The sequence below is a fragment of the Agarivorans sp. 2_MG-2023 genome, assembly GCF_030548085.1.
Classification (GTDB): Bacteria; Pseudomonadota; Gammaproteobacteria; order Enterobacterales; family Celerinatantimonadaceae; genus Agarivorans.
This window is the reverse complement of record NZ_JAUORQ010000007.1, coordinates 230,466-270,854: the sequence shown is the minus strand read 5'-3', so window position 1 is coordinate 270,854 and position 40,389 is coordinate 230,466. Positions and strand designations below refer to the sequence as shown.

The 40,389-nt window shown below is 45.7% G+C and carries 39 protein-coding genes (1 of these 39 cut by a window edge); 17 read left to right on the top strand and 22 right to left on the bottom strand.

All coding sequences use genetic code 11. The annotated features are described in order from the left end of the window. The first annotated feature begins 366 nt into the window (after positions 1-366). Positions 367-1,716 carry a CDP-diacylglycerol--serine O-phosphatidyltransferase gene (gene pssA, locus Q4549_RS12975; RefSeq protein ID WP_303552401.1) on the top strand — a complete coding sequence of 450 codons (1,350 nt, stop codon included), beginning with the start codon at positions 367-369 and terminating at the stop codon, positions 1,714-1,716. A 94-nt stretch (positions 1,717-1,810) separates the two neighbouring features. Here the strand turns inward: pssA and Q4549_RS12970 are convergent, their stop codons facing one another. Beyond that, the gene (locus tag Q4549_RS12970; RefSeq protein WP_303552398.1) at positions 1,811-3,301 is read right to left on the bottom strand and encodes a CoA-acylating methylmalonate-semialdehyde dehydrogenase; all 1,491 of its coding nucleotides are present in this window, start codon (positions 3,299-3,301) and stop codon (positions 1,811-1,813) included. A gap of 24 nt (positions 3,302-3,325) precedes the next feature. Further along, a complete protein-coding gene (locus Q4549_RS12965; RefSeq protein ID WP_303552395.1) occupies positions 3,326-4,669 on the bottom strand; it encodes an aspartate aminotransferase family protein in 1,344 nt (447 codons plus the stop codon). A 103-nt stretch (positions 4,670-4,772) separates the two neighbouring features. Here Q4549_RS12965 and Q4549_RS12960 point away from each other — a divergent pair, with 103 nt between their 5' ends. Then, positions 4,773-5,690: a LysR family transcriptional regulator gene (locus tag Q4549_RS12960; RefSeq protein WP_303552391.1), complete on the top strand. Its 918-nt coding sequence runs from the start codon at positions 4,773-4,775 to the stop codon at positions 5,688-5,690. A gap of 9 nt (positions 5,691-5,699) precedes the next feature. On the opposite strand, the gene Q4549_RS12955 is transcribed toward Q4549_RS12960, so the two are convergent. Then, positions 5,700-6,353 (bottom strand): alpha/beta hydrolase, encoded by a 654-nt coding sequence (locus tag Q4549_RS12955; protein WP_303552388.1) that lies wholly within the window; start codon positions 6,351-6,353, stop codon positions 5,700-5,702. A 92-nt stretch (positions 6,354-6,445) separates the two neighbouring features. Between Q4549_RS12955 and Q4549_RS12950 the strand changes: the two genes are divergently transcribed. Together Q4549_RS12950 and Q4549_RS12945 are read left to right on the top strand one after the other, a co-directional pair. Beyond that, positions 6,446-6,847 (top strand): SMI1/KNR4 family protein, encoded by a 402-nt coding sequence (locus Q4549_RS12950; RefSeq protein WP_303516910.1) that lies wholly within the window; start codon positions 6,446-6,448, stop codon positions 6,845-6,847. Between the two features lie 7 nt (positions 6,848-6,854). Further along, positions 6,855-7,172 (top strand): MGMT family protein, encoded by a 318-nt coding sequence (locus tag Q4549_RS12945; RefSeq protein ID WP_303552385.1) that lies wholly within the window; start codon positions 6,855-6,857, stop codon positions 7,170-7,172. 23 nt (positions 7,173-7,195) lie between these two features. Here the strand turns inward: Q4549_RS12945 and Q4549_RS12940 are convergent, their stop codons facing one another. Beyond that, positions 7,196-7,483: a hypothetical protein gene (locus Q4549_RS12940; RefSeq protein ID WP_303552383.1), complete on the bottom strand. Its 288-nt coding sequence runs from the start codon at positions 7,481-7,483 to the stop codon at positions 7,196-7,198. Positions 7,484-7,894: 411 nt separating this feature from the next. Between Q4549_RS12940 and Q4549_RS12935 the strand changes: the two genes are divergently transcribed. Next, positions 7,895-8,206: a GIY-YIG nuclease family protein gene (locus Q4549_RS12935; RefSeq protein WP_303552381.1), complete on the top strand. Its 312-nt coding sequence runs from the start codon at positions 7,895-7,897 to the stop codon at positions 8,204-8,206. A gap of 7 nt (positions 8,207-8,213) precedes the next feature. Here Q4549_RS12935 and Q4549_RS12930 read toward each other — a convergent pair whose 3' ends face one another. After that, entirely contained in the window at positions 8,214-9,020 is an 807-nt protein-coding gene (locus tag Q4549_RS12930; protein WP_303552378.1) for an ABC transporter substrate-binding protein, read from the bottom strand. Positions 9,021-9,200: 180 nt separating this feature from the next. After that, the gene (locus Q4549_RS12925; RefSeq protein ID WP_303552375.1) at positions 9,201-10,082 is read right to left on the bottom strand and encodes a DMT family transporter; all 882 of its coding nucleotides are present in this window, start codon (positions 10,080-10,082) and stop codon (positions 9,201-9,203) included. Between the two features lie 113 nt (positions 10,083-10,195). On the opposite strand from Q4549_RS12925, the gene Q4549_RS12920 reads away from it, so the two are divergent. Next, the gene (locus tag Q4549_RS12920; protein WP_303552372.1) at positions 10,196-11,104 is read left to right on the top strand and encodes a LysR substrate-binding domain-containing protein; all 909 of its coding nucleotides are present in this window, start codon (positions 10,196-10,198) and stop codon (positions 11,102-11,104) included. A gap of 104 nt (positions 11,105-11,208) precedes the next feature. Here Q4549_RS12920 and Q4549_RS12915 read toward each other — a convergent pair whose 3' ends face one another. Continuing rightward, on the bottom strand, positions 11,209-11,832 hold the full coding sequence (locus tag Q4549_RS12915; protein ID WP_161985107.1) for a TetR/AcrR family transcriptional regulator: 624 nt from the start codon (positions 11,830-11,832) through the stop codon (positions 11,209-11,211). Between the two features lie 292 nt (positions 11,833-12,124). Between Q4549_RS12915 and Q4549_RS12910 the strand changes: the two genes are divergently transcribed. The 5 genes from Q4549_RS12910 to Q4549_RS12890 all read left to right on the top strand — a co-directional run bounded on the left by Q4549_RS12910 (position 12,125) and on the right by Q4549_RS12890 (position 15,642). Then, positions 12,125-12,655 carry a twin-arginine translocation signal domain-containing protein gene (locus Q4549_RS12910; protein WP_303552370.1) on the top strand — a complete coding sequence of 177 codons (531 nt, stop codon included), beginning with the start codon at positions 12,125-12,127 and terminating at the stop codon, positions 12,653-12,655. Beyond that, positions 12,648-14,231: a GMC family oxidoreductase gene (locus tag Q4549_RS12905; protein ID WP_303552367.1), complete on the top strand. Its 1,584-nt coding sequence runs from the start codon at positions 12,648-12,650 to the stop codon at positions 14,229-14,231. The genes Q4549_RS12910 and Q4549_RS12905 overlap by 8 nt, the downstream gene beginning before the upstream one ends. 78 nt (positions 14,232-14,309) lie before the next feature. Next, a complete protein-coding gene (locus Q4549_RS12900; RefSeq protein WP_303516892.1) occupies positions 14,310-14,729 on the top strand; it encodes a secondary thiamine-phosphate synthase enzyme YjbQ in 420 nt (139 codons plus the stop codon). Between the two features lie 79 nt (positions 14,730-14,808). Continuing rightward, positions 14,809-15,120 carry a DUF3301 domain-containing protein gene (locus Q4549_RS12895; protein WP_137672590.1) on the top strand — a complete coding sequence of 104 codons (312 nt, stop codon included), beginning with the start codon at positions 14,809-14,811 and terminating at the stop codon, positions 15,118-15,120. A gap of 48 nt (positions 15,121-15,168) precedes the next feature. Beyond that, positions 15,169-15,642, top strand: coding sequence for a murein L,D-transpeptidase family protein (locus Q4549_RS12890; RefSeq protein WP_303552364.1), 474 nt, complete (start codon positions 15,169-15,171; stop codon positions 15,640-15,642). Between the two features lie 46 nt (positions 15,643-15,688). On the opposite strand, the gene Q4549_RS12885 is transcribed toward Q4549_RS12890, so the two are convergent. The 10 genes from Q4549_RS12885 to Q4549_RS12840 all read right to left on the bottom strand — a co-directional run bounded on the left by Q4549_RS12885 (position 15,689) and on the right by Q4549_RS12840 (position 26,336). Then, on the bottom strand, positions 15,689-17,047 hold the full coding sequence (locus Q4549_RS12885) for an MATE family efflux transporter (RefSeq protein ID WP_303552360.1): 1,359 nt from the start codon (positions 17,045-17,047) through the stop codon (positions 15,689-15,691). A gap of 154 nt (positions 17,048-17,201) precedes the next feature. Beyond that, positions 17,202-17,915, bottom strand: coding sequence for a sulfite exporter TauE/SafE family protein (locus Q4549_RS12880; protein WP_303552357.1), 714 nt, complete (start codon positions 17,913-17,915; stop codon positions 17,202-17,204). A 66-nt stretch (positions 17,916-17,981) separates the two neighbouring features. Beyond that, positions 17,982-19,001, bottom strand: coding sequence for a Gfo/Idh/MocA family oxidoreductase (locus Q4549_RS12875; protein WP_303552355.1), 1,020 nt, complete (start codon positions 18,999-19,001; stop codon positions 17,982-17,984). A 17-nt stretch (positions 19,002-19,018) separates the two neighbouring features. Beyond that, positions 19,019-19,849, bottom strand: coding sequence for a hypothetical protein (locus Q4549_RS12870; RefSeq protein ID WP_303552352.1), 831 nt, complete (start codon positions 19,847-19,849; stop codon positions 19,019-19,021). Between the two features lie 46 nt (positions 19,850-19,895). After that, positions 19,896-20,504: a TetR/AcrR family transcriptional regulator gene (locus tag Q4549_RS12865; protein ID WP_303552349.1), complete on the bottom strand. Its 609-nt coding sequence runs from the start codon at positions 20,502-20,504 to the stop codon at positions 19,896-19,898. A 285-nt stretch (positions 20,505-20,789) separates the two neighbouring features. Then, positions 20,790-22,904: a substrate-binding domain-containing protein gene (locus Q4549_RS12860; protein ID WP_303552346.1), complete on the bottom strand. Its 2,115-nt coding sequence runs from the start codon at positions 22,902-22,904 to the stop codon at positions 20,790-20,792. Positions 22,905-23,049: 145 nt separating this feature from the next. Next, positions 23,050-24,075, bottom strand: a complete 1,026-nt coding sequence (locus Q4549_RS12855; protein ID WP_137672574.1) for a GGDEF domain-containing protein — start codon at positions 24,073-24,075, stop codon at positions 23,050-23,052. Between the two features lie 109 nt (positions 24,076-24,184). Next, positions 24,185-24,481, bottom strand: coding sequence for a lipoprotein (locus Q4549_RS12850; protein WP_303552343.1), 297 nt, complete (start codon positions 24,479-24,481; stop codon positions 24,185-24,187). A gap of 231 nt (positions 24,482-24,712) precedes the next feature. Beyond that, positions 24,713-25,822 (bottom strand): aspartate-semialdehyde dehydrogenase, encoded by a 1,110-nt coding sequence (asd, locus tag Q4549_RS12845; RefSeq protein ID WP_303552341.1) that lies wholly within the window; start codon positions 25,820-25,822, stop codon positions 24,713-24,715. A 169-nt stretch (positions 25,823-25,991) separates the two neighbouring features. After that, entirely contained in the window at positions 25,992-26,336 is a 345-nt protein-coding gene (locus Q4549_RS12840) for a hypothetical protein (RefSeq protein ID WP_303516568.1), read from the bottom strand. A gap of 347 nt (positions 26,337-26,683) precedes the next feature. Between Q4549_RS12840 and Q4549_RS12835 the strand changes: the two genes are divergently transcribed. The 3 genes from Q4549_RS12835 to Q4549_RS12825 are packed head-to-tail and all read left to right on the top strand — an operon-like array spanning position 26,684 to position 29,973. After that, positions 26,684-28,120 carry a HAMP domain-containing sensor histidine kinase gene (locus tag Q4549_RS12835; protein ID WP_303552339.1) on the top strand — a complete coding sequence of 479 codons (1,437 nt, stop codon included), beginning with the start codon at positions 26,684-26,686 and terminating at the stop codon, positions 28,118-28,120. After that, positions 28,110-28,625 carry a hypothetical protein gene (locus Q4549_RS12830; protein ID WP_303516564.1) on the top strand — a complete coding sequence of 172 codons (516 nt, stop codon included), beginning with the start codon at positions 28,110-28,112 and terminating at the stop codon, positions 28,623-28,625. Before Q4549_RS12835 ends, Q4549_RS12830 begins: the two co-directional genes overlap by 11 nt. Continuing rightward, positions 28,612-29,973, top strand: coding sequence for a sigma 54-interacting transcriptional regulator (locus tag Q4549_RS12825; protein WP_274595105.1), 1,362 nt, complete (start codon positions 28,612-28,614; stop codon positions 29,971-29,973). The genes Q4549_RS12830 and Q4549_RS12825 overlap by 14 nt, the downstream gene beginning before the upstream one ends. Here the strand turns inward: Q4549_RS12825 and Q4549_RS12820 are convergent. Next, positions 29,970-31,193, bottom strand: coding sequence for a dicarboxylate/amino acid:cation symporter (locus Q4549_RS12820; RefSeq protein WP_137672568.1), 1,224 nt, complete (start codon positions 31,191-31,193; stop codon positions 29,970-29,972). The genes Q4549_RS12825 and Q4549_RS12820 overlap by 4 nt on opposite strands. A 214-nt stretch (positions 31,194-31,407) precedes the next feature. On the opposite strand from Q4549_RS12820, the gene Q4549_RS12815 reads away from it, so the two are divergent. Beyond that, on the top strand, positions 31,408-32,691 hold the full coding sequence (locus Q4549_RS12815; protein ID WP_336622624.1) for a leucine-rich repeat-containing protein kinase family protein: 1,284 nt from the start codon (positions 31,408-31,410) through the stop codon (positions 32,689-32,691). Positions 32,692-32,717: 26 nt separating this feature from the next. Here the strand turns inward: Q4549_RS12815 and Q4549_RS12810 are convergent, their stop codons facing one another. After that, complete coding sequence (locus Q4549_RS12810) at positions 32,718-33,236, bottom strand: hypothetical protein (RefSeq protein ID WP_137672567.1); 519 nt, start codon at positions 33,234-33,236, stop codon at positions 32,718-32,720. A gap of 261 nt (positions 33,237-33,497) precedes the next feature. Here Q4549_RS12810 and yeiP point away from each other — a divergent pair, with 261 nt between their 5' ends. Both yeiP and Q4549_RS12800 read left to right on the top strand, forming a co-directional pair. After that, entirely contained in the window at positions 33,498-34,070 is a 573-nt protein-coding gene (gene yeiP / locus Q4549_RS12805) for an elongation factor P-like protein YeiP (RefSeq protein WP_303552336.1), read from the top strand. 64 nt (positions 34,071-34,134) lie between these two features. Next, a complete protein-coding gene (locus tag Q4549_RS12800) occupies positions 34,135-34,989 on the top strand; it encodes a hypothetical protein (protein WP_303552334.1) in 855 nt (284 codons plus the stop codon). 214 nt (positions 34,990-35,203) lie between these two features. Here Q4549_RS12800 and Q4549_RS12795 read toward each other — a convergent pair whose 3' ends face one another. The 3 genes from Q4549_RS12795 to acnD all read right to left on the bottom strand — a co-directional run. Continuing rightward, on the bottom strand, positions 35,204-37,090 hold the full coding sequence (locus tag Q4549_RS12795) for a propionyl-CoA synthetase (protein WP_303552331.1): 1,887 nt from the start codon (positions 37,088-37,090) through the stop codon (positions 35,204-35,206). 80 nt (positions 37,091-37,170) lie between these two features. Beyond that, positions 37,171-38,349, bottom strand: coding sequence for a 2-methylaconitate cis-trans isomerase PrpF (gene prpF / locus Q4549_RS12790; protein WP_303552329.1), 1,179 nt, complete (start codon positions 38,347-38,349; stop codon positions 37,171-37,173). A gap of 9 nt (positions 38,350-38,358) precedes the next feature. Beyond that, a protein-coding gene (gene acnD, locus Q4549_RS12785) for a Fe/S-dependent 2-methylisocitrate dehydratase AcnD (RefSeq protein WP_303552326.1) crosses the window boundary here: on the bottom strand, positions 38,359-40,389 show its 3' portion. The gene runs 579 nt beyond the window's last position; only the last 2,031 of its 2,610 coding nucleotides appear in the window; its start codon lies beyond the right edge, outside the window — the gene reads right to left on this strand; its stop codon occupies positions 38,359-38,361.

Here is a 40,389-nt window from a genome sequence, read left to right as displayed (position 1 = left end):
CCATGCCGAACTCAGAAGTGAAACGCAACTGCGCCGATGATAGTGTGGGGTTTCCCCATGTGAAAGTAGGTCACCGCTAGGCTCTCAATTAACTAAACCCCAAAGTCGTCAGACTTTGGGGTTTTTTATTGCCTGAATGAAAGTGAAATGATTTAAAGCAGGGTGTAATTGCTAAATTGACAACCTGTCCTAACCACTACTAACCATCAAATAAACTGCTGCGTTATGCGAAAGTTGGGATGCTAAGCGCCTAGGAGTGCGTTACTGACGACACTTTTACGCTTTGTTGATGGCTTTCTTAGTGACCTTGCAAATCCTTTGTTACAATGAACTTAGCATAGAGCGACCAACCAAGAATTTATAATAATGACCCCACGCTTTTCTCGTAATGCCTCTTTACTGTCTCTGCCTAAAATAGCTCAAGATCCTGAGCGGTATGAGGTGTTATTGAGCGCTAAAGCATATCGATTAAAACTACTAGAGTTAATTGCTCAAGCTGATTCACGAATCTATATTGTGGCGCTTTATCTAGAAGACGATGAAGCCGGCCGTTCTGTTATGGATGCTCTCTATGCAGCCAAACGCCAACGCCCTGACTTGGAAATAGTGGTATTAGTTGATTGGCATAGAGCACAGCGCGGTTTAATTGGGCAACAAGATGCTCAAGGCAATGCAGCGATGTATCGCGAGTATGAAGCAAAGTATCCAGGCTCTGTGAGACTGCTTGGCGTACCTGTTAGCCATAGAGAGTTATTTGGGGTTCTTCATCTAAAAGGCAGTATTGTTGACGACACCGTGATTTATAGTGGCGCCAGCATCAACGATATTTATCTTGAGCAACAGCAGCGCTATCGTTCCGATCGTTACCAGTTGTTAGGTAACCAACGTTTAGCTAACGCAATGGTAAATTATGTCGATCAATTTCTCATTGATTGTGACGCAGTTTCTAGTCTGTCTACAGCGACACCGTTAAGCACCCGAATGCTTAAACCTGCAATACGGCGCTTGCGAGTCACTTTGCAACGCGAACAATACAACTATTATCCGCAGGACCTCAGCGAGAGCCAAGTAGGAGTGACTCCTTTACTTGGTTTGGGGCGTCGCCAAAACCTGTTAAACAAAACCATTCGCCAGTTGGTGGTGAGTGCACAACACCAACTCACAATATGTACCCCTTATTTTAATCCCCCTAGCTCTTTGTCTAGAGAAATAACTAAAGCGCTTAAGCGTGGGGTAAAGGTTAAGCTCATTGTTGGAGATAAAACGGCCAGTGATTTTTATAGCGATCCTGAGCAAAGCTTTAAAGTCATTCATGCTTTGCCTTACTTGTATGAATGTAATTTAAACAAGTTTGTAAAACGCCAGCAGCGTTATATCAATAACGGCTTGCTAAGCATTAATGTTTGGTCACATGAGAAAAATAGCTTTCATGTGAAGGGGATTTGGGTTGATGAGCGGTTTACCTTACTGACCGGGAATAATTTGAACCCAAGAGCTTGGAACCTCGATTTAGAAAACGGCTTGTTGCTAGATGACCCCAACGGTTTGCTGCACGCTAAGAGAGATGAAGAACTTAATAATATTCTGCGCCATACCAGCTTGGTGCATAAGCCGTCAGATCTCGAACAACTTAATCAATACCCACTGCCAGTGAAGCGTTTGTTAAAGCGTATCTCTCGAGTGCGCGCTGACCGTTTACTAAAACAAATTTTGTAGCATCAAGTTTAAAAAAAAGCCCAGCTGAAGCTGGGCTTTTTAATGCGTATAGTTAGCTAAAGCTTAAACCACAGGCGCAGTGTTTTAGTTTCTGTTAGCTAGGGAAAGAAAAATTAACGCCTTCCCTCACCGAAGATGAAGGCCAGCGCTGGGTAATGGTTTTACGTTTTGTATAAAAACGCACGGCATCTGGTCCATAGGCATGTAAATCACCAAACAACGAACGCTTCCAGCCGCCAAAGCTGTGAGAAGACACTGGTACAGGTAAAGGAACGTTAATACCTACCATGCCTACTTGAATGTTGTCTGAGAAGTAACGTGCGGCTTCGCCATCACGAGTATATAAACAGGTGCCATTGCCAAATTGATGCTGATTAATGAGCTGCATCCCTTGTTCCATGCTGTCTACGCGGACCACACATAATACCGGCCCAAAAATCTCCTCTTGGTAGGCTTTCATGTTACTGGTTACGTGGTCGATTAAGGTACCGCCAACAAAAAAGCCATCGGGATAGCCTGCCACCTGAGGGTTCCGGCCATCAACCACCACTTTCGCGCCGTCTGCCTCTGCGCTGCTAATGTACATAGCAACTTTGTCGCGTTGCTCCGCGGTAATCAGTGGTCCAAAATCATTTTCTTTATTCGAATAAGCGCCCACTTTTAGGCTTTGCATGGCATCACTTAGACCCGCAATCAGTTTGTCGGCTGTATCATCGCCTACTGCAACGGCTACCGATAATGCCATGCAGCGTTCGCCAGACGAACCAAAAGCAGCACCAAGCAGTGAGTTAACGGCGTTGTCCAAATCGGCATCTGGCATAATTATCGCGTGGTTTTTTGCGCCACCTAATGCTTGGCAGCGCTTACCGTTGGCGGTCGCTGTGGCATAAATGTATTCGGCAATTGGGGTTGAGCCAACAAAACTAACCGCAGCGACTCGTGAATCACTAAGTAGGGTGTCTACGGCTTCTTTATCGCCATTTACTACGTTGAATACGCCATTGGGCAAACCCGCCTCATGTAATAGTTCAGCAATCAACAAGGTGGCTGACGGATCTCGTTCCGATGGTTTTAGTACAAAGGTATTTCCACACATAATCGCCATTGGAAACATCCACATCGGCACCATTACTGGGAAGTTAAAAGGAGTAATACCTGCGACAACACCCAGAGACTGAAATTCACTCCATGAATCAATGCCCGATCCCACGTTTTTACTGTGTTCGCCTTTCAGTAACTCAGGGGCATAACAAGCATATTCAACATTTTCGATACCGCGAGTCAGCTCACCCATAGCATCGTGTACTATTTTGCCGTGCTGCTGGCCTACTAATTCACAGATTTGCTCGGCATTTTCTTCCAGCAAGCTTTTGTAGCGAAACATGATTTGAGCACGTTTAGCGACAGGTGTATTTCGCCAGGCAGGAAAAGCGGCCTGAGCTGCCGATATAGCTTGTTCTACGGTAGCTTTAGGCGCTAATGCCACTTGGTTAGCAACTTTACCGGTTGAGGGATTGAATACATCTTGTAAACGGCTGTGTTCTGTTTGTGTCTCGCCGTTAATTAAGTGACCAATGATAGACATGTTATGTTCCTTTTCCTTAAAAGCTTAGGCGTGGCCTGATAAGTGCTGAATCGTGTCGCCTAATGCATTAAATAGGCTGTCAATTTCGTTTGCGGTAACCGTAAACGGAGGCGCAATTTGTATAGTGTCTGCACCATAGCGTACGTAGAAACCTTGCTGCCACATCGCTTGTGCGACTAAATAAGGGTTTAGCGCTGGCTCCCCTGGTGCGTGTACAAGATTTAACCCTACTGCCAAACCCATATTACGAATATCACTGACTAACTCTAAGCCAGCTAACTGATGGGCGGCTCGCTCTAGTAATGGAGACATTTCTCGTGCCCGCTCAATCGTATGCTCTTTCTCTAATAAATCTAGAGTGGCCAAGGCTGCTGCACACGCAATGGGGTGAGCTGAATAAGTATATCCATGTGGCAATTCCAACATATAGTCCGGGCCACCTTCTGCCATAAAGGTATCGTAAATTTCCTGCTTACAGGCTACGGCACCCATGGGAATAACACCATTTGTCAGCTGTTTAGCCATGTTGATGATGTCGGGGGTTACACCACACGCTTCGGCACCGGTTTTATAGCCTAAGCGACCAAAGGCGCATATCACTTCATCAAAAATAAGCAGTATTTGGTGTTGGTCGCAGATCTCACGCAAACGCGTTAAATAGCCGAGCGGTGGAGGAATAACTCCGGCGCTGCCAGCCATGGGTTCTACAATGACGGCGGCAATGTTAGAGGCATCGTGAACTGCAATTAAATCCAATAGGTCATTAGCCAGTTCGGCGCCTTTCTCTGGCTGACCTTTGGTAAAGGCATTTTCTGGCAATACGGTATGGCGCATATGTGCGGCATCGACCCCCGCGCCAAAAATAGCGCGATTGGGCCCTATACCACCTACTGAAATACCGCCAAAATTCACCCCGTGGTAACCCTTACCACGGCCGATTAATTTGGTTTTACTGGCTAAACCCTTCTTTCGCCAGTAAGCGCGAGCAATTTTGAGTGAGGTATCTGCTGATTCTGAACCCGAACCAGTAAAAAACACTCTATTTAGTCCTGCCGGCATAAACTCAGTGATTTTTTCCGCCAGTTGGAATGACGCTGGATGACCAAACTGGAACGCTGGCGAATAATCTAGTTGGTTGGCTTGCTTAGTAATTGCCTCGGTAATCTCTTGGCGGCCGTGCCCCAAGCCACAGGTCCATAAACCAGACAGGCCATCAAAAATTTTTCGGCTATCGGCATCATAGTAATAATTGCCTTTGGCTTGTTTGATGATGCGTGGGTCTTGTTTGAACTGGCGATTACCCGAATAGGCCATCCAATGACTATCGAGCTGATTTTGCGTAATGCCCATTTGTTCTAGTGTTGCCATTTGCATCCCCAAGCAAGCTTCATTTGTTGGTTTAGCTTAAAACTCGCTTTACGTTTCATCAATGTGTATCTTTCAAACTAAAGTTTCATAAAGGTGAAACAAAATGCAGAAGATACTCGGCCAGTTAAGCGATATTGATTTACGTTTGCTCAAAGTATTTAGAGTGGTGGCCGATTGCGGCGGCATTTCAGCGGCTGAAGTTGAACTGAACATTGGTCGCTCTACCATTAGTCGGCATGTGAAAGACCTAGAGATTCGACTCGGGGTAACCCTATGCCAGCGTGGGCGAGCAGGTTTTGTGCTTAGTCCTGAGGGGCAGCATGTTTATCAATCTAGCTTACGCCTAATGGGCGCGTTAGATGAGTTTCGTGCCGATGTACAAAGTTTGCATAAAGACATGACGGGCAAGCTGGCCATTGCCCTGTTCGATAAAACCGTTACCAACCAGCAGGCTAAGATCTCAGAAGCACTACAGTTGTTTGACCAACGTGCGCCCAAGGTTAGCTTAGATTTATACGTAGAAGCTCTTTCAGTGATTGAAAGTGGAGTGATCGAGGGGCGCTATCAGCTGGGAATTGTGCCGGGTCAGCGACAATCTAGTAGCCTTAACTACCAATATTTGTTTGATGAGAAAATGGCGCTGTATTGTGGCTATCACCATCCTCTATTTAAACGCAGTGATATAACCATTAGTGCGCAAGAAATAGTTGCTCAAAAATATGCAGGTCTTGGCCACCACTCCCCTAATATGGAGACTTCGCAGCGCAAAGGTTTTAGCCGCCAAGCGACTGCCTACGATCAAGAAGCGATTGCTACTTTGCTATTGTCAGGCGCTTATTTGGCTTATTTGCCCGAGCATTACGCTAGGAGCTTTGTGGAACAAGGCATGATAAGAGCATTAGGGGGTGAAGACTTTGCTTATCACTGCCCATTTTTAGCTGTAACGCGTCATTCGCCAAAGCCTTCTCGAATTCTAGCCTGTTTTATCGATTGCTTGAATCAAGCTCACGGTGTTCAGTAAGGGCAAATGCTAACGCATTAGATGACTTAACCAGGCGCTAATCGCTTTCACTTGGCTGGGCGATACACTATGAGCCATATCAAACTGCTGAAATTCCACTTGATAGTGTTGAGCTTGCAACTGGTTAAAGGCTTGTTGGCCGAGGTTTAATGCCACTACGTCATCTTGGCGACCATGTTGAATTAACACTGGAGTGTTAGTTTGCAACGCTGTTGTGGGCAGGCTTTCTGCTAATAAGTAAGTAGACATGCATAACAAGCCACCCAAGCTATTTGGGTAATTTAAGGCACACTGATAGGCAACGGCACCGCCTTGGGAGAAGCCAGCAATAAAGATCTTCTCGCTAGCAATACCCAACGTAACTTGTTGCTGAATGACTTGCTCAATCTGTTCGCTTACCTCATCTAGGTGGGAATGGTTAATCTGTCTTTCGGGCGAAAAGGCTAAAATATCGTACCAGGCAGGCATGAAATAACCGGCATTTACCGTTACCGATCGAGTCGGTGCTGCCGGAAAGATAAAACGTACTGCGGCATCGGCAGGCAGTTTGAGTTGTTTTGCCAAAGGAACAAAGTCTTCAGGCCCCGCGCCTAATCCGTGCAACCAAATTACACAGTGGCGCGCCGGTTGTTGTGGTTCTACAGTAATAGCATTATCAAGCATCGAGTTTCCTTTGCTGAATGAGAATCTTCTCTGTAAGCTGTGCAAAATTTTAAGCAACGGGCATTGTATGCCAATACCTCGGAGAGACAAGCATGCAAGAACTAATAGATGAAATAAGGGATGCAGACCAATCGGGTGCTTACCCAAGCGATCTTCCTACAGAAGCTCAATTAGTTGAAGTAGAAGAGCTCATTCTCATCCCGATGCCTGGTGACTTACGTGCTTTTCAACTTACCGTAAGTAATGTTGCTATTGGAAGTTTAGAGCCGGTGACGATTAGTGACCCGTATTTACATACTTACTTACCGGAAGTTGCCGCTACCGCTTGGAATTTGGGTTTGCCACGTGAGTTTATTCCTATTTGCCAGAACGGCGATAATTTTTACTTTATTAGTCAAGAAGGTGAAATAGGTTACTGGCAGGGTCAAGAGGATTTAGTTCCTGAATGGGATACCATTTGGGATTGGGCAACTGAAGTATGGATGCAAAGCTAAGTCGCTAATGGATGAGAAGCAGCAGTACCTTGCCAAGTTTTGGCTGGTGATCGGTCATATTCCTGAGGGGCGAGTCGCCACTTATGGTGGTGTAGCCGAAATGGCCGGTTACCCAAGAATGGCTAGAGCGGTAGGGCGCTGCCTTAAAAGCTTACCAGAAGGTTCCAGTTTGCCTTGGCATCGAGTAATAAATGCCAAGGGCATGATTTCATTTCCTGAGGGTTCTCCTCAGTACCAAACGCAGCGGCAACGTTTAGAAGACGAAGGCATTGTTTTTCGCAATAATAAAGTGCCTCTCGCTCAACACCGTTGGTTGGGCGACTAGCCCAAAACTATCGCGCTTAGCTGTTACTGCTTTTGTTCGCCTAGGTGTAAGCTTAACTTGTGCTCTAAGTAATCACTAGACAGGCCTGTGAGTTGCTTTAGCTGCTGCAGTTCTTCTTGTTGTTGCTTATTTAAACTAAAGATTTCTTTCACTGCGAGTTTGTTGTTTTTTATCGACGATAGGGGAAAGGGTACAACGTTACTCACTTGGCGAGTCGCGTAAGTTTTATTGGCTTGGTAACTATCTACATTGCAAAACTGCTTAGCATTAACAGTAAGCAAGCGTCTCTTTTTAAGATCGTGTAATACCATGATCTACCACTCTCTATTTATCGTTTAAAACTACTGAGCAATAGAGTCACTATTTGTTGGCTTGACCATCACTGGATATTCGTTGACAGCCGGTTGGTAAGTGCTTATTGCTACTTTATTCTAGCTTGAGCTAGTTGTTGTTTTTATCATTGACGCACTCAGCTTAGGCCAACCAATACTCAAATCAATGGTTAATTTTGCGCTTAGACGGTGGACCACTGTTATGTTGCTGATTTAACTTTAATAAGGCCTAAAATTCCAAGGAGAACCTAGCTGTAAAAGAAGTTTTACAATAAGACTAAAGTTGTAGCTAAAGCCTATACTTGTTGCTTGGTACCGTTTTAACTTGAACCTAATGTTCTGCTAGTTACACTGCATATTACTGAATAACTTTGATCAAGTAGCCACGATTTGCCTGAGCTTCCGTTAACCTTATCAACTCCCGCGGTAAAACCATGGTTTTTGTATATCATTCGTACCAAAAACCAGCATCTTTACACTGGAGTTACCACAGATGTAGAGCGCCGCTTTAGCGAGCACCAGCAAGGTGGGTTAAAAGGAGCTAAAGCGCTGCGTGGTAAAGGCCCATTGGTTTTGGCATTTCAACAGCTCATGGCGTCTAAGCAGCAAGCAATGCGCTTAGAATATGCTATTAAACAACTCTCAAAGTCGAAAAAAGAGTTGCTGGTCGCGGGCAAGTTAGATTGGCAAAACCTTTTGTAAACGGGCCTTATTCAGGGCTATTTTGCCAATCTTCTAAGCCGTAACGTGCCAATATTTTTTCCAGTTCTCCAGTTTCGCGCATCGCAACAATTGCCTCACTGAGCTGAGAGGACAAGGCTCTACTTTGTGGATTACTGGGTGAAAAAGCGATGTATACCAAACTTGATTCAAACTCTTTAGCAAAGCGAATCTTTTGGTTATCTCCTTGCTGATGGCTGTAATAACTTGCCACGCTTTTGTCTTCGATGTACCCATCAATTCGCCCTTCTTGTAATAGCTTATGCATCTTTACTAAGGGCTGGTCACTGCGTACGGTGACGAGGTTTCGTTTGTGCTGCTTCGCTGATACGTAGCTATCGATAGCGGGACCATAATCATAATTAGCAATGACAGCAATACGTAGTTCTTCCAAGGATTCAATACCTTGATATTGCCAGGTGCTATCATTGCGCATTACCAATACTTGGGTCGCGCGGCCAATGGCTTCACTAGGGTAAATAAAACCCTCGGCTTCACCATTTACGGCGCCAATCACACCTTGATAAACCCCTTTCTCACTATGCCTTAATGCTCGTGTCCATGGCATTTCGCGAAAGTTAACCTGATATTTAGGGCTAAAAGCGCGCTGAATGATTTCTATCGCATAACCAGGCAGCCGACTATTGGGTTTACAGTTAAATGGGCACCAGCGGTCTGCAGCAAACGTTAATTGTTCAGTTTGGTTGGCCTGAAGTTGCCAAGGTAGGCCGGCCAAAACTAAGCTGACAACGGCGAGGGCGACCTTTAGCAAGGGAAGCTTATGTAAATGGAACAAACGAACAGCATCGGGGAAAATCTCAATACAACAAACTTTGACAGTGCATTATGCTGATTTAATAAAGGATTGTATTGGAAAGGCTTAGCATATTGAGTGAACAAACTAAGCTTGCTGTCTACTAAAGTTGACAGTAAATACTTCAGTTTAGCGAGAGCGCTCATTCTCTCGCTATTCGGCCTAGTTATCTATAACTGGTGCGGTGGTGTCTTTGCTTTTGGGTTTACGTAAGCTACGTTTACCGATTAACACTAATGGTAAAACAATCATTGCTGCGCCTAACCAAGTGAGCGCATCAGGCATTTCATTAAAGCTGACCCAACCAACCACTGCTGCGCCTATTAAGCCGGTGTACTCGGCGCTGGCAATAGTATTGGCATCGGCGGTTCGATAAGCCACAACAGAACCAGCATGTAAAAACAGAATAAACAAACTACTGCCGCCAGCAAGAGTGACCAACTCCCAGTTAATGCCATGTAATTCTGGCCACGCCAACAGCAAGGTGGCAGGTACTACCATTACATTGGTCCAAAACAAACTGGTAACAACCGACTCCTGCTTAGGAATGTATTTCACGGTTAAGTTACTCAAAGCCAGTGTTAAGGCGGTGCCAAGAGCCGCCGCTGCGCCCCAGTTAAACTCTGTAGGTCTGATAATAACCAGAACCCCAATAAAACCGATGGTAGCAGCTACCATTTGAGTGCGGTTAACGGTGCTTTTATGCAGCCACATGCCTAGCGGTAACATCATAATTGGCGCGGCGTAAAACAAAGCGTTAGCAGTGGCTAGCGGCAAGGTCATTAATGCCACTACCATACAGCCCGAGCCCGCTAACCATAAATGTCCTCGCACCACGTGGATCAGCGGCTTTTGAGGTAGTTTATTCTTCGTGAATAAAAACAGCGGTAACAACAGCATTAAGGTACAAAGTTGACGGTACAACAATATCTCGAATACCGAGGCTTGCTCGCCGGCTATTTTCATTAACGCATCGGATAGCACCGCAATTTGGTTGGCCACCACCAAAATAACAATGGCGACAAGAGTGTAATTGTTTCGCATGCTTGCCCCCTATGCTGTAGCTAGTGTTGAATAGAAAAGGCAGTGTAGAGACTTGTGAAACATTAAAAAAATGATAATAATTTAAAATACATGAAAAAAATGAATGTATTTTTATGCGAACACTTCCACCATTAAACGCCTTAGTCGCTTTTGAAGCTGTTGCTCGCAACCAAAGTGTGGCTAAAGCTGGCAGCGAACTAGGGATTAGCCAGAGTGCAGTGAGCCACCGCTTGCGCTTACTTGAAGATTACTTAGCAGAACCGTTGTTTGAAAAAGTTGGCCGACAACTGCAGTTGAGCGATACCGGGCGCGGGTACTTTGTAGAAGTAGAGCGTATTCTCAATGAGCTCAGTCATCTTACTCGACAAGTTAAAGGCGAGGGTATCGATCAGCTGCGACTTACCTCTTATAGTTCGTTTGCGCTTAAGCGTTTAGTGCCTTTGTTGCCTAGTTTTCGAGCGCGACATCCCGATATTGATTTACGCCTACAAATGGTGACCGAAGAACCGCTGCTTTCCAGCAAAACCGGTGACTTGTTTATTTGTTTTACGGCCACTGCTCCTGGTTATGTGAGCCGACTGTTACACAAAGAGCGCTTAGTGGCGGTGTGTTCACCAAGTCTCTACCAAGAAATCGACCATCAAAATTGGCGACAAGATTTACTCAACTTTCCGCTGCTTTCTTGCGACTTAGACGAAGATGCTAAGCAGCCCGGAGGTGATTGGGCAGTATGGTCGAAAGGGCTTGGTATTGCTTTGCCGGTCAACCAAGGCTTTCATAGTTTTAGTCATCAAGTATTAGCGTTAGAGGCGGCAGAAACAGGTCAAGGGATTGCTCTGGTCAGCGACTTTATGGTGGAGAAAGATATTCGCGAAGGCAAATTGGTCGATCTGCCAGTATCGTCGGTTTACACCGGCTACGATTTTTACCTGTGTTTTAAACAAGCACGCAGCCGCGAACAAGGCTTGCGGGCTGTGGTTGATTGGCTCGTAGAAACGGCAGCTAGCCCCCTAGAGCGCTAAATGTACTTTATCAGCCAGCATGCAGTGCTATCTTTGGGTGATCCTATTTTGCGGAGGCCGTCGGTAGGTAGCGACTTGAAAAGGTAATTGGCTACCTTGTTGGTTTAATCTGCGAGTAACTTTACCAATAACAAGCTCAGGCTGTCCACAAAGTCTACGCGTAAAATGGCAAACTCGTCATTTTGCATAACCTGTTGCATAGTGGCCGAAGGGTGGCTGGTATGCCAGCAACCAATCACACTTTGGTAAAGAAACATAACTTTAGTAATAGCTTGTTGTTGGTTAGCTTGTGGTGACCAATGCATAAACAAGGCACATAGCTGTTCTGCCATTGCTTTTAAATCACGTTTGAAACTAATCGCTTGTTCTATGTTTTCTTGCTTCTCTAAGACCGTGTGCAAAATAGCCGACAAGTAACAAAAGGTGGGTTGAGCTGCGATGGTTTCGGCTAATACTCTTGGCTTTAAGCTTTGTTTAGAGAGGCGCTCAATATCTATCAGTAGGTGGTTGGCCTCTTCCAAGTACAACGCCATAAATAAACTTTCTTTGTTGGCGAAGTAGCGATATAGCGCGGGTTTAGACAATTCCAGGTCATTGGCCAGCTGGCTTAATACCACACTCTCATAGCCGTGCTCGGTCAAGGCTTGCTTGGCAGCGTGTAAAATTTGCTGCCGACGAAGTTGTTTTTGTTCAGGGCTAATCGCGCGCTTTTTTATTGCTGTATCCACGGTTTTTTTCATTAAGCTATTGATAGTTTTACCTTAGCCAGTAATGGCCAGAAAAGCCATTAATCATATGAGTGATCGCTTACAAGTCTTGCTTTCGCTAAAGCATACTGCGCTTGAGCTTCTAAACTTGTTGTATGAATAAGCAGGTTTTCAACTCAATCTTGCGATCTGTCGGTCACTATTCGGTTAAGTTACCATTGGAAACTTGCATATTCATTAAGCTACGCTATATAAGTTACTGTGGGTATTTTAATTGCTTGTGTCGATATTTCAAGTAAGGCAAGGAGCCAAGGTGAAGCTAACAAGACGTAAATTGTTGCAATATGGCGCTGTTACTGCAGCAGTTGTGGGTGGAGGGTCTTGGCTATTCTCCCATTATCCTCTGCAGTTTACACCCCAAGCTGGTCTGCGTTTGTCAGCTCAACATCAGCAAATCTTTTGGGCGCTTATTCCGGCTTTTTTAGAGGGTGGCGTCGCGGCAGATGACAAACCAGCCTTACAGCAAGTTCTTGCTAACATCGATCATGCTTTTGCAGTGTTGGAACCGCATACTCAGGCTGAGTTAAGGCAGCTACTCGATCTGCTTCAGTCACGAGGCGGTTGGTTATTATTAAGCGCTGGTGCTAGTCAGCTTAGCCAGCTCTCTTTGCAACAAAAATTACAGATATTGCAGCAATGGCAGTGGCACTATTTGCAGTTACTTCGCCAAGCTTATCAAGGCCTGCACGAACTGATTATGGCTGCTTGGTATGGTGATCCTGTGTCTTGGGATCTACTTAACTACCAATTACCCGCTCAAGCAAAAGGACTGCTTAATGATTAAGGATATTATTGCTGAAGGCTTAGCGGCGGGTTGGCAGCATATTGATGGTGCTGAACAGCAACAAGATAAAAGCCTAGAGTGCGATGTATTGATAGTTGGCAGCGGCGCGGGTGGTGGAATTACTGCTCAAGTATTAACTCAAGCTGGCTTGAAGGTGCTTATTGTTGAAGAAGGCCCACTGAAAAGTAGCCAAGACTTTAAGATGCAGGAGCGCCAAGCCTACCCCGACCTTTATCAAGAGTCGGCAGCTCGAAAAACCAAAGATAAAGCGATAGGGATTTTTCAGGGGCGCTGTGTTGGGGGGTCTACCACGGTAAATTGGACAACTTCACTCCGTACCCCAGAGCATACCCTCAGTCATTGGCAGCAACGTTGGGGCTTTACCCAGATTAACGCTGTATCACTGGCGCCTTATTTCCAACAAGCTGAACAAATGTTGGGCATACAACCTTGGTTAACGCGTAACCAAAACAACAGCTTACTGGCTAAAGGTTGCGATGCCTTGGGCTGGTCATATCAAGCCATTCCACGCAATGTAAAACAGTGCTGGGATCTAGGTTATTGCGGGATGGGCTGCCCAACCAACGCCAAGCAATCAATGTTAGTCACCACTATTCCAACGGCCTTAAATGCTGGCGCTAGCTTGTTAAGCCGATTTAGGGTTCAGCAGCTAACCATTGAAAATGACCAAGTGGTGGGGGCGCAGCTTACCGCTCTAAACAAGAATCAACGAGCCACTAAGCGGGTATTTACTATTAAGGCTAAACACGTGGTGTTGGCAGCGGGAGCGATTGGCTCACCAGCTATATTACTGCGCTCAAAAGTGCCAGACCCTTATCAACGAGTGGGCAAGCGCACCTTTCTTCACCCGAGTGTAATGAGTGGTGCATTGTTTGAGCATGTAGTGGCGAGCCATCAAGGCGCACCGCAATCGGTATATTCTGACCACTTTGTTTGGCAAAACGGCAGTGAGGGCGCGTGTGGTTATAAACTCGAAGTGCCACCGGTACACCCTATTTTATTGGCAACCAAAACAACTGGCTTTGGCCAATTTCATAGTGAGATGATGCAGCAGATTAATCACCTGCAAGTGACCATTGCTTTATTACGTGACGGTTTCCATGACGATAGTGTTGGTGGCCAAGTACAGCTGCGTAACGACGGAAGCCCGGTGCTAGATTACTCGATTAGCGATTATCTGTGGCAGGGTGCACGCCGTGCCTTATTAAGCATGGCTGAGCTGCAGTTTGCGGCAGGAGCAAAAAAGGTTTACCCCTTACATGAGCAAAGCCAATTGGTGAGTTCTTGGGCTGAGGCTAAAAAGCTCATCAAGCAGTTGCCCATGCAGGCTTTAGCGACACGCTTGGCTTCTGCTCATGTTATGGGAGGTTGCGCCATGGGAGGAGACGAGCAAAACTCAGCGGTTGATGAAGCCGGAAATTATCGCTGGCTAAGTGGCTTAAGTGTGATTGATGGTTCGGTGTTTCCCACCAGTTTAGGGGCTAATCCGCAACTGAGTATTTATGCCATGGCACTACGAAACGCTGAATTATTGGCTAAATCACTGCGTAGATAGCTTAATCGCTGAGCCAGCATTTACAAAGCTAGCGCGGCACTGCTAGTCTTTAATAAAGCTTAAAATAGGTGTTGCTTCATGTGGTTACAACGTTTGGTTAGATTGAAAGCGCGACCGCGCGGCTTTCATTTAATTACCGAAGAGTTGATTTTACAGTTACCGGAGTTACAAGACTTCAAAGTGGGTTTATGCCACCTTTTGTTGCAGCATACCAGTGCCAGCTTAAGCTTGAATGAAAACGCCGACCCTACTGTTCGCGCCGATTTAGAAGCCCATCTCAATAAAATGATTCCCGAGAACGCGCCTTATTTTCAGCATACCTATGAGGGTGCCGACGACATGCCTGCACATATCAAAAGCAGTTTGCTTGGCAGCCAAATCACCCTACCTGTGAATCGAGGGGAGTTTGCCTTAGGAATTTGGCAGGGGATTTATTTAGGCGAACACCGCAATGATGGTGGCAACCGCCAGTTAATCGCGACCATTAGTGGCGAATAATACTTGGTGTAAAACGCTTACTTGTTATTAGCGCGTGTGACCCAATATCTTGAAGATACTCATTACTTAAGTTGGTGCTATGGATTTATTGGCGATCTTCATTTTTACGTTTATTGTGATGTTCTTTTGGCGACGCCGAAAAGACGCAGAACGTGCTCAGCATCTGATTAAGCAAAAGTGCCAAACTTTAGATCTACAGTTACTTGAAGTTAACTTTACCCAAGAAAAACCGCAAAAAATGGCAGGTTACTGGCGCTGGTGTCGCTTCTACCAATTCGAGTTTTCGTCTACCGGTGATAGCCGCTACCAAGGTGTATTGATAATGGCCGGCAGCCAGTACAAGTTTGATTTGCCGGTCTATAAGGTTGGGGACGACCTTTATCAAGGCTGAATCTCTTCGTTTTAATCATCTGTTATCAGAATGGATCTTTCACACGTCATGAAGCTCTTTATATTTCTTCTATTGCTGTTGCCTAATATTGTATTTTCAGCTGTCGATTTAGTAAAAGTTGAAAAATCAAAAAATAGAATGTACTTGTTGGAAAAAGGACAAGTTGTAAAAGAATACCATGTGGCGTTTGGAGCTAATCCTAAAGGCCACAAGCAGCAAGAAGGGGATGAAAAAACACCTGAGGGTGTTTATCAACTAGATTATAAAAAAGAGAATTCGTCTTTCTATCGCGCTATGCATGTGAGTTATCCGAATAAGCAAGATAAGGCTAATGCCACAAAGCTCGGAGTATCTCCAGGCGGATTCATAATGGTCCATGGCCAACGCAATTGGCTTAGCTGGCTAGCGCCAGTGACACAGCATTTTAATTGGACGAATGGTTGTATAGCCTTAACAAATTCAGAAATGGATGAGTTTATGGAGTTAGTTAATGTAGGCACAAATATACAAATAGATTGGTAGCTCAACCCCCACTTGTTAGCTGCTGAGGCCTACATCAAACGAGTTGTTAATCGTACATCAGCTTTTCCGCTTTTTGATGATCGAACTCTTTCAAGGACTTCCTTGCCAACATTCTAAATGGCAGCGCTTTTACTATTTCTTCAAATGGTTGAATCGCAAAGGCCCAGAATATCGACACTTCATAATGCAAAATTAACACGGCACATAATGGAATAGCGATAAGCCATTGCCCGATAAAGTTAATTTTGAATACTGAGGTGGTTTTACCTAAGGCTCTTAGTGCGTGACCATGCACGGTATTGTAACCACGAACTATCGGTAAGAAGATATATAGTGGGGCAATAAGGCTTAAGGCTTGGTAAGTTTCAGCATCTAGATCTGGGTAAATGTTAGGCAGTATAAAGCTTAAGCCAGCAAAGGCTATGGCGCATAGCGCCGAAATGCCTACGGATACATCGATGCTTTTATCTACGTTCTTTCCCAGGTTATTCAGATTTTTAGAACCAATGGCTTGGCTAATACTAATTGCTGAAGAATGTGCCCAGGCGGCGATAAACTGGGTGCCTGCTCTTAGCCATGGCGTGACCAAGGTAATAGCCACATAAGCGTTAATATTAAGCTGTGAGTAGAGCAGTTGGTAAATGCTGATGCCAATTTGCAGAATGGTGACGTTGGCGGCAACCGGGAATATTTCGTTAGCATGTGAACGAAGGCTGTTAAGCAGAGACTTAAGGTTTTGATTAAACCTTAGATCGAGGCTGGGATCGGCTTTAACGCAAATCGTTAAATAGCTCATTCTAATCATTATGGCCACCAAGCTACCTAAGGCAGCACCTTCTAGTCCCATGCCTTGGGTATTGGAAAAACCATAGATTAAAAAGTACGACAACACCGCGTTGATAGGCATCTCTATCAAGTAGCCTTTGAGCGGTATTTTGCTTTTACCTTGGCTATTTAGCAGGGCAATTATCACCTGGGTCATGGCGGTAAAAAGCACTAGGTATTTAGAGTAAGATAAGTAGCTGATGATTTGCTGCTGCAGTAAACCATCATCGGTCAGTACTGCCACAATAGGCTGGTTGCCAAAGGACAAAATCAGCCAAAAGACTAAGGCAACAGTGAAGTTGATAATAAGCCCAGCCCAAAAGCCTTTTGCGACAGACGCGCTATTGCCCGAGCCTACTGCGCGGCTAAGTACTAGCTGCGAGCCGTTGGCTAAGGCCATTTGAATACCCAAAATAAACGCTACCAGTGTTGCGGCTATCCCCATTGCTGCCAAAGGGATTTCACCAAGAGGGGATACCAGCAGGGTATCCACCATTAACATAGACTGCATCAACAAGCCGTTTAGGGCTAATGGCCAGGCTAAGGCAATGTTTTTTCTAAGGTATGTTTGAGAAGGCACGCTATTCCTTACCTAGCCGCACAAGAATATTTGAGTTACTGGTGGTAACTAAGAATAGGGCGTTTGTCAGCTAATACAGGTAATTGTTTAATTATGATGAGCGATTATACAATATTTGTATGACAAATGTATTGGCTAATAGTGATTTTGAGATTTAGACCAATAAAAAGTAGCTAACCATTGCGCTTCCGCCAGATATGGCACATAAGCTTAAAGAAAAAGCCCGCATCCACTGTTGTGGTAGTCGTTTGCCATAACGGCGACCCACCCATGCTCCGCATAGCGCAGCGGGGATTAGCGGCAAGCTTGCTTGGAAATGTGCTAGCGACATAAAACCAATAGAGAGCTGCACTATCAAAGACATTATGCAGCTAGTGACAAAAAACGCCGATAAGTTTGCCCGTAAATAACTGGCTTGTTGATGCTGTAAAAGCAGGGCCATTGGCGGCCCGCCAATCGAGCTACTGGTACCCATAAATCCAGACATAAATCCCGCTAAAGCCAAACGCTTTGGGCTTGGGGTTAAACGTATGGGGAACAAACTAATCGCAACGGCAATCAGTACCGATAAGCCTAGCCAAAAAGACAGCTTACTAAGGTCAGCCCATAACAGCAGCGCGCCGCCTGCAATTGATCCAGGAATTCGACCTAATATGGCGGCAGTTAAGCCTTTAAAAGAGATACTGGCTCGGTGTTCAAAAGCACTTAGGGTAGATACAACCAACGCTACAATGACCACGGGACCTGGTACATAAACTGGTGAGAGCAAAAATAACAGAGGAGCGGCAATGACCGCTAAACCAAAGCCAATGGTGTATTGCACCAACGCACCAACAAAGATAAGTAAACAAGCTATAGCTGTGATCACTTTGCCACCTCTTATTCCCGCTTTGAGGGAGCAAAGTGGGCAATATTGATAAATGCTGTTCGGTGTTTAGTTAACTGAACATATCGTTTGTTGCTGGTGGCTAAGTGTGGCGAGCTCAATTAAGGCTATTACGTCACTGGCTTGCTGAGCGTTTACTGCCAAGGTTTCACCCTTAGTCACTGCTGCTACAAAGTTATCATAAAAAGCCAAATAATTACCTTTTATTAAAGGCTTATGCACAATAGCTTGACCCGCTAAATGAATTTCGCTGCGATTGGCGTCTTGGCCAAAAATACGCGCCTTGGCCGACAAACCTGCTGCCAACTGTTGCTCTTGTGGATCCATGCCCCATTTGGCATAAGAGCCTTTGCTGCCATGCAGTTGAAAGCGTGGCCCTGGTTCTACCATTAAAGAGTTGCAGCTAAGCTGTACTTTTTTGTCGGGATAGATGAGGTGTAAATCAAAACAATCTGGAGTTACCGCGCCCTCTCGCTGGGTGGCGATGTGTGCCCAAAGTTTTTTCGGTTTTCCAAATAAGCACAAACTTTGGTCAATAAGGTGAGCACCTAAATCGTAAAGTACCCCACCACCCTGTGGGTCTAACTCTTTCCAGCGCTGCTTTACCACTGGGCGGTAGCGATGAAAGTGTGCCGCATAGCTATGAATGCTGCCTAAGCTTTGATTAGCAATGAGTTGTTGAATGGTTAAAAAATCGCTATCCCAACGGCGGTTGTGGAACACACTTAGGCATTTACCTGTTTCGTCGGCAACTTGTTGCAGCTGCAAACACTGTTCGCTATCAATGGCTAAGGGCTTTTCTACAATCACATGTTTGCCGGCTTTCATTGCTTGCTCGGCTTGTTGAGCGTGCAGCGTGTTGGGGCTAGCAATGACCACCACATCAATCTCTGGATGAGCCAATACCTCATCTGGGCTTAAGCACTGCGCGTGTGGGTAACTGTCGGCAATTTCTTGTTTTCTTGAGCTAGCAATGGCAAATAATGAAAGTTGTTCGCAGGCGGTAATTAACGGGGCATGAAATACCCGTCCAGATAAACCAAATCCAATAATACCAACGTTTAACATACTTGCTCCTAGTCGCTTTAAGGTAAAGGAATGGTAGCCAGCTTAATGGTCTCAGGTTGCTGGCGTATTACCGAGAGTAACCAAAGTTTGTCACCGTCGCTGGCAATAGCTTGAGCGGTATCCTCTTGGGCTAATGCAATCACATTAAGTACTTGCCCAGATTCAGGCTCTATCTGCAATAAACTGCTATAGCGAGAACTCAAGGCGTACCATTGGCCTTGGTGCCAGGTCATGCTGCCAATTTGATATTGAGCCAAGCTAGCTTGCTGTTGCTCTGTAATCTGTAAATCAAATTCGTCTTGCTGCTGGCCATCACGATCTGCGCGGTAGCAACGTTTTAAGCCTTCGCGCTCACAGGTATAAAATAGCCCCGCCTTGGGATCCCATACTAAACCCGCGGTTTTATGGTGCAAGCCTCCGCGTAGCCATTTACGTTTATCAACAAACTTCCAGCGTTGCTGGTGAGCTTCAAAATAGAGTAAGCGGCCATCACCAGAAATACCAATTAAGTGTTCATCAAGCAAGGCTAGATCGGCGATATCGCCGCTGGCAGGCAGCGGCTCTAATTCTGCACTGGTTAATTGCTGATTAAGATAAGCGAGTTGTGCTGAGCCATTCACCAAAACAGTTTGCGGGGCCAGTGTGCCAACCAACCAGCGTTGTTGATTCGGTAGCCACAAAAGACTAGAAGCATTGGCGATACCATCAATTTGCGCTTGAGGCTCTGGTGTTAGTGTTTTGCTTGCCAATGGACTGTCTTGAAACTGACTGCTTGGCGGCGGGAACATGACTAAACCGACAAGGGTTCCGATCATCAATAAGGCAATTAAGCCAATAACTTTAAGCATCTAGAGTCAACCTTGGCGGGTAATAAAAGGGTGAATATTGGCCATTTTAGTGGGCAGCTTTTGCCTGATAATGGCTTAAAAACATCGTAATAGCGCTATCGACAATTTCTTCAGTTTGCTCGGGTGACGGCATCGGTGAGCGACTAATAATTTGCGGCCAAAAGCACTGTCCTTTAATCAATGACATAAACTGAGTACATGCCAGTGAAGAATTGTCGGTGTTTAATAAACCCTCTTTTGCCGCGCTTTCAAACCAGTTGTTAATACTGTTTTCTAAGGTCGACATTTGCTGCATGGTGGCCACCATTTGCTCAGGCATATGAATCGCTTCTGCAATTACTAAACGTGCTAAGGCAATAAACTCTTGGTCGGCAAATAAGGCCAGTTCTTTATTGGCGAGTTCTCTCAGCTGTTCGCTTAAGCTTCGCTGGCTAGCGAATTCCATCTTAGTTGCCGCAGAAATGAGCTCTAGCATTAAGCTCACTATACCCACAAACAGTGCTTGTTTACTGGGAAAGTGATTGTACACCGTACGTTTGCTCACTTGGGCAACTTGAGCCACGCGATCCATGCTGGTGGCAGCATAACCGGCTGCTTTAAATTCGCTAATCGCAGCATCAATAATTTGAGTGCGCTTTTTCTGGCTAAGAGTCATCAATAATTCGTTGTATTACCTTGGCAACATTGCCGCGAGCTTATTCTATCAAATTTGCTGAATAGGTGGGGTGAGAAAAAGCAAATTACGAGTACAGAATCTTCATTAAAGTTTCATGGCCGCGAATGGAGCCTGCGCCAAAATAGTTGGGTGATTAACAAGATAAAAGAGCGGTTATGAATAATTTTACTGATCTACCGTTAGCTAAATGGGTAAGTAATAATCGACGATTATCGGCACGCAAAAACCGACTTCCGCCGACATCGCGTTGTTATTACTTGGTATTTAATGCAGCTCCGCAGCCTGGTTTAGTGCTGGTTGCGGAATAGTTATGTTGAAACTAAAACCTTGTTCAATTTGCGTTTCTACCTGCAGTTGCCACTGTAGTTTTTGAGTGATGAGGTTATACACAATGTGCATGCCTAAGCCGCAGCCGCCATCACTTCGGGCGGTGGTGTAAAAGGGTTCAAAAATGTGGCTTAAAGTTTCCTGGCTAGCACCTTTACCGTCGTCTTTAATACAAAGCTGTGCGCCGTTACTTAGTTTTTTAAGGCTGATGAAAATCGCCCCTTTACGACGTCCAGACTCAAAGCCATGCAGTAAGGCGTTAGCAAATAAATTGGTCATCACTTGGGCGATGGCACCGGGGTAGGTAAACAAGACGATATTTCTGTCTAAATCAGTGTGTAGCTCAACGGGAGTTCCTTTCAATTGATGCTGCAAGCTACGCAGTACTTTTTCAATATAATCGGCTAAGTTGATATTACGTTGTTCTTCGTAGCTTTGGTCTACGGCGACTTGCTTGAAGCTGGTTATTAGCTCGGCGGCGCGCTGGGCGCTACTGATGATGATTTCGCTGGTATTACCGGCATCTTCTATAAACTTCTCAAAATTTGATTTGGTGAGTTTTTGGTTGGCCATCAATTGAGCCAGCTGAGCAATTTGCTCTTTAAGGTGGCTAGCGGCCAATAAGCTATTACCCAGCGGGGTGTTAATTTCATGTGCTACACCGCTAACTAAACTACCTAGGGCCGCCATTTTCTCGCTGAGTTCGACCTGCTCTTGGTATTGCTTTGTATCATCCAGTAAGCGCTGATGATCGATAATATCGGCGATTTGCGGTGCCATAAATTCTATAAACTCGGCATGCACCTCTTCGGTGAGCGCCACCAAATACCCAAAGCTCTGTTGGTCATTTTTTAGTTCACTAATGACCCATAAACCACGGTGTACGTCTGGGCTTATCGCCCGGTTAAAAGCGGCTGGTAGGGTTTGATGTGATTCTTCAATGTTCAAATGGTGTGGATGTAGGCTATGGGCTATATAGTTTAGGCTTTTACCCTGCTCGGAGCGCTGATGTTGGTATATATATACTTCGGGAATGCCTAATTCATTAAGCGTGTCTTGCGCCGCGCTAAGAATGTTATCTAGCCCTTGTCGTTGGTGTAACAAGCGGGTTACCGCCAAGCGTTGCGCATTGCTGTCTCGCTGTTGGATTAACAGCCGGCGTTGCTCATCGTTGCTGTGTAAGGCCGAATCTTTAACAGGGGCGCCAGTACTCGCACGAAACCTTGCCATGGTTTCTAGTTGATATTGCAGTTCTAATTGGGTGCCCTGAAGGCGGTCTGAGATGAGCTGGGCGGCTAAAGCCCCTGCTCGTTGCGCTGGGTAAATAGCGGTGCTTAAGCTGGGGCGAATGGCATCAGCATATTCAAAGTCATCAAATCCGGTCACCAAAATTTGTTCTGGAATGGCGATTTGTTGTCTATCCAATTCTTCAATTACGCCTTTGGCGCTCAGGTCGTTTACACACATAATCGCATCGGGAATACGCTTGTGTTGTTGTAGCCATTGCTTGCACAAAGCAGCAGCGCAAACGGGCGTCATATCGCCTACCAAGTGCTGTTGCTCGGGCAGGTTTAATCCATGTTCGGTTAAGGCGTCTTTAAAGGCATTGAAGCGTTGTTGTGAATCAAAATTAACCTTGGGTCCATCAAGATAAACAATGTCTTTACAGCCTCGCTCTAGTACGTGTTGGGTTAGTTGATACATACCGCTGTAGTTATCAACTAATACTGAGGGAATATTGTCTAATACAGAGCCTATATTGATGATCGGAAGGGTATCCAAAGCCTCGAGTAAGGTTTGCATTATCTCGGCTGAGGTTTTGTAACCTACGCCGCCACCATAAAGAATCACGCCATCTATCGCTAGGCTAGGAATTTGTTTGATAAGCCATAAGTCGCTATCGGAAAACTGCTCTGCCACCGGCAAATAACCAATCGGCATAAATAAACAACTATAGCGCTGGGGATCTAAACTTGCCTGAATGCCTCGAATCACTTGTTGATCGATAGTTTGCGACAGCGTAGGCAATATGATGGCAATACGTTTTTTCATGAATATTAACGATTTTTCTAGTTATGCTATTCAATGTATCAAGTGTTAGTGATTTTGCTGTGATTTAGCTAGGAGAATTGTTATTAAATTGTATTGTAAATGGCAAAGCATAGCCGAGCTCACTGTTAAGTCGCTCGGCTAATCATTAACTTACAATTGGCATTACACGGTTACGGCCTAAGCGTTTGGCTTCGTAGAGCTGAGTATCTGCGGCATCTACAATCGCTTTTGATTTACTCACAACGTTGTACTCTGCCACGCCAAAAGAGCAGGTAATATTGTCGATCCGCTGATTAGAACGCCTATCTTTAAGGCTTAATTTTTCTATTGCTCTGCGTATTGATTCAGCTAAATGCCGCGCAGAACGCAGGTTCGATTTGGCGCAGATAATGGCAAATTCTTCACCGCCAATGCGATAAGCTTTAGCTCCCTCTCGGCAGGCTTCGGTGATTCGTTTTGCAACAATCTTAAGCACTTGATCACCCAATACGTGGCCATAGTTGTCGTTAAAGGCTTTAAAGTGATCAATATCGGTCATAATAATACATAGACCTTCCGGGCTGGATTCAATCACATCTTTAAAGTCGGCATCAAAGGCTCGGCGGTTAAGTACGCCAGTTAGTGCATCGTATAAGGCTTCTTTTTCTGTTTCTTTTAACTGAGTTTTAAGGTTCTCAATTTCAGCTTGAGCTTTACCTAATTGAGAGTTGAAAAAGTCGGTACTTTGGCGAATGTTGGTGGCGTCATCAATAAGGTTGCGCACTAGGCCAAGCACTTGTTCAAGCGGAATGCCGTCTTCTTCAATGCGGTTTAATTTAGCAAAGCTTTTATCAATGCTCGATTGAAAGGCATTAGCATCGGAACCCGTGTCTTGCATGGTTTGCGACAGCTCGGTCGCCATAGCTTCTAGGCTTTGGCGCATGCTTTTCATATCTAGCTCGTCTTGGCTGGCGATATGGTTTTGGTACAAGACTTGGCTGCTGGTGGTCGGTACCGTGTCGTACTCACTGATTATTTCGTCGATGGCGGCGTTAAGCTCTGGGTTTTGATCATCAACGTATAAATACCACAAGGCATAGTTGCTGGGTGTGGCAGGAATTTGATGTTTCATCATCAAAGGCACTGCTTTTTTTAAATTTAGCGTGGCTTTCTTTAAAATTTTCTCGCTCATAAGAGCTCCATCGATACTGGGTTGTTTACTGCTACCTTGCGTTTCCAGTATTGGATCATGCAAACAACATTACTTAATCAAATATTTATATATCCGAGTTTGAGGCGGCTTAAGAAGCCTCTGGGCATTGATATACATGTGCGCTAACTAACTCTGGCTCAGCAGTACTTAACGGAATCAACTGTACAGCGTTGCCTTTTAAATCAAAAACGCGTTGGCTTAGCTCTTGTTTGCCGTTATCGCTTTCTAAACTTTGTGGATCAACGTTAAAAACTCCGAGAATATTGCAATCCACTACATCGGTAGAACTTTCGGTAATCATTACGCCTTGGTTTTGCTCAGGAGCAGAGCTAGAACAAGCGCTCAATAGGGTGATGGCGCTAGCTACAAATAAGGTTTTTTTCATTACGCTTCCTACAATTTCAAAAATAAGTAAACAGAGGATTTTTATCTTATCAACAGCTTAGTAAATTTTACTCAGCTATGAAAACAATTTACCGCTTAATTTTAACTCAGCCATTGTAATGAATGTTGTGCAGAACGTTTAGAGACAGCAAATGCTGCAGGGAGACTAAATAGACGGCATAAAAAAGCCCAGCCTTTGAGGCTGGGCGTATGCAATGTCGAATGCCAGTAATTACTTACCGATTAAAATTCGTAGCATGCGACGAAGTGGCTCTGCAGCGCCCCAAAGTAATTGGTCACCAACAGTGAATGCCGAGATATATTCTGGGCCCATTGTTAGTTTGCGGATGCGGCCTACAGGCACACTTAAGGTTCCGGTTACTTTAGTTGGAGTAAGCTCTTGTGCCGATAACTCACGGTCATTCGGAATCACTTTTACCCAATCATTGTGAGCGGCTAAAATTTCTTCAATTTCAGCCACTGGAATGTCTTTCTTCAGCTTAATGGTAAGCGCTTGGCTATGACAACGCATGGCGCCAATACGAACACAAATACCGTCGATAGGTGTTTGGCTATCACTTGTACCCAAAATTTTGTTGGCTTCAACTTGAGCTTTCCATTCTTCCTTACTTTGGCCACTAGCCAGAGGCACATCAATCCAAGGAATTAAGCTACCCGCCAGTGGCACACCGAATTGATCGGTAGGGAAATCGTCACTGCGCATTTTGTTAGCTACTTTGCGATCAATGTCGAGAATAGCTGAAGCTGGGTCAGCAAGTTCTGTGGCTACATCGTCACGAATGTCGCCCATTTGGCTGATGAGCTCACGCATATTGCGGGCACCAGCACCAGAAGCCGCTTGATAAGTCATTGGGCTTACCCATTCGATTAAGTCTTTCTCGAACAAGCCGCCAATCGCCATTAGCAGTAACGAAACGGTACAGTTACCACCTACGTAGGTTTTCACACCATTACTTAAGGCATTGTCAATCACGTCACGGTTAACGGGATCTAAAACAATGACTGCGTCATCTTCCATACGCAGCGCCGAGGCAGCATCAATCCAGTAACCGTCCCAACCGCTTTCGCGCAATTTAGGGTAAACGTCTTTGGTATAATCACCACCTTGACAGGTGATAATGGTATCCATGGCTTTTAGGCTGTCGATATCGAAGGCATCTTGCAAGGTGGTTTCGCCGGTGCCCACATCTGGGCCAGCAATACCTACTTGAGATGTACTAAAAAAAACCGGAGCTATGTGGGCAAAATCGCTCTCTTCGCGCATACGCTGCATTAACACGGAACCCACCATGCCGCGCCAACCAACCAAACCTACTTTCATGGTCCGTTTATATCCTTTATTTTATGATCTTTTGTGTTTGCTTTTAGACTAAACAAATTTGCCTGTCCAATCTTTGAGATTACCATCGGCAAGCCCTTAACACTAGCGCTTATCAAACTAAATTGAGCGCTTTTCGACCACTGTTTGAGCAAAATACCACTCAGTATAATTAGATATTGCTTGCTGGAAAGTTGACCACTTTGGGTGATTGTCGCTGGTCTTCACCAATCGTAATATTGCGGCTGCGGCGTTTGCCCTGTGAATAGCGGTCGTAGGTGGCGTCGGTAATGCCCATGTCTTGGCAAAATTCTACAAAGGCGGCAAAATCTTTGCCGCTAAAGGCATTGTCTACACGGGTAAGCTGACTGTCGATGTAGGCTTGAGTACCATTAAAGTTGATATTGGCGCAGGCGTCGTAGGGTTGACCGTACTCACTAACACGAATAGCACGCACCATTTTTATTTCAAATATCCAATCGCCGACTCGAATACAACGTTGATCAAACTGTTCCATTTTTACTTCCTTAAATGAATGCCGTTGCGAGATAGGGGAAATCGCTCGCTATCAAGGCTTAGTGCCTTACAGCACAAACTGAGCCAGATATTTAAGGCTTTAAAGATCAATATCTTAGTAAGACAAAAGGCATTTGTTTGTCGCTAATCGGCGACAGGTGACTAAAAAAACGCATTTTATTTGTTGGTTACTAGCAATAAATGTTTACGGTGTCACATAAAAACAAGGATTTAGTGACCTTTTGTGTGAACTAGGCGGGCTGTCTCTAATTGGCGACAGTGGGATTTTTGTCCATCTCTGGCATTATAGGCGGCTGTTTTATTAAGAACCATGCTAGGGATAGGTGTTTGATTAATTTTCGCGCGCTAGTGTCAATTAGGCGACTGAGCTTTTGGGCTTTGGCAACCTTAGGTTTGCCTTTATTACTCAGCCTATCATTGGCTTCTTATTACTTGCAGCAAGTGTCTATGCAGGGGCAGCATACCGCATTTTTGGCGGCAAAAGTGGTCTCTGGCAGTAAACGCATTGATGAGTCTTTACTGGATTTAGAACGCAGTGCTAGGCAGTTTCGGGTGGTGGCCGACCAAAACCTACTCAAGCTTTATCGCCGCCAATGGCAGCGAGTATCTCGCGCCTTAATTGAACAACGAGAAAACACCGAAGATCCTGATTTATTGGCCATTGTTGCCGAATTACAGCAGCAATTGCAGTCCTTACAAGAGTTAATGGAGCGCCCTCAGCCCTTACAAAAAATTGCGCTTAATCAGCAATTTTCGCGCTTTACTGAGCTGAGCCGTAACTTTGACCTGCGCAGCCAAACGTTGATTAATGAACTGGCCATGGATTTACAAAACAATACTCAGCAAGCTCAGCAGCGCTTGTTGCTTAGCATGATTAGTTTGCCGTTTGCCTTAGCGGCTGCAGTGTTGTTGGTGCTAGTAATTACTCGGCCGTTGCAGCAACTAAGGCCACAAATAGCTCGGCTTAAGTCGGGTGAGTTTGATCAAGCGATTAAGGTGAGTGGCGCTACCGAGGTAATGGCAATTGCCGATGCGCTAGACGATATGCGCTTGCGTTTATTGAGCTTAGAGCAGCAAAAGACTGCCTTTATTCGGCATATTTCGCATGAGCTTAAAACGCCGTTAGCGGCTATTCGTGAGGGGAACGAGTTACTTTACGATAACAGTGCCGGGCCACTAAATCCTCAACAGCAAGAGATAACTGAAATTCTTCGAGAAAGCAGTTTACGCCTGCAGCAACTAATTGAAGCCTTACTCGACTTTAACTTACTGCTCGATACACCTGGTGAGCAAGTTCATCATCCGGTGGATTTAAAGCCGCTTATGGAAAAAGTGCTGGCGACGCATCGTTTGAGCTTATCTAGCCGCCAACTACAGGTTAAATTAGAGCTTAGCCAAGCTGCGGTATTAGCCAATCAAGAGCAACTGAGGGTAATTATTGATAATCTGTTATCCAATGCGATTAAGTTTTCGCCAGAAGGTGGGCTAATTAAACTTGGTGCGTTTTCTACGGTGAGTGGGGTGAGCGTATACATTGATGACCAAGGCGAGGGCATTGATGAAGAGCTACAACAGCGAATTTTTCAGCCCTTTGTGCAAGGTAAGTCTGCCAAAGACCCGCGGCTTAAAGGCAGCGGCTTAGGGCTGACTATTGCGAAAGAATTAGTTGAACGACAACATGCTAACTTAAACTATCAGCGATTAGATAAAGGCAGCCGATTTGTTGTAGAGGGATTACAAGGAAGCGAATTAGATGAAAGTTAAGATGTATATAGGCTGGATGCTTTGTTTAGCTTTGTCTGGCTGCCAACTATTACAGCCTAATAATGAGGTGGTGCCAGTTAACGACGCCCTAGCCATTAAGGTGGGTGAATTTGACCCTGCCGCTTATTATTTACGCTTAAACGAACTAAGCGAAGACCAAATCTTTAATGAGTTAGAACTGCTGAACTTAGACCCTGAATTGGGTAATAACGGTATAAAGCTAGGATTACTTTACGCCTATAAGAAGTCGCCGGTTAAAAATCCACATCGCGCCCATGCGGCCTTTAATCGTGCGGTTATTACCAACAATCCTTATGCGAAACACGGCATGATTGTGGCGCTAAATGACCAGATTTTAGATGGTTTGCGTTGGCAGCATAAATACGAAGATTTAGGCTCTAACCAAGAGCAGCAACAAATATTATTGCAGCAGCAAATTGCGGCATTAAAGATGCAGTTGGAAGAACTCACCAGAATTGAGCAGCAATTAAATGAACGAAATTAATCACCAAGGTGGCAATATTTTGGTTGTGGACGATGATCCCAGCCTATTACGCCTTATTAGCTTACGTCTGCAATCTGCAGGTTATCAAGTACATGCAGTGGCTAGTGCCAAAGCCGCCTTAGCAGAATTAGAGAGTTATCCAGCCCAACTGGTGATTAGTGATGTACGCATGGATGGCATGGATGGTTTGGCTTTGTTTAACGCTATCAAGCAGCTTTATCCTAGTCTGCCAGTCATGCTATTAACCGCTCATGGCAATATTCCTGATGCCATTGCGGCTACCCAACAGGGTGTATTTGGTTATTTAACCAAACCTTTTGATAGCCAAGAGTTGCTGGCTAAAGTCGCTGATGCTCTGCGTTTGCAGCCTAGTGTATCGGAAGACAATAGCAGCAGTGATAAAGCCGCTTGGCGAAGCGACATTATTAGCCGTAGCCCAGTGATGGAAGTGCTGATTAAACAAATTCAGCAAGTGGCGCCGAGCGATGTAAATATCATGATTCAAGGTGAAAGCGGCTCGGGTAAAGAGTTGCTGGCTAAGGCTATTCACCAAGCAAGTATGCGTAACTCGGGCCCATTTGTGGCAGTAAACTGTGCTGCTATCCCTGAAGGTTTGTTTGAGTCAGAGCTATTTGGTCACGCCAAAGGGGCATTTAGTGGTGCCGCGCATGCGCATCAGGGCTTATTTCAGGCGGCTGAAGGTGGCACCTTATTCCTTGATGAAATTGCCGATACCCCGCTAAGCGTGCAAGTTAAGTTATTGCGAGCCTTGCAAGAGCGTGAAGTTCGCCCGGTGGGCTCAACCAAAAATATCCCGGTGGATGTGCGGATTGTGTCGGCCACTCACCAAGACTTATACCAAGCGGTGCAGCAACAAGAGTTTCGCGAAGATTTGTATTATCGCCTGAACGTGGTTGAGCTGGGTTTGCCGCCATTAGTGAAGCGCAGAGAAGACATCCCTTTGTTAGTGCATCACTTCAGCCAACAAATAGCTGAGCGCCAAGAAATGACGATTAAAACTTACTCACCAGAAGCCATGGCGAGCTTAGTGGCGGCGCGCTGGCCAGGTAATGTGAGGCAGTTAATGAATGTAGTAGAGCAGACCAATGCGCTATCTACTGGGCCGTTAATTCCGCAGCAATTGGTACAACAAGCCCTGCGTGAAAAAGCCGAACTAGTGAGCTTTTCACAAGCCAGAGACGAGTTTGAGCGAGGCTATTTAGCGCGCTTGTTGCGCCTAACTCAAGGTAATGTGAGCCAGGCGGCGCGCTTAGCGATGCGAAATCGTACCGAGTTCTACAAACTACTGGAGCGCCATCATCTGCGCCCCGAGTCGTTTCGCGCTTAAACGTGCTTTTCGTTAAAACGATCCACAATGACTGCACAGGCTGCATCGCCAGTGATATTCAGTGCGGTACGAATCATGTCGAAAATACGGTCTAAAGCAAATAGCAGAGGTAGGCCTTCAATAGGAATGCCTGCTGCTAGCAGTACCGCTACCACCAAAAATGAAGGGCCTGGTACGCCAGCTTGTCCAATAGCGCCCAAAGTTGCAGTGAAAATAATCGCTGCATAGGCGGCAATGCCTAAATCTACTTGGAACATTTGGGCAAAAAATACCGCTACTAAACCATAGTAAATTGCGTTTCCGCTCATGTTAATGGTGGCGCCTAAAGGCAGCACAAACGAGGCCGTTGCTTTAGAGATTTTGAGCTCTTCTTCTACCACTTCCATGGTGACTGGCAGTGTTGCCATAGACGATGAGGTAGACAGTGCAACTGCCTGTGGCTTTTTCATGGCGCTCATAAATTCACGTACTGGCATTTTTGAGAATAGCTTGATGGTCAGTGGGTAAAAGATGAAGCCATAGATAAGAATGGCCGCAACATATACGCCAAATAACTTCGCGACTAAGCCCAACATAGCAAAGCCGAAGGTACCTACCGATTCAGCCATTAGGCCAAATACGCCCAGTGGCGCAATTAACATTACAATGTTAATCATCCAAATAAAGGCACGAATGATGGTGTCTAGGCCACCCATTATCGGCGCGGTTTTATCACTAGGTTGCTTAGATAAAGCAATACCAAAGAACAAACAAAACACCATAATTTGTAGGATGTTAGCGTCCATTAATGAGGCAAAGATGTTTTCTGGAATCATGCCAATAATGGTTTCCATTACACCTGGTACGCCGCCTTGGTCGGCATATTCATTAGAGAACATATCGCTGGCTTGGCTTAAATCTAAACCGGTACCCGGCTGGAAAATAGAGCCCATGACTAAGGCGAGTAATACCGCTACTGCTGAAGTCGCCATAAAGAAGCCAAAGGTAGAAATACCAATTTTACCTGCTGCTGGGCTATTACCTAGGTTTGCCGCGCCGGCAATAATCGATACGCCAATCAGTGGAATAACTAGCATTTTGATCAAGTGAATGAAGATTGCACCTAGCGGGGCAAATATGGCGGCTTGTTCGCCCATGATGGCACCAACGATAGTACCTATGATCATCGCGACGATGACTTGCACGCCAATGTTTTTATAAAGCGGTTGTGTTGCGTCCATCAATTTTCCTGTTATGAATAGTGTTATCAGTGCTTTTGATGGTCGCGCATTGTACTGTATAAACTGATTTTGAGCATCAATTATACTGATATTTATTTTTAAGGTGGTTTTTTATATCTCATTGGTAGTGAATGTTCGTGCTTAGTACTGAAAAGGCTTTGAGTGATGCTAAGCCCGTTAAAACATGAAGAAAAGCCATAAACAACACGTTATTATGTCGCATCTTTTTCTACTCGCCCGTTTAAGCATGCATACTCTCGAACAACTTCTCTCTGGTGAATTACGCCAGCAAACGCGTATTAATATCAAAGACAACTTACAGTACTTACCGGCAAATTTCGTCCAGTTTTGTCCACAAGTAGAAGTGCTTGATGTTAGCGATAATCAGCTAAATAGCTTACCGGACACCCTAGAACAGTTACCAAACTTGCGCATCGTGTTTGCTTCAAATAATCGTTTTGAGGTGCTACCGAAAGTACTGGGGCGTTGCGCTAAGTTAGAAATGGTAGGTTTTAAATCAAACCTTATTCGCGAAGTACCGGCTGCCGCATTACCTAAAAATTTGCGCTGGTTGATTCTTACCGATAATCAGATTGAGGTGTTGCCTGAACAGTTAGGCGAGGCTGCATTGCTACAAAAATGTGCCTTAGCGGGGAACAAGCTACGCGCTTTGCCGCAATCGATGAGCCAATGCACCAAGTTAGAATTGCTGCGTATTTCGGCTAACCAGTTACTACACTTTCCTACTCAGCTATTAGAGCTACCACGGTTAGCGTGGTTGGCGTTTGCGGGCAATCCGTTTTGCCAAGCCTTTGATCATGGTTCCAGTTTGCCTAAGTACCAATTAACGGACTTTGAAATGGATAAAGTGCTTGGCCAGGGGGCTTCTGGAGTAATCTCTTTAGCTCACCCTAATGCTAGCACTAACTTACCTGCGAGCGTGGCGATTAAGATATTTAAGGGCGAAGTGACCAGCGACGGCTACCCCAGTGATGAGCTAGATGCTTGCTTACATGTGGATCAGCATCCAGCATTGGTTAACTTTATCGGTCAAATCCAACACGCTAATTGTTCAGCAGTAGTTATGGCGTTAATCCCAGAGCATTTCACCAACCTTGGCCAGCCGCCAAGTTTAGCCACTTGTACTCGCGATACCTTTTTGCCAGAACAGCAATTAAGCGTTGAAGCAATCAGCGGCATTGTGAAACAAATGAAAAGTTTAGTAGCCCACCTAGCCGATCATCATATGTGTCATGGCGATTTATACGCACACAATGTGTTGGTAGACAGCGCACATAACATTGTATTGGGTGACTTTGGCGCGGCGTCGCATTACGAGTACTTACCGCAGGAAGTACAAGCCAAGCTCATGCGAGTAGAACAGCGCGCGTTAGCGTTCTTTATCGAAGATATGCTAAGTATTTGTCAGGCAGGCGAGCAGGGTTCAGATACTTATCAAAACTTAAAGCGCCAAAGCAGCGAGCTGCTCGGCGCTTAAAACATAAGATAGAAAGGCTGAGCTATTTACTCAGCTTTTTCTTCTATGCCTTCATTTGCCGTGCGGCAGGCCAAAATAAATTCATGTGCTTCTTTTTTGGTTTCGGCAATTTTTACTGGTGAATCGACCAATATTTCAAACTTGCTCAAATGAATGCTCGGCAGGCATAAGTGTTTTTGCGTCATATCTGAAAAGATATCTACGTTGTATAGAAACTCTCCACCTTCAGAGTAAACATCTAGGGTCGTGCTACTCATAAAATCGATTAAGAAGGTCGCGTTTTGGCTAGCGTCTTCGCCATTAATTCGGGGTTGTTCACCGTCACGGCGTTGGTTAATGGTAATACTTTGAGAGGGGGAACTACCGTCTGCTCTAAAATGGCGTATTTGAGTAATAGTTTCGGTATCACCGGCAGAGCCAGGGAAGGAAACAGCAGGGGGATAAAAGGTAACAGCAATTTGACTACGTGGCTGCTCATCTTCTACAGAACAGGCCAATAACAAACCAGATAACAGCGCAACGGCAACAATACGCGGGGATAACATTCCAACTCCTAATACAGCAACAAGGCTAACTTTCCTGTCAGCTATCATCATCCCTAAATAAGTAACCCAGCTTTTTACAGAAAGCGGTAAAACTAAGCAAGTTAAAGTTCTAATATTGAGCTAACTATCGGTATTTTATTCGTTTTCTGCGGGATTAATAACATAAAACTTACTAATCTGCAGCGTCTAAATGCGCTAACGGTTGCCTAAAATTCTGTACATGATATTTTCATTGCACGAATTATTTAAGGACCTCAAGCCATGCCAAAGGCCAGTGAAATAAAAAAGAATGCCGCTATTGAACATAACGATAAAGTTTACTTTGTAAAAGACATCGCTAAGCTCACGCCAAGTGGCCGAGCCGGTGCCAGTTTATACCGCATGCGTTTATACGATGTAGCCACAGGCGCTAAAGCAGATGAGAGCTTTAAAGCAGACGAAATGATTAGCTTGGCAGACGTAAGCCGCCATCAAGTGATGTTCTCTTACATCGACGGTGATGAATACGTGTTTATGGATAACGAAGACTACACGCCGTTTAACCTAAACAAAGAAACCATTGCAGAAGAAGTGCCATTTATCACCGAAGATACCGCTGGTATCCAAGTGGTTACTGTAGATGGCGCACCAGTGGCAGTAGAGCTACCAGCCAGCGTTGAGTTAGTGATTGTAGAAACTGACCCATCGATTAAAGGTGCCTCGGCCAGTGCCCGCACTAAGCCCGCTATTTTAAGCACTGGCTTGTCGGTACAAGTACCTGAATACATTGCCAGTGGCGAGAAGATTAAGATCAGCACCACCGAGAAGAAATTTATGAGTCGTGCAGACAAGTAAGTTTTAGTGGTGAGAGGTGGATTTATAAAGCAGCCTAAGGGCTGCTTTTTTACAGGGATGATAGATGGACGGTGATTGGACTCACTCCAGCTCAAAAATATACTGCTTAAAAACGACACTAATTGGTTGCTTGGTGTGGCTTGTTTTTAATCTGTTAACCGGTTTTATTACTGGAAACCATCGTTTAGACGATAACTACTTTATTTTGTTTCTCGTTGTGATCTTCGTGGTGGTGAAATGCAGTTACAAAGTAGTGTTTATTGATTCCTATCTAACTATATCTCGATTTGGCATGGTCACTGCGCACATAGATTTGTATAAGCTAGATAAAGTGAACTTAGAGCAGCAGATGCTCCATTTAGTAACTAATGATCAAGCTCGCTATCAGCTTAAACTCTATAAATTGCCTGAAAAGTTTTACGACGATATTCGCCATTCAATCCAGCCTTTAACTGGGACGCGACAGTCTAGGCCCGCGCCGGTTTTTGCGTTAAAAAATGAAGATAGACAACAGTTGGTTCTTTCTGGTGTCGGAGTAGTAGCTGGCTTGCTTGTACTGGCTGGGATGATCCGTAATTATTTGGAGTTAAATGGGCTCTTTGGTTCGGAAGGTATTCGATTAGATAGTCAGCTCGCTTCTGTGTTACACGGACTCCTTGTTGCTAGCCTGTTGATTGGTAATGGCCTTAGTCAGTTATATGGAAAAACTATCTATCAACGCATAAAAAGAGCGCGAGCAAATACGGTGGCGTTGATAGCGTTTATCTTGTTTCTTATTGCCGTAGGTCTAAATGAAGGTGGAGTGCTTAGACAGTTTGAAAATTCGATATTGGCCAATGTTATAGCTATTTCTCTTACCCTAACCTTTGTTGGCCTGTTGGTATTTGCCTATTTTTTAAAGAAAAGAGCTGAGAGGTAAGTTGGCTGTAATAAGCAAAGCTCACTACTGTAAAAGAAATCGCTTGTTGTTTTGCGCTACTCGACGGTGATGAGGCAAATTAGTGCGTAATCCGATAGTTGATATTTACTGGAATCGAGGGTGAATTTCCGGCAAGTTTGCTCCGAGAATAGTGAAACGTAAAAAACAAAAAGCAGCCTTTCGGCTGCTAATTAGATCAGAGCAACCTTGTTAGTTAAATCATTGTTCTACCTTGGCGCATCAGCTCTTCAATTTCGCCTAGGCTAGCGGGGTCGTCGATGGTAGAGGGTATAGCGTATTCTTCGCCGTCGGCAAGTTGGCGCAGGGTGCGGCGCAGTATTTTTCCTGAGCGTGTTTTTGGCAAGCGCTGCACGATGATGGCTTGTTTAAAGCAGGCCAAGGGGCCAATTTCATTACGCACTTTTTGAATCAACTCCTTGGATACTTCTTGATCGCTTTGTTGAACACCGTCTTTGAGAACCACTAAGCCAAAAGGAACTTGGCCTTTTAAGTCATCATGGCTACCAATAACTGCGCATTCGGCTACCGCGGGGTGAGCACCAACCACTTCTTCCATTTCGCCGGTGGATAAGCGGTGGCCTGCTACGTTAATCACATCGTCGATGCGACCCATCACAAATAAGTAGTCATCTTCGTCGATATAGCCGCCATCTCCAGACACATAGTAACCAGGAAACTGTTTTAGGTAGGCTGATTCAAATCGAGCTTGATCGCCCCACACGGTAGGCAAGCAACCTGGGGGAAGCGGTAATTTGATGGCAATAAAACCTTGCGCCATGGGTGCGCTAGGTTCACCCATTTCATCCAGTATGCTTACTTGGTAGCCGGGCAGTGCTTTGGTGGCGCTGCCGGCTTTAACGGGCATGCGTTCTAAACCTAGCGGATTGCCTGCAATTGCCCAACCGGTTTCGGTTTGCCACCAGTGGTCGGTCACTGGTTTGTCGGTTTTGGCTATAGTCCATTCTAAAGTAGGGGGATCGAGGCGTTCACCGGCCATGAAAATATCGCGCAGTTGGCTAAGGTCGTAGTCTTTTACCAAAGCGCCTTCGGGGTCTTCTTTCTTAATCGCTCTAAAGGCGGTGGGCGCGGCAAACAGTACTTTGACTTTATGCTCGCTGGCGACTCGCCAAAACGCCCCAGCATCCGGGGTGCGCACTGGTTTACCCTCATACAAAATGGTGGTGCAACCATAAATTAGTGGGGCGTATACGATGTAGGAGTGACCTACCACCCAACCTACGTCAGAGGCTGCCCAAAATACGTCGCCGGGTTGTACGTTGTACACGGCTTGCATCGAGTAGTTCATGGCTACCGCATGGCCGCCGTTATCGCGCACTACACCTTTGGGTTTGCCAGTGGTGCCTGAGGTATACAGGATGTACAAGGGATCGGTGGCGTCCACTGGTACACAGTCAGCGGGTTTAGCTTGCTGCTGTTGGCTTTGCCAGTCTTGGTATTGAGCATTAAATTCAACCGCTTGCTGCGGGCGTTGCCACACTAACACGGGGGTATCCATTTGTTGGCTTTGCTCTAAGGCTAAACTCACCATGGGCATGTAATTGATGACTTTAGCGCCTTCAAGGCCGCAACTGGCGGTAAGAACAACTTTTGGCTGCGCATCGTCTATTCGCACGGCCAGTTCTTGCGCGGCAAAACCGCCAAATACTACCGAGTGAATTGCCCCTAAGCGCGCGCAGGCCAACATAGCAATCGCCGCTTGTGGGATCATTGGCATGTACAGCACCACCCGATCACCTTTATTCACTCCGTGCTCGGCTAACATACCGGCCGTGGTGGCCACTTCGTCACGTAGTTGGCTGTAGGTAAATTTTTGCTGTAGCTCCGCGACGGGTGAGTCGTAAATAAGCGCGGTTTGCTCGCCGCGGCCATTTTCACAATGATAATCTAAAGCTAAGTAGGCTGTGTTCATGCTGCCGCCTTTAAACCAGCGATAGTTGCCATGTTCGTCTTGGCTTAGCGCTTTGTCGGGCTGTTTAAACCAAGCTAATTGTTGAGCTTGTTCTAGCCAAAACTGTTCTGGTTGCTGCTTGGCGAAATCTGCTTGTTGCTGATAACTCATAATGTGCTCCTCGTCCCTAAGCTATAACCACTTGGTAGGGAGAATGTATTTAGGTTCCGATTTTTGATACCAGTGGTAACTTAAAAGCTATCACTGGGTACGCGAATCCACCCTTCCATTAGTATTCTGGCGCTGCGACTCATGCTCACTTTGGTCACCTGCCATTGTTGATTATCTTGCTGTGCTTGTGCGCCTACTTTTAAGCTGCCCGAAGGATGGCCGAAGCTCACTGCTTCTCGTTCTCCTCCGCCAGCGGCTAAGTTAACCAAGGTGCCGGGAATGGCGGCTGCGGTGCCTATCGCCACTGCGGCAGTGCCCATCATGGCGTGATGTAGCTTGCCCATGGATAAGGCGCGTACACACAGGTTGTTATCGCTGGTCTTAATCTGTTTACCGCTAGAGCTCAAGTAGTCTTGAGATTTAGCCACAAAGGCCACTTTTGGGGTATGTTGGCGCTGAGCTGCTTGATCAATATGGCTGATTAAGCCCATTTTTAGGGCGCCGTAAGCACGGATTTTTTCAAACATCGCGAGAGCTTTTTGATCGTTGTTGATGTCGTCTTGTAATTCAGTGCCCGAGTAGCCCAATTGTTCGGCTTGCAGAAAAATTGTGGGGATGCCTGCGTTGATCATGGTGGCTTGCAAATTGCCCAATTCGGGCACTTCCAGTTGATCAACTAAGTTACCCGTAGGAAACAAGGCGCCGTCGCTATCTGCTGGGTCAACAAATTCTATTTGTACTTCGGCGGCGGGAAAGGTCACGCCATCTAATTCAAAATCACCACATTCTTGTACTTCCCCATCATTAATCGGCACATGGGCGATAATGGTTTTTTGAATGTTGGCTTGCCATATCCTTACACTGGCAAAGCCATTTTGTGGAATTAAAGCTGAGTCAACTAATCCGCTGTTTATGGCAAACGCGCCCACTGCGGCGGTGAGGTTACCGCAGTTGCCGCTCCAATCAACAAAGGCTTTATCAATTGATACTTGGCCAAACAGGTAATCAACATGGTGATTGGCTTGCTGGCTTTTCGACACAATCACTGTTTTGCTGGTGCTAGACGTTGCGCCACCCATGCCATCAATCTGTTTGGCGTAGGGATCAGGGCTGCCAATCACTCGTAGTAGCAATTTGTCCCTAGCTTCACCTGCTTGTTGAGCGACGTCTGGCAAGTCACTCAGCTTGAAAAATACCCCTTTGCTGGTGCCTCCGCGCATATAGGTAGCAGGAATACGAACTTGTTTTACTGTGTTCATCGTTGCCTCCTAATGCTGGCTTTCATTTTTAAGACTCTCACTTTCGAGAAAGTCTTGAGCGAAGCGTTGTAATACGCCGCCCGCTTGATATACCGAGACTTCTTCAGCGGTATCTAAGCGGCACACTACGGGTAAATCGATACGCTCGCCGCTGGCACGGGTTATTACTAAGGTAAGCAACTCGCCGGGAGCGGGGGTACCAATTACATCGTAAGTTTCGCTGCCGTCTATGCGGTAGCTATGGCGGTTGTTACCCTTGGTAAACTCTAGGGGTAATACACCCATACCGACTAAGTTAGTGCGGTGAATACGCTCAAAGCCTTCGGCTACAATCACCTCTACGCCAGCTAAACGTACCCCTTTAGCAGCCCAGTCTCGCGACGAACCTTGGCCGTAATCGGCACCCGCCACAATAATTAATGGCTGCTTGCGATCCATATAGGTTTCAATGGCTTCCCACATGCGCATTACTTCGCCTTCAGGTTCTACTCTGGCGAGTGAACCTTGTTTTACTTCGCCACTTTCTTTAACCATTTCGTTAAACAGTTTGGGGTTAGCGAAGGTTGCGCGTTGTGCGGTAAGGTGGTCGCCGCGATGGGTCGCGTAAGAGTTAAAATCTACTTCTGGTAGACCCATTTTGTCTAAGTAAGCACCGGCGGCGCTGTCGAGCATAATAGCGTTAGACGGTGATAAGTGATCGGTAGTGATGTTGTCACCCAGCACGGCTAAAGGTCGCATACCGCGCAAGGTTCTCTCACCTGCTAAGGCTCCTTCCCAGTAAGGTGGGCGGCGAATGTAGGTACTTTGTGGGCGCCACTCATAAAGTGGTGAGCTACTGCTGCCGTAATCTACCTTAATATCAAACATTGGCTGATACACTTTGCGAAAATGCTCGGGTTTCACGCTTTGGCTCACTACTGCATCTATTTCTTCATCGCTTGGCCAAATGTCTTTTAGAGTAATGGGGTTACCTTGGGTATCATGGCCTAGCGCGTCTTTTTCAATATCGAAGCGCATGGTGCCGGCAATGGCGTAAGCTACCACTAATGGCGGTGAAGCCAAGAAGGCCTGTTTAGCGTAAGGGTGAATGCGTCCATCAAAGTTACGGTTACCCGACAATACCGCAGTGGCATATAAATCTCGGTCTATCACTTCTTGCTGAATCTTAGGATCTAAAGCGCCACTCATACCGTTACAGGTGGTGCAGGCAAAACCGACAATGCCAAAACCAAGTTGCTCTAATTCTGGCAGTAAATTGGCTTCTTCCAAGTAGAGTTGTACCGCTTTAGAACCCGGAGCCAGTGAGGTTTTAACCCATGGCTTACGGCTTAAACCGAGCTGGTTAGCATTGCGAGCAATTAGGCCTGCTGCAATCACATTGCGAGGGTTAGAAGTATTGGTACAGCTAGTAATAGCAGCAATAATACAAGCGCCATCTGGCATCAAGCCTTCTAGTTTAGGAACTGGAGCAGCGATGCCTTGGCTGGCTAAATCTTTAGTGGCTACGCGGCGATGTGGGTTTGATGGCCCCGCAATGTTGCGGCCAACGCTTGATAAATCAAAGTGCAGCACTCGCTCATATTCGACTTCTTGTAGATCATCGGCCCATAAGCCGGTGGTTTTGGCGTAGTTCTCTACCAAGGCCACTTGTTCTGCTTCGCGGCCCGTAAGCTTGAGGTAATCAATGGTGTTGTTGTCGATGTAGAACATGGCAGCAGTGGCGCCAAATTCTGGCGTCATGTTGGAGATGGTGGCTCGGTCGCCCAAAGTAAGCTGAGCTGCGCCTTCGCCATAAAACTCTAAGTAGCTAGATACCACGCGTTGTTCGCGCAGAAACTCGGTGATGGCTAATACGATATCGGTGGCGGTAATACCCGCTTGGCGCTGGCCAGTTAACTCGACTCCAATAATGTCGGGAAGGCGCATGTAAGAGGCACGACCTAACATCACATTCTCAGCTTCTAAACCGCCCACACCAATGGCAATAACGCCTAGGGCATCAACATGTGGAGTATGGCTATCGGTACCGACTAAGGTATC

Excerpts from the sequence above, each read along its gene's own strand:
- Q4549_RS12865 (WP_303552349.1), bottom strand. The coding sequence starts at position 20,504 with ATGACTCTTAGCCAGAAAAAGCGCACTCAAATTATTGATGCTGCGATT.
- Q4549_RS12905 (WP_303552367.1), top strand. The coding sequence starts at position 12,648 with ATGATTAAGGATATTATTGCTGAAGGCTTAGCGGCGGGTTGGCAGCAT.
- yeiP (WP_303552336.1), top strand. The coding sequence starts at position 33,498 with ATGCCAAAGGCCAGTGAAATAAAAAAGAATGCCGCTATTGAACATAAC.
- Q4549_RS12855 (WP_137672574.1), bottom strand. The coding sequence starts at position 24,075 with ATGAGCGAGAAAATTTTAAAGAAAGCCACGCTAAATTTAAAAAAAGCA.
- Q4549_RS12945 (WP_303552385.1), top strand. The coding sequence starts at position 6,855 with ATGGATGAGAAGCAGCAGTACCTTGCCAAGTTTTGGCTGGTGATCGGT.
- Q4549_RS12840 (WP_303516568.1), bottom strand. The coding sequence starts at position 26,336 with ATGGAACAGTTTGATCAACGTTGTATTCGAGTCGGCGATTGGATATTT.
- Q4549_RS12950 (WP_303516910.1), top strand. The coding sequence starts at position 6,446 with ATGCAAGAACTAATAGATGAAATAAGGGATGCAGACCAATCGGGTGCT.
- Q4549_RS12825 (WP_274595105.1), top strand. The coding sequence starts at position 28,612 with ATGAACGAAATTAATCACCAAGGTGGCAATATTTTGGTTGTGGACGAT.
- prpF (WP_303552329.1), bottom strand. The coding sequence starts at position 38,349 with ATGAACACAGTAAAACAAGTTCGTATTCCTGCTACCTATATGCGCGGA.
- Q4549_RS12810 (WP_137672567.1), bottom strand. The coding sequence starts at position 33,236 with ATGTTATCCCCGCGTATTGTTGCCGTTGCGCTGTTATCTGGTTTGTTA.
- pssA (WP_303552401.1), top strand. The coding sequence starts at position 367 with ATGACCCCACGCTTTTCTCGTAATGCCTCTTTACTGTCTCTGCCTAAA.
- Q4549_RS12800 (WP_303552334.1), top strand. The coding sequence starts at position 34,135 with ATGGACGGTGATTGGACTCACTCCAGCTCAAAAATATACTGCTTAAAA.
- Q4549_RS12925 (WP_303552375.1), bottom strand. The coding sequence starts at position 10,082 with ATGCGAAACAATTACACTCTTGTCGCCATTGTTATTTTGGTGGTGGCC.
- Q4549_RS12815 (WP_336622624.1), top strand. The coding sequence starts at position 31,408 with ATGTCGCATCTTTTTCTACTCGCCCGTTTAAGCATGCATACTCTCGAA.
- Q4549_RS12955 (WP_303552388.1), bottom strand. The coding sequence starts at position 6,353 with ATGCTTGATAATGCTATTACTGTAGAACCACAACAACCGGCGCGCCAC.
- Q4549_RS12895 (WP_137672590.1), top strand. The coding sequence starts at position 14,809 with ATGGATTTATTGGCGATCTTCATTTTTACGTTTATTGTGATGTTCTTT.
- Q4549_RS12970 (WP_303552398.1), bottom strand. The coding sequence starts at position 3,301 with ATGTCTATCATTGGTCACTTAATTAACGGCGAGACACAAACAGAACAC.
- Q4549_RS12860 (WP_303552346.1), bottom strand. The coding sequence starts at position 22,904 with ATGAAAAAACGTATTGCCATCATATTGCCTACGCTGTCGCAAACTATC.
- Q4549_RS12965 (WP_303552395.1), bottom strand. The coding sequence starts at position 4,669 with ATGGCAACACTAGAACAAATGGGCATTACGCAAAATCAGCTCGATAGT.
- Q4549_RS12900 (WP_303516892.1), top strand. The coding sequence starts at position 14,310 with ATGTGGTTACAACGTTTGGTTAGATTGAAAGCGCGACCGCGCGGCTTT.
- Q4549_RS12960 (WP_303552391.1), top strand. The coding sequence starts at position 4,773 with ATGCAGAAGATACTCGGCCAGTTAAGCGATATTGATTTACGTTTGCTC.
- Q4549_RS12875 (WP_303552355.1), bottom strand. The coding sequence starts at position 19,001 with ATGTTAAACGTTGGTATTATTGGATTTGGTTTATCTGGACGGGTATTT.
- Q4549_RS12890 (WP_303552364.1), top strand. The coding sequence starts at position 15,169 with ATGAAGCTCTTTATATTTCTTCTATTGCTGTTGCCTAATATTGTATTT.
- Q4549_RS12940 (WP_303552383.1), bottom strand. The coding sequence starts at position 7,483 with ATGGTATTACACGATCTTAAAAAGAGACGCTTGCTTACTGTTAATGCT.
- Q4549_RS12870 (WP_303552352.1), bottom strand. The coding sequence starts at position 19,849 with ATGCTTAAAGTTATTGGCTTAATTGCCTTATTGATGATCGGAACCCTT.
- Q4549_RS12920 (WP_303552372.1), top strand. The coding sequence starts at position 10,196 with ATGCGAACACTTCCACCATTAAACGCCTTAGTCGCTTTTGAAGCTGTT.
- Q4549_RS12795 (WP_303552331.1), bottom strand. The coding sequence starts at position 37,090 with ATGAGTTATCAGCAACAAGCAGATTTCGCCAAGCAGCAACCAGAACAG.
- Q4549_RS12820 (WP_137672568.1), bottom strand. The coding sequence starts at position 31,193 with ATGGACGCAACACAACCGCTTTATAAAAACATTGGCGTGCAAGTCATC.
- asd (WP_303552341.1), bottom strand. The coding sequence starts at position 25,822 with ATGAAAGTAGGTTTGGTTGGTTGGCGCGGCATGGTGGGTTCCGTGTTA.
- Q4549_RS12830 (WP_303516564.1), top strand. The coding sequence starts at position 28,110 with ATGAAAGTTAAGATGTATATAGGCTGGATGCTTTGTTTAGCTTTGTCT.
- Q4549_RS12850 (WP_303552343.1), bottom strand. The coding sequence starts at position 24,481 with ATGAAAAAAACCTTATTTGTAGCTAGCGCCATCACCCTATTGAGCGCT.